We start from the raw sequence: 55,671 nt of genomic DNA on the forward strand, positions 1-55,671 counted from the left end.
CTTTGCTCCGGCGTCTTTTTATTATGGATGGGACAAACAAGACGCCATCCGCCTTTCATACCACCGCACCCAATCCCCAATCGACAGAAACAGGAGGGCGTCCATGCAAAAGGTAGTCTATATCAGCAACAGCCGCGATGTGACGGAACAGACCGACGTCAACCGCAATCCATATTTGGTGCATCTGAACAAACTGTTGGAGGAGGGCTGGGTTGTCTCACAGATGAACACCCAGACGGTGGAGGTGGACCCCAAGCTGGAGCACTATCTCCACAAGGAAACGCTGGTGTCCTTTGTAATTCTCGAAAAACCCGACTGAACCCGGCCATCGTCCGTCAACCGTGTCTTCGGCTCCCGTTGGAGTCGAAGACTTATTTTTTTATTAATATTGCAAGAAAATCATAAGAAAAAATTTATCAAACGCCTACTTGACATCTCGGAATACTGGTATATAATATTAATAACAATACTTATTATTGCTAAGGAGGCAATGACAATGAGCATCAAGGGAACACAGACCGAAAAAAATCTGCTGGCCGCCTTCCAGGGCGAGTCCATGGCCCGGAACAAGTACACCTTTTTCGCCCAGCGCGCCAAGCAGGAAAACCATCCGGAAATCGCTGCCCTTTTCGACAGCCTCTCCACCAACGAAGCCATGCACGGCAAGCTGCTCTATCAGAAGTTGATGGGTATCGGCAACACCGCCGAAAACCTTCAGGCCGCCGCTACCGGTGAGTACGGCGAATGGAGCAGCATGTATCCCGATTTTGCAGCTCAGGCCCGTCAGGAAGGCTTTGAGGACATTGCCGCTCTGTTTGAGAATATCGCCAAGATCGAAAAAGACCACGAAATGCGCTTTATGCAGGCCTTGGTAAAGCTGCAAGAGGCCGGCGTTGCCGCCGAAACCCCCGCTCCTGCCGCTGCCGCCGCTCCCAAGACTGTGACGGTCCAGGGTTACCGCTGTCAGTTCTGCGGCGCAACGTACGAGCATCGCCCCGATGTCTGCGAGGTCTGCGGCGCCATTGGTTCCTTCGAGGAAACCTCGTTCAAGAAAACTGTGTGATCCCCTCTTCTTTGAATTGCTATAGATAGTAAAAAAGCAGCATGCCGGGCATGCTGCTTTTTTTGCTTTTCTATCAATGATTCAGACGGCCGGGGCCTCTTGCGCCACTGTCTCCTCCGGTTCGGGCTGCGGTCTGGGCCCGCCGAAGACAAATTTGACGCTGCCCGTGGGACAGGCCTCCACGCACTTGCCGCAGGCCGTACACCGCAGGGGATTCACGCGGGCCAGCGCATTGTCCATCTTGATGGCGTTGTTGGGGCAGACCTTACTGCACTTGGTACAGCCGATGCAGCCGGCCTTACAGACATCGATTACGGCTTTGCCGCGCTCCAGGTTGGAGCAGACGTTGATAACCTGTTGTTTGGCCGAGAAAATACCGATGACCCGGTTGGGACAGACATTGGCGCAGAGGCCGCAGCCGGTGCATCGGTCCCGGTCCACCACGGCCACGCCCTTTTCGATGCGGATGGCGTTGTTGGAACAGACGGCCATGCAGTCGCCGTTGCCGAGACAGCCGAAGGCACAGGCGTCCGGTCCGCCGAACAGCAGCCGCGCCGCGGCGCAGCTCTTGACGCCCTGATAATTCATACGGACGTCGGTTTTGGTGCAGTCACCGGCGCAGCAGACCACGGCCACGCGCTTTTCCACCTCACCGGCCTCGATGCCCAGCACCGAGGCAATTTCCGCCGCACAATCCGCGCCGCCGGGGACGCAGATATTGGGGCGGGTCTCCTTGCCGGAAGCCAACGCCTGCGCATACCCGTCGCAGCCCGCATAGCCGCAGGCGCCGCAGTTGGCGCCGGGCAGGGCGGCACGAATGGCCGGGAACCGCGGGTCTTCCTCCACGGCCATGACCTTGGAGGCAACTGCCAGAATGACGCCGCAGACAAGACCGATGACGGCCACGGCAATGGCGGCGGTCAGAATGATGTTCACCATACTCCGTTCCCCCTCCTTATCGGCCGAACAGGCTGTTGATTACGCCGCCGAAGCCCTGGAATGCCGCCGCCAGAATGGCCGCCGACACCAGGGTAATCGGTAGGCCCCGGAATGCCTTGGGGGCGTCGCAGTGCTCGGTGCGGATGCGGATGCCGGAGAACAGCACCATGGCCAGGAAGAAGCCCAGGCCGGAGCCGAAGGAGTTGAACATGGCCTCGGCGAAGTTGTACTTCTCCTGAATGTTCAGCACCGTCACACCCAGGATGGCGCAGTTGGTAGTAATCAGCGGCAGGTAGATACCCAGGGAACGGTGCAGGGCGGGGATGTAGCGCTTGAGGACGATTTCCACCAGCTGCACCAAGGCGGCGATGACCAGGATAAAGACGATGGTCTGGAGATAGCCCAGGTTGTTGGGGTCCAGCAGGTACGTTTGAATGGGCCAGGTGACAGCGGTGGCCAGCAGCATAACGAAAATGACGGCAATGGACATACCGGCGGCCTGGTCCAGCTTTTTGGACACGCCCAGGAAGGGGCAGATACCCAGGAACCGCTGCAACACATAGTTGTTGACGAAGACGGCGCTGAGCATGATAAAGAGCAGATTTTTAAAGTCCATACCTCATGCCTCCTTTCCCAGTTTGCCGCAGACTGCCCGGTGGGGGCAGGCGCCGCAGCCGGTGGCCTCGTGTTTGACGCGGCCATGGGTCACCTTTGCCACCAGGGCGATGAGGCAGCCAAAGACGAAGAAGCCGCCGGGGCTCTGGCTGAGGATGGGAATGTTATACTCGGAGAAGAACGGCAGATCGTGGCCCGCGAAGGAGCCGGAGCCCAGGACCTCACGGATGGTGCCCATGACCGTCAGGGTCAGGGTGAAGCCCAGGCCCATGCCCAGGCCGTCGAGGGCCGAGTGGAAGACGCCGTTTTTGCTGGCGAACATTTCGGCGCGGCCCAGGATGATGCAGTTGACGACGATCAGCGGCAGGAACACGCCCAGGGAGTCGTACAGGTCTTTAAAGTACGCCTGAACCAGCATTTGCACCACGGTGACGAAACCGGCAATGACGACGATGTAACAGGGAATGCGCACCGTGTCGGGAATCACTTTCCGCAGCAGAGAGATGAGCATATTGGAGCACAGCAACACCATGGTGGCCGCCAACCCCATACCCACGGCGGTGCTGACGGATGTGGAGGTAGCCATGGACGGGCAGGTGCCAAGGACCAGGACCAACACGGGATTCTCCTTGATGATGCCCCGAAGCAAAATATCGAGGCCGGACTGTTTTTGACATTCTTTCTTCATTTCTCCGCCTCCTTATTCTGCGTCCACCAGAGCCAGGGCGTCAAAGGCCGCCTGGATGGCGGCGATCATGCCGCCCGAGGACTTGGTGGCGCCGCTGACAGCTTCGATTTCCGAAACGTCCGTGACGCCGGGCAGCTGCTGCTGGAACTCGGAGCCGTCGCCCACCACGGGGTCGCTGATACCGGCGCTCTCACCGTGGGTCAGGACCTTGGTACCGGTGATGGCGCCCGCCGGGTCAATGCCCACCATGACCTGGATGTTGCCGCCGAAGCCCTTGCCGTAGGTGGTAAAGACGTAACCGGCGCCGTTTCCGGCCTTTTGAATCTTGACCACGTTTTCCGGCAGCTCCAGGCCGGTAACATCGGTGAAGTCGGTGCCGTCGGGCATGACCTCCAGCAATGCCGCTTGTGCTGCGGCCTTCTCCTGAGCCTGGATGATGGGGGCCGTCAAATCGTTGACAAACGCCAGAATGGCGGCGATGGCGAAGGCAATGACGGTCAGGACCACCACCGGCGCCGCCAGGGAACTCTTTTTTGTTGCCGTCATATCACGCACCTCCCAGGGGCTTCATGCGCACCACACGGTCGATGTGGGGCGTGAGAATGTTCATCAGCAGAATGGCGTAGCTGACGCCCTCGGGGACAGAGCCCCACAGGCGGATCATCATGGTCAGCAGGCCGCAGCCCACACCATAGATCAGCTTGCCCTTGTCGGTCATGGGAGACGTGGTGTAATCGGTGGCCATGAAAAATGCGCCCAGCATCAAGCCGCCGCCGAACATCTGCAAGCCCAGGTTTTGACCGGCCAGCAGGGACACCACCAGAACCGTGGCCAGGTACGTCACAGGGATGTGCCAGGTGATCACCCGGCGGTACAGCAGGTACGCGCCGCCCAAAAGCAGCGCAATGGTGCAGGTCTCGCCCAGGCTGCCGCCGCGGGTGCCCAGGAGCATGGCGCCAAGGCCCGGATACACCGCGCCGTCGGCCAGGGGCGTGGCCGACGTGACGCCGTCCACTTTAAAGGTGGTCATGGCCCCGCCGAAGCCGCACAGCAGCAGAATAACGCGGGCGGTGATGGCGGGGTTGGCGAAGTTCTGACCGATGCCGCCGAAGAGCTGCTTCACCACTACAATGGCGATGACGCTGCCCAGACCCGCCACCCAGTACGGGATATCCGCAGGCAGGCAGAAGGCCAGCAGGGTACCGGTGACGGCGGCAGACAGATCATTCACCGTATTGGGACGGCCCGTGGCCCGTTCAAACAGGTCTTCGGCCAGCAGGGCTACGCCGACGCAGACAATGGTGACGGCCAGCGTCCGGATGCCGAAAATCCAGATGGAGGCCAGCAGGGCGGGGACCAAGGCGATGAGCACATCGCGCATGATGGTATGGGTGCTGTCCTTGCCCCAGATATGGGGTGCGGACGATACGACCATGAGTTTCAGCATGATTTCGCCTCCTCCTTTTTGGGCTGTGTGGCCAGGAACCGTTTCATGAGCTTATGGCTGGTGACCAAATCCCGATGGGCGGGACAGACGTAGGCGCAGCAGCCGCATTCCATGCAGAGGCTTGCGCCGATCTGGCGCAGCCGGTCCACATCCTTGCGGGCGAAGGCCTCGGTCATCTCAAAGGCCATGAGGTTCATGGGACAGTGCTGGGCACAGCGGCCGCAGCGGATGCAGGCGGTGGAATCGGGCTTGACGGCCTCTTTGGCCCCCAGGGCCAGGAGACTGCCGCAGTTCCACAGCAGCGGGAACTCCAGGTCCGGCAGAGCCGTACCCATCATGGGGCCGCCAGAGATGATTTTGGCCGGTTCCTGGACGAAGCCGCCCACGGCCCGGAACAGGGCCTCCACCGGTGCGCCGATGGGAGCGATGACCAGTCCCGGCGTCCGGACGGCGGAACCGTCCACGGTGACCAGCTTCTGGACCAGGGGCATACCGGTCCGTAAGTACCGGGCGATAAACACGGCGGTGTTGACGTTGAGGACCATACAGCCCACGTCCTTGGGCAGCTTGCCGCCGGGTACCACCCGGCCCGTGGTCTCCAAAATCAGCATTTTTTCCGCGCCCACGGGGTAGAACTCCCGCAGCTGCTGAATCTCTACATTGGGGATCTGGGAGAACGCGTCCAGCAGCGCCTGGGGCGGGTGTTTGACGCCGATGATGGTCTTTTCAATGGCCAGCCGGGACTGGACGATGGCAATGCCCTCGGCCAGATCGGCGGCATAGTCCCGCATGGTCACATGGTCGGCGGTGCAGTAGGGCTCGCACTCGGAACCGTTGATGATCAGCCGGTCCACCGATGCGTTGAGCTTGACCCAGGTGGGAAACCCCGCGCCGCCCAGGCCCACCAGGCCGCTGCTGCGGATGGCTTCCAGGAACGACGGCGCGTCGGGGACCTCCGGCGGCTTGACGCCTTCCCAGACGGTCTGTTTGCCGTCGGAGGCGATCACCAGGGAGTCCACCACATAGCCCGTCGCCAGACGCAGCTTTTCAATGCCCTCCACAGTACCGGACACCGTGGCATGGAGCGGCACGCCAATGCCGCTGCCGTAGGTGGAAATGGGCTGGCCCACGGCCACCGTGTCGCCCTTTTTCACCGTGAACGAGCTGGAATTGGTACCCAGCAGCGCCAGAGGCAGCCGGACCCGCGGCGGGACCTTCAGCTCCACGGGTGTGCAGTTGGCCGTGTTTTTATTGGCGGCAACAAAGATACCCTTCGCCCTTCTCTTCAAAATCACTCACTCCTCTTTTTGATGCGGCGTCCGTCCGCCCCGGTACCACCCCGGAAGGCAGTGCAAATCTTCATACAATTTGTCTTGCTGGAATTTTTAATTTTTTGCTGGTTTTTTCCCATTTCGCCGGCCAGAACGGTGCATTTCCCCTCTGGCGGAACCCTTGGGACCGGCAGCATCTCCCGGGCTGCCACCCCTGCCCCCTCTCTGTTTCCAACGTGTGACGAAGAACTCGCTACAAATGTTTCGATAACTTTTTACGGATTAAAAGTTGAGTTTTTCTATCCAAATTGATAATACACAATTCTTTTTCCACTTGCAAGATGTTTTTTACCATTGCCCCGCGGAAAAGAGAAATTGGTTCATATTGCCGGAAATTCCCTCCTGCGCACCGGTCCGCCGCCGCCTGTCCGGCCCTCGCTCCTGGGGCCTGGACACCTTCGGCGGTCTTTTATTTTTTTGTACAATTTCTCTGACAGAGTTTCCCACGCTTTTGCCGTGCTGCCCCTGGGAATGTCCTGTAAAATTCCCCATGATTCCACCCAGTGTCTTCCGGGTTTTCTCTGAAATATCATACGATTTCCCGTCCATCTTCCCGGCAGATGCCCCAAATTGACAGAAAAATTCCCCCGCACCTCTTGTCCGTCTATTTGTCGTTTTCATCCGGCAGCCAGCTCCCCCGACGGGTTCGACCATACGGTTTCACAGGATTCTCTTTTTATCACTTTTAACAAAATCGGATTTGATTCTTTTTAGAACTTCGTGGGGTTTTCCAGGACTTTCACCGTGCTAGCCGAAATGCTCCAACTGAATTCCTCCTACATATTGTATGATTATAGGGTTCTCCCCCTCCGGAGCTGCCGCACCCACCGCTTTGCAGCGGACCCCGTTCCGATTGCGCGGACTGCCCATCTTGTTTTCTTGGTTTTTGTTGGACTTTTCCCAGGGACATTGGCTCCCACCGACGGTTTTTACCCCTGCCGGCACATCCTTTACCCCACCGGTTTTATGGCAAAAAGTTTACATTTGAAATGCAGTTCATTTAGATTGTCCCCGTCAGGCGGACACCTTTTTCTTCCAGCCAACCCTGTTTCTGTTGTCATGTCACATTCTACCCCTGAAAATAATTGATTTTTTCTCTTGCAGAATTTTTTACCGAAAAATTTTTTACACTTTCTACAATCATTTGTCTTTGTCAGAGATACAGTTTCTTTCTCCATTCCGTTGCAGATGTTTGCACCATTTTGCAAGCCCTCTTCATCCGTCCGTCATGGACAGGTCCGTTGGTACTTTTTTTCACTAATTATAAAAACCGCACTATTTTCATCAATATCGGCGGTTTTTTGAAAAAAGAACGGATTTTTACTTGCTTTTTTACGTAGATGTTTGTATAATCTAGTAAAGTATCTTGGGTTTGAGATTGCATTCGGATGGGAGCCTGTATCATGCAAGGGTCACCCTTGCATGACTTTTTGTTGCAAAAAGTCGGCTTTCTCCACAAACTTGAAATGAGGTGAACCCCCTGTGAATTCAAAAACCCTGCTGTACATCCTCAAACGAATTCTGCTGGCGATTTTGACCGTATGGGTGGTGATCACCGTGACGTTCTTTGTCACGCGTATCATCCCCGGCGGCCCGTTTCTCAGTGAGAAAGCCGTCACGCCCGCCGCTCAGGCGGCCATGGAGGCTAAGTACGGCCTGGACAAGCCGGTGTTTGAGCAGTACATCACCTATTTAAAGGATGTTGTAACCAGGCTGGATTTTGGCCCCTCCCTGAAGCAGCGCGGCCGTGATGTCATTGACATCATCGGCGACGGTATCAAGGTCTCGGCCAAGTTGGGCGTCATTGCCGCCGCCGGCGCCGCTGTGGTGGGCATTATTTTAGGCTCTGTTGCCGCTCTGCGCCGCAACAAACTCATCGACAAGATCATCATGGTCATCACCACGGCCTTCGTCTCCATGCCCTCCTTTATTATGGGCTCCCTGTTACTGGTACTGTTTGCCCTGAAACTAGGCATTCTGCCCGCCAACGGCACCACAGCCTCCGGCCTGATTCTTCCTGTCATCACTCTGGCCCTGTATCCCGCCGCCTACATCACTCGTCTGACCCGTTCCTCCATGCTGGACGTGCTGGGTCAGGACTACATCCGCACCGCCCGGGCCAAGGGCGTGGCCGGATACCGCATCATCTTCGGCCACGCGCTGAAAAACTCCCTTATCCCCGTGCTGACCTACCTGGGTCCCATGCTGGCCTACATTGTCACCGGTTCCCTGGTGGTGGAGAAGATCTTTTCTGTGCCCGGCATTGGCCGCTCCTTCGTTAACAGCATCACCGGCCGCGACTACCCCCTGGTCATGGGTACTACCATTGTACTGGCCGTCCTCATCGTCATCATGAATTTGATTACCGACATCCTCTATAGGGTCGTCGATCCCCGCATCAATTTGGAATAACAAGGAGGCTGACAGTTTCATATGGATAAGATAAAATTTCCGGGCCTCCACATTAAAATGGATGATTTCATCCCCGCTACCGAGGCTGAAAAGGAATACATGGTGCAGATGCGTCCCTCGTCCACGTTCTTCCAGGACGGCGTCAAGCGTCTGCTGAAGAACAAGGTCGCCACGGTCTGCTTCTTCATTATTATCATCATCGCCCTCATGTCCATTTTCCTGCCCATGTTCTGGCCTTACTCCTACGATCAGGCGTTGGGTGTGGTACCCGGCAAGCCCGTGGACGCTTCCTATAACAATCTGGCGCCTTTTGAATACGGTGCCACGGAGCAGAAGATGATCGACGCCGGCGAGTCCGTCTTCCCCCACATCTTCGGCACCGACGCCGCCGGACGCGACTACTTCATCCGCGTCATCTACGGCGCCCGCGTCTCCCTGGCCGTCGGCTTCTTCGCCAGCATCATTGTGCTGGTCATCGGCATGACCATCGGTTCCATCGCCGGTTACTGCGGCGGCAAGGTCGATCTGGTCATCATGCGCATCGTCGATATCATCTACTCCCTGCCGGATATGCTGATGATCATTCTATTGGCAACCGTACTGAAGCAAGCTCTGGAGCCGGTGTTGGAAGGCACCGTACTGGCCCGGCTGGGCACCAACATGATCAGTCTGTTCATCGTCTTCGGCCTGCTGTACTGGGTCTCCATGGCCCGTCTGATCCGCGGTCAGATTCTGTCCCTCCGGGAGCAGGAGTACGTTCTGGCCGCCCGGGCCACCGGCGCGCGGGGCAAGTGGGTCATCACCAAGCACCTGATTCCCAACTGCATCAGCGTCATCATCATTTCCACGGCCCTGCAAATCCCCAGCGCCATCTTCACCGAGAGCTACCTGTCCTTCCTGGGCCTGGGCGTCAACGCCCCCATGCCCTCTCTGGGCTCTCTGGCCTCCGAGGCCCTCAACGGTCTGAACTCGTACCCCTACCGTCTGATCTTCCCCGCCATTGTGATCTCTCTCATCGTGCTGTCCCTGAACCTCTTCGGCGACGGCCTGCGCGATGCCTTTGATCCCAAGCTCAACAGCTGAGAAAGGAGCGTATGAACAACCATGGCATTGCTTGAAGTAAAAGACCTCCATACCTCCTTTTTCACCGACGCCGGTGAGGTGAAGGCTGTCAACGGCGTGTCGTTCAACCTGGACCACGGCAAGGTTCTGGGCATTGTGGGCGAATCCGGTTCCGGCAAGTCCGTCACTGCCTATTCCATCATGCAGATTCTGGCCTCCACCGGCAAAATTGTCGGCGGCTCCATCAAGCTGGACGGCCAGGAGCTGGTGGGATGCGGCGAAAAGGTCATGAAGACCGTCCGCGGCAACAAGGTATCCATTATCTTCCAGGACCCCATGACCTCTCTGAACCCCACCTACACCATCGGCCATCAGCTCATGGAGGCCATCATCCTCCACACCGACCGCAACAAGCAGCAGGCCAAAGAACGGGCCATTGAAATGCTGCGGCTGGTCAATATCAACGAGCCGGAAAAGCGCATGAAGCAGTACCCCTTTGAATTCTCCGGCGGTATGCGCCAGCGTATCATGATCGCCATGGCTCTGGCCTGTGAGCCCGATATTTTGATTGCCGACGAGCCCACCACGGCCCTGGATGTCACCATTCAGGCCCAGATTCTGGAGCTGATGCAGCAGCTGCAAAAGGAGCTGGGCATGGCCATCATTATGATCACCCACGACCTGGGCGTTGTGGCCCAGATGTGCGACGAAGTCATCGTCATGTACGCCGGTTCCATCTGCGAGCAGGGTACCGCCGACGAGATTTTCTACAATCCCCGCCACGAGTACACCAAGGGTCTGATGCGGTCCATCCCCTCGGCGGAGACGGCGGGCCAAAAGCTGCGGCCCATCACCGGTACGCCCATCGACCTGCTGAACATGCCCGCGGGATGTCCCTTTGCGCCCCGCTGCGACGCAGCCATGAAAATCTGCCTGCGGGAGCGCTGCCAGCGCATGCAGATCAACGACATGCACCAGGCGGCCTGCTGGATGAACGTCAAGCTGGGTCTGGAATCCGGCGAGCTGTCGCTGGATAACACCAACGAAGGGAGTGACGCCCAATGAGTGAGCAGAAAAACCAGCCGTTGCTGGAAGTCAAGGACCTGAAGCAGCACTTCAATATCAACATGGGACTGTTCAAGTCCAAGCCGTTGAAGGCAGTGGACGGCGTCTCCTTCTCCATCCGCAAGGGAGAAACCCTGGGTCTGGTGGGCGAATCCGGCTGCGGCAAGACCACTGTGGGCCGCACCATCCTGCATCTGTACAAGCCCACCGCCGGCGAGGTGTGGTACAACGGCAAGCGCATTACAACCAAGGAGGACATCAACGAGTTCCGCAAGAAGGCCACCATGGTGTTCCAGGACCCCTATTCCTCCCTGAATCCCCGCATGACCGTCTCCGATATCATCGGCGAACCCCTGGACGTCCACAAGCTCTACTCCTCCAAGGAGGAGCGCCGGGAGCGAATCCTGGAGCTGATGGGCCATGTGGGCCTCAACAGTGAGCACGCCTCCCGCTACGCCCATGAGTTCTCCGGCGGTCAGCGCCAGCGCATCGGCATCGCCCGGGCCTTGGCCGTGAATCCCGATTTCATCGTCTGTGACGAGCCTGTTTCCGCCCTGGACGTGTCCATTCAGGCCCAGGTTATCAATATGTTCGACGAGCTCCAGGAAAAGCTGGGCCTGACGTACCTGTTCATCGCCCACGACCTTCTGGTGGTGCGGCATATCAGTGACCGCATCGCCGTCATGTACCTGGGCAAGATGGTGGAGTTGGCCGACGCCGAGGAGATTTACAATCATCCCCTGCATCCCTACTCTAAATCCCTGCTGTCGGCGGTGCCGGTACCCGATCCCAAGATCGCCCGGGCCAACCAGCGCATTATGCTGACCGGCGACATCCCCAGTCCCCTCAACGCCCCCTCCGGCTGCCCCTTCCGGACCCGCTGCCCCCGCGCCACCAAACTGTGCGCCGAGGCCATGCCGGAATTCCGTGAGGTGTCCAGCGGTCACTTCGTCGCCTGCCACCATCTGGACCAGGCGTAATCCCACTCTCGTCAATATGTGCACACCGTGCATATTGGATATCTTTTTGGAAAGGAAGAACCAAAAATGAAAAAGTTTGTGGCATTGGTCCTTGCATTGACCATGGCCCTGTCCATGTTTGCCTGCGGCAGCAAGGACACCACCGGCGATACCGCCGATAACGGCTCCACCACCACGGAGAACGGCGGTACCACCACCACTACCGACGGCAGCGCGCTGTCCGTCTGTCTGGCCTCTGAGCCCGACACCATCGACCCCGCTCTGAACTCCACCGTAGACGGCGCCACCATGGTGGCCCACCTGTTCTCCGGTCTGGCTACCTGGAAGCAGGATGCGGATGGCAACCTGGTCATCGCCCCCGACGCTGCTGAGGAGCTGGTGGAAGGCGTCGTCAACGAGGACGGCACCGTCACTTACACCTACACCCTGCGCGACGGCCTGACCTGGTCCGACGGCGAGCCTGTCACCGCCGGTGACTTCGTCTTTGCCTGGAACCGCGCCGCCTCTGTGGACCTGGCTGCCGACTATGGCTACATGTTCGAGGTCGTGGACGGCTACGCCGACATTTGGGAGACCGACGAGGCCGGTAACTTCGTCAACCCCGATGCCAAGCTGAACGTTGAGGCCCCCAATGACAAGACCATCGTGGTCACCCTGGCCAATGCCGTTTCCTACTGGAATGAGCTGCTGGCTTTCCCCACCTATTACCCGGTCCGTGAGGACGTGGTCGCCAACGAATCCTGGGCCACTGATCCCTCCACCTATGTGTCCAACGGTCCCTACACGCTGACCGGCTGGGAGCACAACAGCGTCATCACCCTGACCAAGAACGAGCACTATGTGGATGCTGATCTCGTCACCATGCCCCAGATCAACTTCTACCTGTCCGATGACTCCAACAACATGCTGACCAACTTTGAGAACGGCAGCTGGCAGCTCATCGACGATGTGCCCACCAACGAAATCGCCAACCTGCAGACCGCCTATCCCGACGAGTACTTCGTCGTGGGTCAGCTGGGCACCTACTATGTCTGCTGGAACATCAATGAGGACATCCTGCCCGAGGGTTCCGGCCTGACCGGCGTCGACGCCGAGAACGCCAGATCGGAGATCCGCAACGCCATCTCCCTGCTGTTCGACCGCAACTACATCGTGGAGAGCGTGGCCCAGGGCGGCCAGAAGCCCGCTTCCTCCTTCGTGGCCATGGGCATTACCAACCCCGACGGCACCCAGTTCTATGAGACCGCCGGCGGCAACGACTACCCCGGCTACTATGACGTGTCCCCCGAGGCTTACGAGTCCAACTTCGCCAGCGCCATCGAGACCCTGAAGAAGTACTATGACTACGACGAGGCCACCGGCCAGTTCACCAACTTCCCCGCTCTGACCTACCTGTACAACACCGGCGACTCCCACAAGGCCATCGGCGAGTATCTGGCCAGCGCTCTGTCCAGCGTGGGCATCACCCTGAACCTGGAGAACCAGGAGTGGAACACCTTCCTGAACAGCCGTAAGGACGGCGCTTACTCCATCGCCCGGAACGGCTGGCTGGCCGACTACAACGATCCCATCTCCTTCCTGGACATGTGGACCACCGCCTCCGGCAACAACGACGTTCAGTACGGCAAGGGCGACCATGCCGCCGTGGCTGCCTACAGCCTCGATCTGACGCCCTACGGCATCGACTACACCGTGGAGAACGCCACTTGGGCCGACACCTACGACGTGCTGATCTCTGAGATCAAGTCCTGCACCGACAATGACACCCGTTATGAGATGATGCATCTGGCCGAAGACATGCTGATGGAGACCGGCTGCATCGTGCCCCTGTACTTCTACACCGACATCTATATGCTGGACAGCAGTGTCAAGGGCTTCTACTCCAACCCCCTGGGCTACAAGTACTTCATGTACTGCACCATCGAGGGCTAATTGGACGTATCTCCATAAAAATTGCCCGGAGCCAATCGGCTCCGGGCTTTTTTGCGGTGAATGACGTTTCATTTTTGGGCGAACAGCTCGATGATATGCAGGATGATATCGGTGGCCTTGTCCATACGCTCCACAGTGATACACTCGGCGGTACCGTGATAATTGAAGCCGCCGGTACCCAAGTTGGGACAGGGCAGGCCCATCCAGCTGAGACGGGCGCCGTCGGTGCCGCCGCGGACCGGAACCGCCACCGGCTGCAAACCCGTTCTGCGGATGGCCTCCTGGGCCGTCTCCACCAGATGGAAGTGGGGCATAATCTGCTCCACCATGTTGCGGTACTGGTCGGCCAGGGTCACCGTGACGGTGTCCGCGCCGTACTTGTCATTGAGCCGCTTGGCCACCAGCAGCAGATAGTCCTTTTTGTTCTGCTGCTTGTCGGCGTCGTGGTCCCGCAGGATGTACTCCAGCTTGGCATCGGTGATGTTGCCGCTCATGTGGCACAGGTGGTAGAAGCCCTCCCGGCCCTCGGTGTGCTCCGGCCGCTCCATGGCCGGCAGGGCGGCATGGAACTCCATGGCCACATTGAGGGCGTTGATCATCTTGTCCTTGCTGTCGCCGGGATGGACCGAGAAGCCGTGAATCTCCACCGTGGCGGAAGAAGCGTTGAAGTTCTCATATTCGATGCCGCCCACGTCGCCGCCGTCCAAGGTGTAGGCATAGTCGGCGCCGAAGCCGGGAATATCGAAGCGGTCGGCGCCCTTGCCCACCTCTTCGTCGGGGGTGAAGCCGATGCACACTTTGCCGTGGGCCATATTGCCGGACAGAATCCGCTCCGCTGCCGTCATGATCTCGGCCACACCGGCCTTGTCGTCGGCGCCCAGCAGGGTGGTGCCGTCGGCGGTGATCAGCGTCTCGCCCTTCAGATCGGCCAGGAAGGGGAATTTTTTCACCGTCAGCACCGTGTCGCCGCCCAGAACCACGTCGCTGCCGTCGTAGTTCTCATGGAGAATGGGGTTGACGTTCTCACCGGGGGCGTCGGGGGCCGTATCCATATGGGCAATCAGACCCAGGGCGGGCTTGTCCTCATAGCCGGGCGTGGCAGGGATGGAGCCGTAGACGTAGCCGTTCTCATCCACACGGGCGTCGGCAACGCCCATCTGGTGCAGTTCCTCCACCAGCAGCTTGGCCAGGTCCAGCTGGCGGGCCGTGGAGGGGAACGTCTCGCTCTTGGGATCGGATGTGGTGTAAATTTTGGCGTAGCGGATCAGTCGTTCATATGCTCTCATATTCCAAATGGTTCCTTTCCTGTAAAATCCGGGCCTTCCGGCCCATATGACTACGTTACAACAGGAACCGCGCCCTGTCAAGGCCGCCGCCGTTCGACCGATATCGGCCATGTTTTGGCCGACCGTACCGGCGAAAGAATATAAAAAATCCCCGACCGCTATTGCAGTCGAGGATTGGCAGCGGGTGAAGGATTCGAACCCTCACAAACGGAGTCAGAGTCCGGTGTGCTACCATTACACAAACCCGCTATCTTGTGTTTTGCACCGTTTTTGGCGTTTCGTTTTGGTACAGCGCCTCAGTGCATGATTATTATACACGAATCACGAAAAATGTCAACACCTTTTTTAAAAAATTTTTGATTTTCTTTTTTCCCTTGTGTCCCGTGGCCTGGGGTGCTATGATGGACCCAAGAAATCCGGCATATACTATCCCCATCTGCTCGTATTCTTGGGAGGCACAACTTTATGAACTGGATGCAACAAGCCAAGCGGTTTTATATTCTTCTCTCCTCGGCCCTGATTCTGTTGGGCCTGGTGGTGGCCATCTGGCCTCTGCAATCCCTCTATACCATCTGTTATCTTGTCGGCGGCGTCAGCATGCTTTTCGGCGTAGCCAAACTCATCAGCTACTTTACCAAGGATGGTACCAGCCTGGCATTCCAGTTTGATCTGGTCCTGGGCGCTCTGGCTCTGGTGTTCGGCATCATCCTCTGTTTCCATCCTGGCAATGTTCTGTCCCTGTTGCAGCTGCTCATCGGCCTGTTCATTCTCATCGACGGCCTTTTGAAGCTGCGCACGGCATTGGATGCCCACCGCATGGGCCTGAACCGCTGGTGGAGCGTTCTGGCCGCCGCCCTCCTGTCAGCCGCCGCCGGTCTGCTGCTGATCTTCAACCCCTTTGCCGGAGCCCGGGCGCTGATGATGCTCCTGGGCATCACCCTCATCATCGAGGGTGTGCAGAATCTCTTTGTGGTGCTCTACACCACCCGCCACTTCCGCCAAGGCCCTGATGATCTGGATATCGTATACGAGGAGTAACCGGCTCCTTCCTGCAAAAAGCGGACGGTTTCGTCCGCTTTTTTCGTTCTGACGCCGGATTGCGCCGCATAGGATGGAGAGCTGGTGCAGAAACTGAGAATATCTATTGCACATCGCCCGTTTCTTCGCTATACTAAGTCCCGTCCGACATTTTTCGGACGGCAGATGGGAGGATCGTCCATTGCTCGGTAAATTTCAGACCGCCGCCCGGTATTTCCGTGGCTATAATATTTCCACCCTGGCCGCCGGTGCCTCCTTCTTTATGCTGTTGTCCATTGTACCGCTGCTGACCCTGGTGGTGTCGCTGCTGCGCTATCTGCCCTGGACGCTCCAGGACCTGCTGACCATGATGGAGCAGATTCTGCCCGACGCCGTCATGTCCACGGCGGAGGATTTCGTCCGGGACCTGTACACCTCCAATCTGCTGGCGGTGGCCTCGGTCTCGGTCATCGTGGCCCTGTGGGCCGCCTCCCGGGGCGTCTACGGTATGCTCAACGGCATCAACGCCATTCTGGGCGCCGACGAGTCCCGCAGCTATATCCGGCGGCGGCTGACGGCCATTTTCTACACCTTTCTGTTGATTATCGCCCTGTTTGTCACCCTGGCCCTCCACGTCTTCGGCCAGTTCCTGCTGCATCTGGCCGATCAGTGGGACATCTGGATTCTGGAAGCCGTGGCCCGGCTGGTCCATCAGAGAAATCTCCTGACCCTGGGACTGCTGTCTCTGCTGTTCACCATGATTTTTGCCTTTTTCCCCGCCAAACCCATGCGCCTGCGCAATGTGGTACCACCGGCCATTGTGACGGCCATTGGCTGGATGACCTTTTCCTGGCTGTTCTCCATCTATGTGGACCACGGCGGCGGCGGGTCCTATTTCTACGGCAGCATGACGGCGGTGGTTTTGGGTATGTTGTGGCTGTATATCTGCATGTGCATTGTCTTCTGGGGCGGCGTCCTCTGCCACCTGTCGGAGCAGGGCAAGCTGAATCTCCGCACCCTGCGGGAATTTCTGAAAAATCCATGACGGTTGTCACAAAACGGTCACAATTCTGTGGTATCCTATCAGGACAGTCTGTTAACTGAAAGGATACCGCCGTGTTCGGATACATCACCGCCGATGCCCGCCTGCTGACGGAGGAACAGCGTACCCGGTACGCCGCCTGTTACTGCGGCCTGTGCCGCCGGCTGGGCCGGGAATGCTCCGCCGTCAGCCGTCTGACGCTGACCTACGATATGACCTTTCTGGTGCTGCTGCTGTCCTCCCTCTATGAGCCGGAGGAGACGGCGGGCCTGGGCCGCTGCGCCGTCCATCCGGTGAAGTCCCGGCCCCACTGGCACAACGACGCCACCAACTACGGCGCCGCCATGAACGCCGCCCTGGCCGCGTACAACTGCCTGGACGACTGGCAGGACGACCGGAATCTGCCCAAGCTGGCCTTATGGCAGCTGCTGCGCCGTCCTGTCCGGGCCGTACAGGACCGCTATCCCCGGCAGAGCGGAGCCATCACCGCGTCTCTGGACCGGCTTTCGGCCATTGAGGCCGCCGGGGTTCCGGACCCCGACGGGGCCGCCAACGCCTTCGCCCATCTGCTGGGGGAAGTGTTTGTCTGGCGGGAGGACCGCTGGGCCGACGATCTGCGGACCGTGGGCCAGGGGTTGGGCCGCTTTGTCTACCTGCTGGATGCGGCCCTGGACCTGCCGGAGGACCGGACAAAAGGCCGCTACAATCCCCTGTCCCACTGGGCCGCCGAGGGCCGGACCCTGGCGGACTTCCGCCCCATGCTGACCATGCTCCTGGGGGAAGCCACAGCGGCCTTTGAGCGTCTGCCCCTGGTGCAGGATCTGGAGCTTCTGCGCAATATCCTCTACTCCGGCGTATGGCAGCGCTACGAAAGCGCGCTGCGGAAACAGAACAGCCAAAACGAAGGAGGGTCCCATGATATCCGACCCGTATAAGGTATTGGGCGTCAGCCCCGACGCGTCCGACGACGAGATCAAACAGGCCTACCGGCGGTTGGCCAAGAAATACCACCCGGACATGAATCCGGGCAACGAAGAAGAAGCCGCCAAGAAAATGAACGAGATCAACGCCGCCTACGATCAGATCAAAAACCCCGAAAAGGCCCAGCAGAACCCCTACGGCCAGCCCGGCGGCAATCCCTACGGCGGCGGCAGCCCCTTCGGCGGCGGCTACGGCGATCCCTTTTCCGCCTGGTATGAGGCCCAGCGGCGACAGCAGGCCGAATACGAGCGCACCACGCCGTCGGAAATCCGTGCGGCGGAGAACTACATCCAGTTCGGCCGGTACCGGGAGGCCATTAACGCCCTGTCGGGTCTGGACGTGTCCCGCCGGACGGCCCAGTGGTACTATCTCAGCGCCGTGGCCAACAGCCAGCTGGGCAACCGGACGACGGCGCTGGAACACGCCCGGCGCGCCGTGGAGATGGAACCCGGCAATCTCCGTTACCGGCAGGTGCTCCAGCAGCTGGAGCAGACGGGCCGGGTCTACACCCAGCACCAGCAGGCGTACCGGGGCGGCGTGGCCCAATTCGACCCCTGCAAAACGGTGGCCCTGTTCTGTCTCTGCAACGCCTGTTGCAGCGGCGGTTCCTGCTGCTATCCCTGCGGCTTCGGCTTCTACCGCTGAAGCCGCCCCAACCCCGTTCACCCCCATACGGCGCGGGGTTCTTTTGCGCCGGAAACACTTTGGAGGTACACACAAATGAAGAAAGAGCGTGCACAATTCAAAAGCTCCATCGGCTTTGTGCTGGCCGCCGTCGGCTCGGCGGTGGGCATGGGCAATATCTGGCTGTTTCCCTACCGGGTGGGCCAGTACGGCGGCGGAGCGTTTCTGATTCCCTATTTTATCTTTGTGGCCCTGTTCAGCTACGCGGGATTGTCGGCGGAATTTGCCTTTGGCCGTCTCACAGGCACGGGTACCGCCGGTTCCTTCGACTATGTATTGAAAGCCAAGGGCAAAAAGGGCGGCAACCTCATCGGCACCCTGCCCCTGCTGGGCGTCCTGGGCATCGCCATCGGCTATTCGGTGGTGCTGGGCTGGGTGCTGCGGTACTGCGCCGGCGCGTTCACCGGTTCGGTGCTGACATCCAATTCCCAGGGCTATTTTGATTCGCTGGCCGTCAGCTTCGGCTCCATTCCCTGGCACCTGATCGTCATTGTCGCCACGGTTCTCATCCTCATCAAAGGGGTATCCAGCGGCATCGAGAAAATCAGCAAAATCATGATGCCCACCTTCTTCGTCCTGTTCGTCATCATTGCCATCCGCGTCTTCTTCCTGGACGGCTCCTCCAAGGGCTACGCCTACCTGCTGAAGCCCGACTGGAGCTACCTGCTGGTGCCGGAAACGTGGGTCATGGCCATGGGACAGGCCTTCTTCTCCCTGTCCATCAACGGCGCGGGTATGCTGATCTACGGCAGCTATATGCGCCGGGATGAAGACATCATCAAGCATTCCGGCATGACTGCCCTTCTGGATACCCTGGCAGCGCTGTTGGCGGGCTTTGCCATCATTCCCGCCGTGTTCGCTTTCGGCATCGACCCCACCTCCGGCCCGTCTCTGATGTTTGTGACGCTGCCCCAGGTGTTCCATCAGATGCCCGCCGGTCAGATTTTCGCCATTTTGTTCTTTGTGTCCGTATTCTTCGCCGGTATCACGTCTCTTATCAATATGTTTGAGGCGTGCAGCGAAGCCCTGTCCTCCCAGTTGAAGTTGGGCCGGACCCTGTCCATCTGCATCATCGGTATTGTCACCTTTGCCGTATCCGTGTTCCTGGAAGCCCTGCCCGACATGGGCGCGTGGCTGGACGCCGTCACCATCTATATTGCCCCCTTCGGCGCGGTGCTGTGCGCAGTGTTTATCTATTTCATTCTGGGCATGAAGAATATCAAGGCGGAGCTGAACATCGGCCGCAGCCGTCCCCTAGGCCGTCAATTCGACGTCATCGCCTATTTCTATGTGATTCTGGCAGCGGCTGTCGTGGTCCTGGGCATCTACTACGGCGGTATCGGCTAAAACAGCGGCGCCACCCAATCTTAAACATTCAAAGTTTTACTCGATTTTTTTCAAAAAATCGCAGGGGTCCAGGGGGCAGCGCCCCCGGTCGCCCCGCGCACGGGGCGAAACGCCCGCCCGCCGCACGTGAGCGCCATGGCGCCAGTTGCCGCCACCCATGCAAAAAAATAAAAAAACACAGTCTCCGAAGCCTTGTGGTTTCGGAGACTGTGCCATATCAGGCCGATCTTACTTCTTGCAGAAGGACAGGCAATCGGTGCACTGATCCATGGAGGGGTTGCTCTCATGGGTGCCGATGCTCACCTTCTCCAGGGAGCAGTAGTTCTCAGCGCCGCAGTGGTGGGTGCAATTCTTGACGGTGCAGGCAATGCATTTATTGGCGTTCATACGTTTGTTCCTCCTTTTTATTGGGTACAGACGTAGTATGACCGCAATGCGCCGCCGTCATGCAGGATGATTCTGGAAATTATTTTTGAAACAGCGGCGTGGACAGATACCGGTCACCGGTGTCGGGCAGCAGCGCCACAATGGTCTTTCCGGCGTATTCCGGCCGTGCTGCCAGCTGGGCAGCAGCCCATACGGCAGCGGCGGAGCTGATGCCCACCAGAACGCCCTCTCCGGCGGCCAGTTCCCGACCGGTGGCGTAGGCGTCCTCCTCGGCCACGGTGAGCACTTCGTCATAAATGGTACGGTCCAGCAGTTCCGGAACGAAGTTGGCGCCGATGCCCTGGATGCCGTGGGGTCCCGCCTTGCCCTCGCTCAAAAGGGGCGACTTGGCCGGTTCCACCGCCACAATCCGCACGTTGGGATTCTGTTCCTTGAGGTAGCGGCCCACACCGGTGACGGTGCCGCCGGTGCCCACACCGGCCACAAAGACGTCCACCTTGCCGTCGGTATCGCTCCAGATCTCTGGGCCGGTGGTCTCATAGTGGGCCTTGGCGTTGGCCGGGTTGGAAAACTGTCCGGCCAGAATGCTGCCCGGCGTCTCCTTTTGCAGAGCTTCCGCCGCATCCACGGCCCCCTGCATGCCCTTGGCCGCCGGGGTCAGCACCAATTCCGCACCGTAGGCCGCCAGCAGCTGCCGCCGCTCCAAACTCATGGACTCCGGCATGGTCAGAACGACCCGGTATCCCCTGGCCGCCGCCACCGCCGCCAGGCCGATGCCCGTATTGCCGGAGGTGGGCTCGATGATGGTGCCGCCGGGCTGCAAAAGCCCCCGCTCCTCGGCATCGCGGATCATCCAGCAGGCCGCCCGATCTTTGACGCTGCCTGCCGGGTTCAAATATTCCAGCTTGGCCAGCAGCCGGGCCTTCAGGCCATGGCGTTGTTGATAGTTGCGCAGTTCCAGCAGGGGCGTGCCGCCCACCAGCTCTGTGATGGCTCCGTAGATCTTCATAGTGGAGCGCCTCCTTTCCGTTTCCCGTATGATACCACATATTTCCCATTAAGTCGATAGAAATTTGAAATCAACAAAAATTTCAATTTTACTTTACTATTCGTCACAATCGTATTATACTGTACTCGTGCGGTCATTTGTGGCCGCTCCGTCACTGTAACATCCTGAAGTTTAAAATTTCGGGCAGATATTGGAGGAACACACTATGTCTAATTGTGCGATTGTAGGCATCAACTGGGGCGACGAGGGCAAGGGCCGCATGGTCGATCTGGTGACCCAGGATTACGACGTTGTCATCCGTTATCAGGGCGGCAGCAACGCCGGTCACACCGTCATCAACGAGTACGGCAAATTCGGCCTGCACCTGCTGCCCTCCGGCATCTTCCGCAAGGGCGTGGTCAATATCCTCGGCAACGGCGTGGCGCTGGACTGCGAGGCTCTGTGGGAGGAGATGAGCGGCGTCATGGCCGCCGGTGTATCCATCACCCCCGACAACCTGAAAATCTCCGAGCGCACTCCCCTGCTGCTGCCCTATCACCGGGATCTGGACTCCCTGGAGGAGGCCCGGCTCAAGGACAAAAAGTACGGCTCCACCAAGCGCGGCATTGCTCCCTTCTACAGCGACAAGTACCAGAAGAAGGTCATTCTGGCCGGTGAGCTGTTCCACCCCGAGCACCTGAAAGCCCATCTGGCCGACATCCTCGAGTGGAAGAACCTGACGGTGGAGAAGGTCTACGGCGCTCAGCCCTACAAGCTGGAGGACATGCTGGCCTGGCTGGATGAGTTCGGCGGCAAGATCAAGCCCTTTATCTGCAACACCGTCACCTTCCTGCGCGACGCCCAGGCCGCCGGTAAGAAGTTCCTCTTCGAGGCCCAGCTGGGCGCTCTGCGCGATCTGGACTTCGGCATCATCCCCTACACCACCTCTTCCAACGCCATCGCCGCCTATGCCCCCGTGGGCGCCGGCTGCCCCGGCATCAAGCTGGACGAGGTCATCGGCGTGGTCAAGGCCTACTCCACCTGCGTGGGCGAGGGTCCCTTTACCTGCGAGTGGTTTGGTGAGGAGGCCGACAAGCTCCGCGAGGCCGGTGGCGAGTACGGCGTCTCCACGGGCCGTCCCCGCCGCGTGGGTCCCATCGATATTGTAGCCACCCGCTACGGCGTTCAGATGCAGGGCGCTACCAACATTGCCCTGACCAAGCTGGACATTCTCTCCTATATGGACAAGATTCCCGTCTGCGCCCGCTATGAGCTCCACGGTGAGATGACCGACGAGTTCCCCTTCCCCGTGGACCTGAACGATGCCAAGCCCGTCATTGAGTATCTGGACGGCTGGAAAGAGGACATCGCCGGTGTCCGCCGCTGGGAGGATCTGCCCAAGGCCGCCCAGGACTATGTGCTCTATGTGGAAAAGGCCATCGGCTGCCACATCGGCTATGTGTCCGTGGGTCCCGAGCGCGACGCCATCATCCTGCGCTGATGTTGTCTGACCAGAAGGAGGAGTGGAGAGAATGACCGACCGTTACGAAAGCCCCCTGTCGTCCCGTTACGCATCCCAGTTTATGCTGCGCCAGTTTTCCGCCGAGAAGCGCATTGAGACGTGGCGGCGGCTGTGGATTGCCCTGGCCCGGGCTGAGCACAATCTGGGCCTGCCTGTGACCCAGGAGCAGGTGGACGAGCTGGTGAAGGGCATTGCCCCCATCGACTTCGAGGCCGCCGCCGCCAAAGAGGCGGAAATTCGCCACGATGTCATGGCCCACATCTATGCCTATGGCCTCAACTGTCCCCTGGCCAAGGGCATCATCCACCTGGGCGCCACCAGCTGCTATGTCACCGACAACGCCGATCTGGTGCTGTACCGGGACGCGCTGCTGTATCTCCGGAAGCAGCTGGCCGCCGTCATTGAAAATCTGGCCAACTTCGCGCTGGAATACCGCTCCATGCCCGCTCTGGGTTACACCCATTATCAGCCGGCCCAGCTGGTCACCGTGGGCAAGCGGGCCAGCCTGTGGCTCCAGGATTTGATGCTGGACATGGAGGAGCTGGACGACGTCATCGGCGCCATCCGCTTCCTGGGCTGCCGCGGCACCACCGGCACCGAGGCCTCCTTTATGGAACTGTTCGCCGGAGACACGGCCAAAATCGACGAGATGAACCGTCAAATTGCCGCTGAGTTCGGCTTTGACCGCTGCTACGACGTCTGCGGCCAGACGTATCCCCGCAAGCTGGACAGCCGCATCCTCAACGCGCTCTCCTCCATCGGTCAGAGCTGCTATCGCTTTGCCAACGACCTGCGCCTTCTCCAGCACGACCGTCAGGTGGAGGAGCCCTTTGAGACGAAGCAGGTGGGCTCCTCGGCCATGCCCTACAAGCGCAACCCCATGCGCTCCGAGCGCATCTGCTCCCTGTCCCGCTACATCATGGCCGACGCGCTGAACGCCCCCATGACCGCCTCCACCCAGTGGATGGAGCGGACGCTGGACGACTCCGCCAACCGCCGCATCAGCCTGCCCGAGGGCTTCCTCTGCTGTGATGCGGTCCTGCGGCTGATGCAGAACGTCACCCGCGGTCTCCACGTCAATGAGAAGATTGTGGAGAAGTTCGTCATGGAGTATCTGCCCTTTATCGCCACGGAAAACCTGATGATGGAGGCCGTCAAGCGCGGCGGCGACCGCCAGCAGCTCCATGAGATCATCCGCACCCATTCCATGGCCGCTACAGCCCGGATGAAAGAGGGCCTGACCTGTGACCTGCTGGAACGTCTGGCCGGTGACAGTGCCTTTGGTCTGACGCTGGAGGAAATCCGCACGGTTCTCGATCCCAAGCTGTACATCGGCCGCTGCCCTGAGCAGGTGGAGCGTTATGCCAACCTCTGCCTGGCCAAGGCCAAGGAAGTCGGCACCTTGTCGGCTGAAGATATCAATCTGTAAAAGGAAGATAGAATTCATGAGAATTACCACGCCCGAAAACGACATTTCCCAGATTCTCTTCACGGAGAAGCAAATCGCGGCCCGGGTAGAAGCCCTGGGTATGGAGCTGACCACCGAGTACAAGGACAAGAAGCCCGTCATGGTCTGTGTCCTCAAGGGCGCGTCCTTCTTCTACATCGATCTGTGCCGTCAGATGCAGTGCAACATCGATATGGACTTTATCTCCGTGTCCAGCTACGGCGCCGGCTCCAAGTCCTCCGGCGTTGTGAAGCTCATCAAGGACCTGGATACCGACATCACCGGCCGCCATGTGGTGCTGGTGGAGGATATCATCGACTCCGGTCTGACCCTCTCCTATTTGAAGGAGTTCTTCGGCGCCAGAAAGCCCGCCTCCATCCGGACCATCAGCTTCCTGGACAAGGTGGACCGCCATCCGGCGGCGCTTAAAACCGATTACTGCGGTTTTGATATTCCCGACGAGTTTGTGGTGGGCTACGGCCTGGACTATGCCAATTACTACCGCAATCTTCCCTATATCGGTATCCTCAAGCCCGAGGTCTACGCCGACTGAGTTTCCCAGCGGCAGACGCCAAACAGTAAAAGTTCTACTCGATTTTTGAAAAATCGAGTAGAACTTTTTTTATATTCCTCATGGCCGCCCCTCTGCAAGCGGCCCGCTTTATAAAGATTTCGTTAGAATGACACGTTCCGCCTTGACTTCGCGGGATGCTGCCCGTATAATCCCCTCCAGTAACTTTGGAAAGGAACCGGTGCCACGCCATGTCTCAGGACGACACCAGCGACGACAACCGAACCGAATACCGCATAAGATAGAGCATGGTCTGCCGCGTCTGCGGGAGGTCGTGCTCTTTTACGCTTTGCCCGTCCCTACATAGCCCCGTTCCGCCGTATCAAAAAGGAGAGAATGTTCTTGGACAGTATTCCCCAACAACTGCTGTTGCAGCTTTTTCTGATCTTCCTCAACGCATTTTTCGCCATGACGGAAATTGCCGTCATTTCCCTCAGCCCGGCCCGGCTGCGGAAGCTGGCCGAAGAGGGCGACAAAACCGCTCCCCGGCTGTTGAAACTGGTGGAGGAACCGGCCGGTTTCCTGTCCACCATCCAAATCGGCATTACCCTGGCCGGGTTTCTGGCCAGCGCCTTCGCCGCCGAGAATTTTTCCGATGTGCTGGTCAACTGGCTGTATTACGATCTGGGCTTCCAGTCCCTCCCCGTAGACGCTTTGGATACCCTGGCCGTCATCCTCATCACCATCGTTTTGTCGTATTTCACTCTGGTGCTGGGCGAATTGACGCCCAAACGCATCGCCATGCAGAAACCTCTGGAGGTGGCGAAGCTGTCCTGCGGCGTGGTGTCGGCGCTGTACTTTGTCATGCGCCCCGTCATCTGGTTGCTGTCGGCATCCACCAACGGCCTGTTGCGGCTGCTGCACATGAAGGTGGAAGCCGAGGAAGAGACCGTCACAGAGGAGGAAATCCGCATGATGGTGGACCTGGGCGAAGCCCGTGGGGCCATCGAAAGCGAAGAAAAGGAGTGGATTGAAAACGTCTTTGACTTTGGAGATGCCATGGCCCGGGATGTGATGACCCATGTTTCCGATGTGACGGCCATCCCCCTGGACGCCGCCGACGGCGAGATTATGGAAACCATTCGGCAAACGGGCCTGTCCCGCTACCCGGTGTATGATGAGGACGAGGACGACGTGGTGGGCATTCTCAGCGCCCGTGTCTTCCTGCTGGACCGGACCGGCGACGCCCCCCGTCCCTTAAAAGACCTGCTGCGCCCGGCCTACTGCGTCCCCGACACCTTAAAGGCCACGTCCCTGCTGCGGGATATGCAGTCTCAAAAAATCCACCTGGCCGTGGTGGTGGACGAATACGGCGCCCTGGCCGGTCTGGTGACCATGGAGGACCTGGTGGAGGAAATCGTGGGGAAAATCTACGATGAATTCGATCCTTCGGAGCCGGTGGACATTGAGGCGGTGGAGCCGGGCCTGTGGCGCATCACCGGCACGGCCCATATTGACGATGTGGCCGAAGCGTTGGACGTGGAATTGCCGGAGGATTTGGAATTTGACACCCTGGGCGGTCTGGTGTTCAGCCGTCTGAATACCATCCCCGAGGACGGTGCCACCCTGGACGTGGAAGCCTACGGCCTGGAAATCCATGTGGAAGCCATCGAGGACCGGCGCATTGTCACCGCCCTGGTTAGAAAACAGCCCGTTTAAAAAAGTTTTACTCGATTTTTAAAAAAATCGAGTAAACTTTTATAGTCTGTATCGCTTGTTGCTTTCAGAGGGCTTCCAGCCGGTAACAGTCCTCCCGCCGGTGTTGCAGCAGGGGCAGCTGACGGCGAATGGCGGCCACCCGTTTCAAATCCAGCGTCACCAACTGGGCGTCCTCCCCCTCCTCCAACTGGGCCAGCACCGTTCCCCAGGGGTCCACGGCAATGGAATGGCCCCAGGAGTGATACGACGCCGTCCGGTCCCGTGCCGGGGCCGTACCCAGAAAAAACATCTGATTGTCCAATGCTCTCGCCCGGAACGTCAGTTCCCAATGGGCCGGGCCTGTGGTCATATTGAACGCCGCCGGAACCAGCACCACCCGTGCTTTTGCCAGCGCCATCAGCCGCGCCAGCTCCGGAAACCGCAGATCGTAACAGATGCACAGGCCCATACGCCCGAATTCCGTATCAAACACCGTCACTTCGTTTCCCGCCGTCAGCGTATCCGATTCCCGGAAGTGCTGGCCCCCGTCCACATCGATGTCGAACAGATGCATTTTTCGGTGACGGGCAATTTGATGGCCCTGCCGGTCAAAGACATAGGCCGTGTTGTAAATCTTGCCGCCCAGACCCAACTCCGGCATGGACCCGGCCGACAGATACATCCCGTAGGCTTTGGCCAGATCGGCGCACCGCTGCCAGAGAGGGCCGCCCACGGCCTCGGCATACTTGGGAAAAGCGGCGGTATCATAGGGACAACCGAACATTTCCGGCAGGGCCACCAGATCGGCGCCCGCCGCCGCCGCCTTTTCCATCCACCAGGCCAGGGCGTTGAGGGTGTCTTCCTTACGAGTACAGACCTTGCTTTGGACCTGATAAACCTTCATAAGATTCTTCATGGCATCTCCTCCTTTTCCCACAGTATACCATACTTTGGTCATTTCGCGCAGGATGCTTTACGGAAACCGACCATATTTTTCCCCTTTGCCCTATTACACAGCGGGCCCTATCTGTGCTATACTGAGTGGCGCAAATGGTAGTCGCAGTGTGGAACCACGAGATGAAAGTTTCGTGGTTCCTCTTTTTTTGTCGAAACTATGGGAAAAGGAGATTCAATTTATGCCCAAAACCAAACTGCAAAACGTCATCTTCACCATCATTATGGCCCTGATCATGGTCTATGGCATGATCGTCTACAATGTGGCCCTCAACACCGGCGGCGTCACCAACGCCACCTTTGCCATGGCCCTCCACGAGCTGCCCATTATGGCCCCCATCGCCTTTGTACTGGAGTTCTTTGTGGTGGAAAAGCTGGCCACCCGTCTGGCCTTTACCTTTATGCGCCCCACGGACCGGCCTCAGTTCATCACCTACGCCATTTCCCTGATGATCGTCTGCATCATGTGCCCTGTGATGAGCCTCATTGCCACCCTGCTGTTCAAAGAACCCAGCTTCGGCACCTGGGCCCATACCTTCGGCTGCAACATGCCCATGGCCCTGATCTGGCAGCTGTGCTACTGCGGTCCCCTGACCCGGCTGATCTTCCGGACCCTGTTCCGCAGCGCCGCCGAACCCGCCGCCCACTAACATTCCAGCGCCCCGTCCGACACGGGGCGCTTTTTTGTTTACATAAATTCCTCTTGCGGAATGTTGTTCCAAAGAGTATGATAAAGGAAACCTTTCTCCCCCGGCCCAAAGGAGGTCCTTTCATGAAGCGTTCTGTTCGGTTGCTGTTGGCCTGGGTGCTGATCCTGGCCATGACCGTTTCTGCTTTTGCCCTGCCCCGCCCCCAGGAAGGCCCCGGCGGCAGCATTCCGTCCACCGGTTCGGTGCTGGTGCTCCAGGGGGATTCCCCCTGGGGCCTGCTGGACGGCCGCATGACGGCCACCACCGGTTCCCGCTATGCACAAAACGGCGTCCAGCTGGTGCCATTGGCCCAGACGGCCGCGGCCCTGGGCGGTACGGTGACCACCGGCGGCGGCGCGGTGACGGTGCAATATCGGAATCGGTTCCTTACCTTTACGGAGGGCAGCTGGTCCGCCCAATCGGAGAGCGAGCCCGTGGCTCTGTCGGCCACACCGGTAACTGTGGACGGCGTGTTCCACGTTCCGGCGGTATCCCTGTCCCATCTGGGCTGGACCGTACATACTACCGGCTACTATGACGGCGATCTGGTGCTGTTATCCCGGACTTCCCTGCCGGAGGACCGGCTGGAGGCGGCGCTGTCCTCCGCTCTGGAGGTGCTGGGGCCGAACGCCGGTCTGTTCCCGTCCTCGTCGGTGCTGCTGCGGCTGGATTCCCGCTGGTCCGTCCAAAACGGCAAGACCACGGCCCTGTCGGAGACCACGGACGCCGTGACGCCCACCCGCAGCGGCAGCGCCATTCTGGTACCCCTGGCCGTCTGCGCCCCGGCCCTGGGCTATACGGCGACACCGTCGGACGGCGGCTATCTCGTCACAGGCCACGGTACCTCCCTGACCTTCTCCCAGTCCATGGTATCCACCGCCGATGTGGCGGCCCGGCTGGGCGGCCACGTCTATCTGGATGACGCGACCGGCGCCATTGTGATCTCCGCCCATTCCCTGGACGCCAAGCCGTCCCTGCGGTCCAGCGCCCTGAAACAGGCGGGACAACTGACGCTGCTGGACAGCGAACTGGCCAAGGGATACATTGCTCTGACCTTTGACGACGGTCCCTCCGGCTCCGTCACCGCCACACTGTTGGACGGTCTCAAGGCCCGGAATGCCCACGCCACCTTTTTCCTGTGCAATTACCGCATCTCCACCTTTCCCCAAACCATGGGCCGCTATCTGGCCGAAGGCCATGAGATTGCCAACCACTCGGCCACCCATGCCAACCTGGCCGCCGCCTCGTCTTCCACGCTGTCCCGGGAAATCGACACCACCAACAGCACCATCACCCAGCGCACCGGCGTGACGCCCACGCTGCTGCGTCCACCCGGCGGCGCCTACGACAGCGACGTACTGGCGGCCCTGAAAAGCCGGGGCATGAGCTGCATTCTGTGGAGCCTGGACCCCCAGGACTGGAAGCTGCGCAACACAGAAAAAATCGTCCAGGCCGTGGTGTCCCAGGTGGAGGATGGCGACATTGTCCTGCTTCACGACATGTCCAACGCATCGGTCCAGGCGGCCTTGCAGATCATCGATATTCTGCAAGCCAAAGGCTACCGTTTCGTTACCATCTCCGAACTGGCCGAGATCAAGGGCGTAACCCTACAGCCCGGTCAGGTCTACCGCGGATTTACCGATTAAAAAACTCATTGGGGCACATTTGCAAGAAATGTGCCCCAATTTTTGCGTTTTATATGCTTCTTCATAAGGTGGCCATCCTCAAAAAAATCTCCCGTTGTCGCTATCAATATACGACAACGGGATGGTATTTGGCAAGATTACTGTGGAAACCGGGCGCGAAAACAGATGAAACATCCATGGCGCGCCGCCGTCAGCGTGCCGCCGTGGTGCTCCACAATGGCCCGCGCCACCGACAGGCCGATGCCGCTGCCGCCGGTGGTGCGGCTGCGGGCGGTGTCCACCCGGTAGAATCGGTCGAACAGTCGTTCCGGGTCCAGGTCCTCCGGCAGCGTGCAGCCGTTTTCCACCTCCAGAATGATGTCCCGCAGGACGTAGAGCCGCAGGGTGATGGTGCTGCCTTCGTCGGCATACCGAACGGCGTTGTCCATCAGCAGCGACAGCATCTGCTGAATGGCGGCAGCGTCGCCCCGAATCTCAACACCGTCGGCAATTTCCAGCATCAGTCGCCGCTGCCGCGTCTCCGCCACGGCCCGATATTGTTCGGCCACGTCCCACACGGCTTCCGACAGCACAAAGGCATCATTTTGGAACGGCGTTTCCTCATCCATCCGGGACAAGGTGATGAGGTTGGCAATCAGTCCAGACATGCGTCCGGCCTGACGTCGGATGCTGGCAACCCATTCGTTGCCGGGCAGCTCCGCATCCAGCACATCGGCGCTGGTGGAAATGATGGTCAGGGGCGTTTTCAGCTCATGGCCCGCGTCGGTGAGAAATTGTTTCTGCTGCTCGGCGCTGCGGAGCATGGGCCGAATGGCCCGCTTGGACAGCAGATACACCAGCAAAAATACGGCCAGATAGGCCACCGCCGCTACAGTGACCGAAATCAGCAGCGTATTGAGGGCCATGCGCCGGTCCGGCTCAAAGTTGAGGAACACCACCGCGATGTCTTCGCCGTTTTCCACGGCCCGGTACCGGTAGTCGCCGCAGAAGCCGTATTCCTTCTCCTGTTTTAATGCCTGAACGTAAAAGTCCGCCGCCTCTGTCTCGGATACGGCGGCAATGCGCTCCATTTCCACATTGGTGACAGCGGTACCGTCTCCGTGCACCACAAAAAACCGGGTGAAAAAGGGCGTCTCCTCCGTGTAGTGGACCGCCGGTTCCGGCCGCAGGTCCCCGGAGAGGACCTGGGCATAGTCCGGAAGCCGTCCGTCGTTGTGGGAGATGAACCGCAGCATGGCGTCGGCGCCCTGGAGCAGCCGCCCGTAGCTGAGGACGTTGATGGCCGCCAGCAGGAACAGGAACACCAGCAGGGTAGAACCCATGGCAATGCGGATAAACCGCCATTGGAGCCGTTTTAACATGGGCCGTCCTCCAGGGTGTAGCCCACGCCCCGGACAGATTGGATGGTGACCCGGCTGTGCAGGGCCGCCAGATGCTTGCGCAGATAGGCGATGTGGACCCAGACCACATTGATCTCCGTATCGCTGTCAAAGCCCCAAATGCGCTCCAAAAAGGTGGCGGCAGACAGAAGGACGCCGGTATTGCGCAGCAGCAGTTCCAGAATCTGAAACTCCTTGCCGCCCAGGCGCATGGAGCGGCTGCCGCAGGTCAGCAGACAGGAACCTGTGTCCAAGGTCAGGTCCCCGAAGGACAGCCGCTCCTGGACGTAGGAGGGACGCCGCCGCAGCAGCGCCCGGACCCGGGCCAGAAATTCCTGAGAGGAAAAGGGTTTTGGAAGATAGTCGTCGGCTCCGGCGTCCAGCCCCGCCACCCGGTCGTCGATCTCGCTCTTGGCCGTCAGCAGCAGCGTGGGCGTGTGGTCTCCGGCGGCACGCATCCGGCGCAGCACCGTCAGCCCGTCCACCTGTGGCATCATCACATCCAATACCACAGCATCATAGGACCCGTTTTCCAGATAATCCAGCGCCTGTGCGCCGTCCTCGGCCACGTCCACCGTGTACTGGCTCCGTTCCAGCATGATTTTCAGGGCACGGGTGATTTCCCATTCGTCGTCGGCCAGCAGAATGCGCATGGTCCTTCCCCCTTTCCGTACTGATATTCAGTATACGGCCTTTCTTCGCCCTTTGCAACGGTCAAGCCCGAATCTCCTGGCGCATAAAGCCGATGTAGGACACGGCGAAGCAGACGGCGGTCAGCGCCACCATACACACCAGATGGGGCCACACCAGCAGCAGGCTCTGGCCGAAGGGCAGATAGCCCGCCACCGCGCCGGACAGCTGGGACATGGTGATGACGCCGATGGACCGGACATTGGGGTTGAGAATGGTACCGGCTGCCTCGCTGAACAGGTAGTAGGGAGAAATCCGGTTCAGGGACAGTTCCAGATTGTAGTTGGCCTCCTGGTTGTAAAAGCCCGCGATACCGTCCAGGGGGTAGGCCGCCGAGGCGATGGCCCCAGCCACCATGGAGAAGAAAAAGGAGAGGAAAATCCAGATGGCGATGGCGCCCAACGCTGCCGTGGCCGCGTGGCGGCACCAGACGGACAGTACCATGGAAAAGGCCAGCCAGAAGGACACATAGACGCCGCAGAGGGCCAAAAAGGCGATGATTCGGGCCACCTCTTCCCCCTTGGGCGGCACGCCCAGGCTGAGGATACCCGCCCCCAGGACCAACAGGCCCATGGCGAAAATGGTCAGAAAGATGACGGCCACACCGGAGAGAAATTTGCCGTTGAGGATGGCGTCCCGGTGGATGGGCTGGGCCGCCAGACGGTTCAGCGTTCCCTGGGACCGCTCCCGGCTGATGGCGTCAAAGCCCAGGACAATGCCCATCAGCGGGGATAGAAAGGCCAGGAACGACGCAAAGGACGGCAGGTTGCTGCCGCTGGTGGTAAACAGCGTCAGATAGAGGAAATCCAGTTCCTCCGAGGTGTCGCGGATGGTGGACAGGGCCCCGTAGAAGCCCGCCACCCCGGCAATGGCCAGCAGGGCAAAGAGCAGCAGGAACCGGTTGCTGTTGAGCTGATCGGCCAGCTCCTTGCGAAACAGGGCATGGAGACCGCCGCCACGGGGCGTCCGTTCACGCTCTGCGCCGGAGGATTCCGCGCTTCTTATCTGTGGGAAGGTCATGGGACGCACCTGCCTTTTCAAAGTAGTTGTGATAGATTTCATCCAGATCATCGCTGCGCTGGCACAGGCGCTGGATGTCGTAGCCCCGCTCCAGCAGCAGCCGGGCCAGGACGGGCCGCAGGTCCGCTTCGCCCTGGACCAGCCAGCCGCCGCCGTCCATGGGCCGCAGCTGCCGCAGGCCGTCCAGTCCCTCCAGCAGGGTTTTTAAAGTTTCATCGTTGGGGGTGGCGGCCACTTCCAGAATGGGACCGCCGTCGCCCCGCAGTTCCTTGGCCAGCTGTGCAATGGGACCGCACGCAATGAGACGGCCCTCCACAAAGATACCCACCCGGTCGCAGATCTGCTGGACCTGCTGTAATTGATGGGACGAGAGGAGAATGGTCCGCTGGTCCTGGGTGGACAGATGCCGGATCAGCGTCAGCAGGTCCCGCATACCCTCCGGGTCGATGCCCAGGGTGGGCTCATCCATAATGATGACCCGGGGGTCCTTAATCAGCACATCGGCAATGCCCAGTCGCTGACGCATACCACGGGAGTAGGTACCGGTCTTCCGGTCCCCGGCCTCCTCCAGGCCCACCCGGCGGAGCAGGCCGTCGATGCGGGCTTCCAAAGCGTCGCCGCTGAGACCGTTGAGCCGTCCGGTGAACCGCAGGTTCTCCCGGCCCGTCATATCGGTGTAAAAGCCCACATTGTCCGGCAGATACCCCACCATGCGCTTGACGGCCAGGGGTTCTCTGGTGCAGTCGTGCCCGGCGATGGCGGCGGTACCCTCGGTAGGCTCCGTCAGACCCAGGAGCATCAAGGTTGTGGTGGTCTTGCCTGCGCCGTTGGGACCCAGCAGACCGAACACCTCGCCCCGGTGAATGGACAGGTCCAGCTGATCCACCGCCGTCACCGTGTCATAGCGTTTGGTGAGGCCGTGGGTTTCAATGATGATCTCCGCCATACGCTCACCGTCTTCCGTACTTATGGAATACCCAGTACAGGCCACCGGCCACACACAGCAGCAGAATGACGCCCACGGCGCCCCAGAGGGTGGAGGTCTCCACGGAGATGCGGAACTCGGCGCCGTCGTTGGTCTCGCTGTTGGAAGCGCTGATGGACACCACATAGTCGCCGGACAGTGCATCCTCACCGGCACTGATGGTGGCGGTGACCTCCTTGGTGGCCCCGGCCTCCAGCAGTTCCACAGTGGATTCACTGAACTCCACGGCCCAGCCGTCGGGGGTGGTGGCGGTCAGGTTGATGTTTTGCAGGTCCGTGTTGCCGTTGTTGGTCAACGTCAGGGTGATGTCCGTGTCCTTGCCCGCCTGGGCGTCGGCGCTGAGCAGGCCGCTGGGCGTGGACAGGACCAGATCGTATGTACCGGTGATGACCACCGACAAGTCTGTGGACAGCGTGTCGTTGGCACTGACGGCGGAACAGGAGATGTCATAGCTGCCCGCCTCGGCGGTAGCCGGCGGCGTCACATTGACGGTGACGCCCTGGCTGCTGCGTGCGTCCACGGCAAGACTGGCCACCTGGGTGGACTCGCCGGTGGGCTGATACGTCACGGTCCATCCGGTGGGGGCGTTGGTGGAGAAGGTATAGGTCTGCTGGCTGGCGCTGTTGTTGACCAGAGTTGCATCGAAGCTGAAGGATGTGGACGCCGAGCCCTCCTGCTCGGGATACTGGGCTTCAAAGCTGGACGTTCCTGTTTCACCGGCGGTGAGCTGCAATTCCAGTGTCAGGGTGTCGGTGGCGCCGCTCTCACCGGTGGCCAGCAGGCCCACCGTATAGGTGCCGTCGGCGGCGTCATCGGGAATGGACAGTTCAAAGGTTGCCAGACCCGTGTTTTCCCCGTCGCGGACGAAGACACGGGAGATCTGTCCGCCGTTGCCGGTAAAGACGCCCTCCCAGCCCTCGGGCAGACTGGTCACCGACAGGGCCACGCTCTGGCCGCTGCCCATAGCGTTGTCGAAGTCCATGGTAAAGCTCAGATCGTCACCGGCCTGGGCGGTGATGCCGGGATAGGCGGTGCTCATCTCCAGACCGCCGGCGGCGGAAGCCGTCATGGGCAGGGCGCACAGCAGCATCGCGCCGACGGCGACGGCGGCAGCCGTCCGGGCGCGGCGGTGGGTATGGGGTTGATACATAGTGGTTCACTCCTTGTGGCGTTTTGCAGGTGCCCCCATCATAGGGCAGGCACCATAAGCGAACCTTAAGAAAGTCGTGAACGAACTGCAAATTCAGCGGCGGTGCTGCGTTTCTGGTGCGCTGGTATCGTAAAAGGCCCACGGCTGCCCCCGTAAGGGGACGCCGTGGGCCTTGCGGCTAACGCCGCGGGGATTGCGCCATCTACGGATGGCACTTTGGACGACAGGGAATTTCGCGCCGTGCGCGGCGCGGGTATTTCGCCCGTTGCGACGGGCGACCAAAGGCTCTGCCTTTGGAAACCGCGATTTTTTGAAAAAAATCGAGTCAAACTTTTTTATTATTGCGTTCAGCAAACTGCTCACGGCAACAGGGTAAATTCCAATTCCACCGGGTTATGGTCACTATAAGCAAAATCCGTATCCACATTGACGGCCCGGGCCTGCACATTATCCGAAATCAGGAACCCGTCCAGCACGGAAGAGTAATTGACGCCCTTGGTGTAGGGCAAGTCGCAGCTGCGGCAGGTGGGAACCTGCTGGTCGTTGTCGGCATACACCACCGAAATACCATCGGGCAGCATCGTTTCATCAAAGGTCTGGACCCAGGGGGGAACCTGCTGCTGGGACGGGAAGATTCCCAGCGTATCCCCCAGTACATGGTTGTAGTCGCCGCCGACAATCACATAGTTGCCCTGACGGTACTCCTCCTCCAAAACCTGACACAGCAGTTCCATCTGGGCCTGTCGGATGATGCCGCCCTCGTCGTAGGCCGACATATGGGAGTTGATGAGCACCAGTTCCTTTCCCCCGTCCACCGGCAGCCGCTGGACCGCAAAGCACCGGTCCAGATCAAAAAACTTGGTGGGGAAACTCTGGTCCACCGGATAACTGCGGCGCTCCGCCCCGTCAACGGCATAGCCGCTCAGCGTCAACAGCCCCGCGTTGACAACGCCGTGGGGCTCGTAGACCGGATAGAAAAGGTAGGCCGAATGGAAATTGCAGGCATAGACGGCGCTTTTGTCGGGAAAGGCCGCCGTCAGCCATTGACGCTCATTCACTTCATAGCTGCGGGTGGCCTCCTCGTCCACCTCCTGCAACAGCAGAAAATCGGCGTTCAGGTCCTTTAACGTGTCCTCCACGCCGCCCACATTGGTCTCCACCCGCTCCCGGCTTCCGGCCCGGGATTGCTTGCCCTGGACCGGCGTCCCGTCCTCCATAAATCCCTTGTCCATGAAAAAGGAAAAGTCGTGGTCATAGGCGCCGAAGCCGATGTTCCAGGTGACGGCGCTGTACGTCGTGCCGGTTTGCAGCACCGTCTCCTGGGGATTTTCCACTTCCAGCTCCAAATGGTCCGGAATGCGGCTGTATTGCAGCTGCAAATAGAGGGCGTAGCCGCCCACCACCAGCAGACACAGCAGCACCAGACCGCCCAACACATACAAAATACGACGCAGTTTCACAGGGTGTTCTCCTTCCATGCGGCGGCCAGCTCCAGCAGCCGCGTCCGTTCATTGTCCGCCGGAACCTCCAGCACATGATTTAACAGCTGCCGCAGCAGCAGCCCCACCGCCGGGCCGGTCACCGGCAGGTCCCGGCCCGTAATGGCCAGTTGGGCCAGCGTCACGCAGTCGCCGGACTGTTCCAGCTCCTCGGCCAGGGCTACTTGTCCATACAGGGTGCAAAGGCACCGGCCCACGGCCCAGCCGTGGCCTGCCACCACCCGTTTCATCCGGGCCATGGTCAGTTCCGGCCCGTAAAGGGACGCCGTTTCCACCGCCAGACGGCCCGTCTTTTTGTCCAGCCGCATGGCGGTGGGGTCAAAGTCCGGCACGGCCAGCCGAAAGACCGCCCAGGCCGTGGCTGAACCCTCGATGATCACAGCGGGCCAGGGCCTGGCCGTCCCCGGCTCCAATCCCACGGCACGGAGCATACCATATTCCAGCAGTTCCAACACCCGCTGGGGCTCCGGCGACCGTAGGGTTTTTTCCACCTCGTCCCGGATGCGTTCCGCCGACAGGACGGCGCAGCCATCGGCACAGACTGCCATGGCCTGCCGCGTTTCCGGTTCGATGGTAAATCCCAGCTGGGCCGAAAACCGCACGGCCCGCAGCATCCGCAGGGCATCCTCCCGGAACCGCCGTTCCGGCTCCCCCACACAGCGCAGCAGCCGGTTTTGCAGGTCCTCCCGTCCCCCGTGGAGGTCCACCAGACGGCCCCGCACGTCCAACGCCATGGCGTTGACCGTAAAATCCCGCCGGGCCAAGTCCTCTTCCAGCGTTCCCACAAAGGAAACCGCGTCGGGATGGCGGCCGTCGGAGTAGCCGGTTTCGGCCCGATAGGTGGTCACCTCAAAGGCATAGCCCGATTCCAGCACCGTGACGGTGCCGTGCCGCAAGCCCGTTGGGACACAGTGGGAAAAGAGGGCAAGGACCTGTCGGGGGGTGGCCGACGTGGTCATGTCCCAATCGTGGACCGTCCGGCCCAGCAGCGTGTCCCGGACGCAGCCGCCCACGGCCCAGGCTTCATATCCCGCCGCTTCCAGCCGCAGCAGCACGCTGTCCGCCGCCTCTTTTGCCGTCATGCCGTTTCCCGCCTTTCCAGAACAGAAGTGATAGGATTCGTGTAATTTTTCTTGTCACACAGGCCATTTCGTATTATAATGAACACCAAGCGTCTTTGCAAGCTGCAATGCTTTTGAATTGATAGAAGGAGGAAGTTTTATGCCTTCCAACGCCGCTTTGATCGGTCAGTATCTCCGCCCCGGCCGCCGTGTCCACCTCATCGGCATCGGCGGCGTTTCCATGCGCCCCCTGGGCCTGGTGCTCCACGACATGGGCGTGGTCATCTCCGGCTCCGATATGAGCAACTCCCCCGCCACCGACGGTCTGCTGGCCCAGGGCATCCCCGTGGCCATCGGCCACCGGGCTGAAAACATTGAGGGCGCCGAAGCCATCATCCGCACCGCCGCCGTCCATAACGACAACCCGGAAATCGCCGCCGCCCGCGCCTTGGGCATTCCCATTTTCGAGCGGGCCCAGGCCTGGGGCTACATCATGAAATCCTACCGGGAAGCCATCTGCATTGCCGGTACCCACGGCAAAACCACCACCACCTCCATGGTGACCCACATCTTTATGGAAGCCCAAAAGGACCCCACCGTTATGATCGGCGGCCGTCTTCCCCTGCTGAACGCCGGGCATCGGGTGGGCCGTGGCGGCACCATCATCATGGAAAGCTGCGAGTATTACAACTCCTTTTTGAACTTTTTCCCCACCATTGCGGTGATTCTCAACGTGGAAGCCGACCATCTGGATTTCTTCAAGGATTTGGCCGACGTTCAGAAATCCTTCCGGGCCTTTGCCCAGCTGGTACCGGAAACGGGCTGTGTGATCGCCTCCGGCGATGACGCCAATACCCAGGAAACCCTGGCGGGCATCGACCATATCACCTTTGGTCTGGGCGAGAACTGCACCGTCCGGGCGGTAAATTGCAGCGACGACTGGCACGCCTTTGACGTTCTCTGCAATGGGACCCCCTACGGACATTTCGAGCTGGGCGTGGTGGGCCGCCACAACGCCCTCAACGCGGTCGCCGCCATTGCCGTGGCTTGGCATTGCGGTATCGACGGCGAAACCGCCGCCCGCGGTCTGGCTACCTTCCACGGTGCGGGCCGGCGCATGGAGAAAAAGGGCGTGTACAACGGCGCCGACGTCTACGACGACTACGCCCATCACCCCGGCGAACTCCACGCCCTGCTGTCCGCCGTCCAAACCATGGGCTACAAGCGGATTCTCTGTGCTTTCCAGCCCCACACCTACACCCGGACCCATGCCCTATTCGACGATTTCGTCCGGGAGCTGCGGCGGGTGGATGTGGCTGTGGTGGCAGAAATCTACGCCGCCCGGGAACAGAACACCATCGGCATTTCCTCGGCCGATCTGGTGGCGCAGATTCCCGGCGCCATCTACTGCGAGACCCTGCCGGAAGTCACAGAGCAGCTGCGCAAGCTGGCGCAGCCCGGCGACCTGATTCTCACTGTCGGCGCCGGCGATATCTTCAAAGCCGGAGAATCCCTTTTAAAAACCAAATAACGATACAGCGGCCCGCACCGAACCATCGGTGCGGGCTTTCTTTATCATCTGATGATTTACCAACTCTGAAAATATACATTGACAGATGAGGTATCTCTGTAGTATAGTACAGCCAGAGAGGTGAGGAAATGCTGAACATGTCCGATATGATCCGTGGGTATACGGACACCATCATTCTTGCCCAGCTGCTCCGCCATGACAGTTACGGCTACGAGCTCAACAAGGCAGTGGCCCAGGCCAGCGGCGGTCTTTTGGAATTGAAGGAGGCCACGCTGTACACCACGTTCCGCCGTCTGGAAAGCGCCGGCTGTATCCGGTCCTACTGGGGCGATGAAACCACCGGCGCACGGCGGCGCTACTATGCCATTACGGAGCTGGGGCGGGCGCTGTACCGTGAAAACTGCGCCGATTGGCAAACGTTTAAAACCATCATCGACACACTGTTACAAGGAGAAGAGGAACCATGAGTCAAAAAATTGACCGTTATGTACAGGCGCTTTTTGAAGACGTTCCCCGGACCAAAAAGGCCCTGGATCTAAAAGAGGAGCTGCTGGGCAACATGCGGGAGCGCTACGAGGACTATCTGCGGGAGGGCAAAAGCGACAGTGAAGCCTACAGTCTGACAGTAGCCAGTATGGGCGATCTGGACGAGATGATTGCCCAGGTCATGCCCGACGAGCATTTCCGGCAGGAGGCCCAGCACTACCGCCGCCGCAGCGCCCGCAACACGGCCATTGCCGTGGCCACCTATATTTTGGGCGCTGCCATTGTGGTGGCCAGCGCCCTGGCCCCCTGGGAAGGTGTGCAGATTCTGGCCGTGGTGATTCTGCTGGTGCTGGTAGCCGGCGCTACGGCGCTGCTGATCTATACCGAAATGTCCACGCCGGTGGAGTATCGGGAGGAGGACCAGGATGACCGCTGGATGAAAGAGGCCCAGCACCATCCCGGCGGCCAGACTGTCAAAGCCGTGATGAATCTGTACTGGATTGTCGTTACCACAGTCTATCTGGTTACCAGTTTTCTCACCGCTGCCTGGGGCATCACCTGGATCATCTGGCCCCTGGCAGGTCTGCTGTCGGCCATCATCCGCACCGTGATCACATTGAGGTGGCACCATGAATAACCGTACCCTGCTTTGGATTCGTCTTGTGGTTTTAATTCTCTCCTTTGTGGCGGTGTTGGCGGCGGCGGTTGTGGCTGTGACCGGCGGTAAATTCTCCGTGTCTCTGATCGGAGACGGCAAGCTGGCGGCGGAAGCGTCTTTTTCCGATGTGACGGATATTGCCGTGGAGAGCCGGACCTGTGCCGTAGATGTTGTAGCGGGAACCGGGCCGGATGTGGTCGCCCGGTACTACACCGGCGGCCTCCTCCCTGCCGAGACGCCTACCTGGGAGCAGACGGGCGGCACCCTCCGCGTCACCACCGCCAAAGGCAATTTCCTGTCCGGCGGCCGTCTAGTCCTGGAAGTGCCCGGAGATGATGCGCTGAACTATCAGCTGGACACGGTCTCCGGCGGTATCCAGGTTTCTGTGGGCGGCAACGCCTTGACCGTCCAATGTACCACCGGCAGCGTTAAAGTGTATGAGCCCTTTCAATTGCTGGACGTGGAGACCACCACCGGCTCTGTAAAGGTCACCGCCGATTGGTCTACTACCCGGTGTCAGCTGGAGAGCACCACCGGGTCCATCAAGCTGGCCCTGGAAAACGTAACGGGCTACACCATGACCGCCGAAACCACCACCGGCAGCATCAAGGACGAGTACAACGGTCTTTCCTACGAACGCACTGTCTCCGGCACCGTCTGGGGTGACGGCAGCCTTGCTGTGGAGGCCGAAAGCACCACAGGTTCCATCAAATTGACAGACTGGTAAAGCAAAGGCCGGGGGCGCTGCCCCCGACCTTTGCTTTTTATAGTCTTTTTTCCAACGCGCGGAACACGGCTACTCCAACCGCCCACTGGCTCAAAAACAGCACGAAAACCATGGCGATAATCCATTCGTCTGCCCGTACAACGGCCAGCACCAGTGCCAGGAGCAGCAACGCAACGGTCATAATTTGATAGGTAATATGCCCCGCTTTCATCCGCAAATACTGCTTTCTCTCGTCCACAAAATTGATATGCGCTTCTCTTTGTTTGGCTTCGTAGGCCTCCCGCCGTTTGGGATTGGTCCAGTAGGTGGTACGGATGAGCTGGGCGACAGAAGTCGTCGTGACGCCGAAGCCCATGGAAAACACCATCGTCGAATAGTAATCGCTTTTTACAAAGAAACTTACGGCAATCAGCAAAATTCCCGCCAAGCCCTCCAAAAGGAACAATTTTTTGTTTTTCATTCTGCTCCCTCCTCATAGATAAAAATTTCCTCAATGGTCATACCAAAATACCGGGCAATTTTAAACGCCAGCAGAATGGATGGATTGTACCGTCCGTTTTCCAACGAGCCGATGGTTTGCCGGGATACCTCCAACGCGTTTGCCAACTCTTCCTGTTTGATTCCCCGCTGCTTCCGCAGCTCCTCCAATCGGTTTTTCATGGGAACCTCCCTTCTGATGGAAAGCATACTTTCCACATCTTCAGTTTCATTATAGTACGACTGCGGAGAATATCAAGTGTACTTTCCATTTTAATCGGGACAAGCTATGGAAGTAACGGCCTGTGGGAAGCAGGAACGCAAAAAGGCCGCCGGTGTCCACCCCCGCAGGGAGCGGCACCGGCGGCCTTGGCCGTTGGCCAGGGATTGCGCCATCTGCGGATGGCGCTTTGGGACGACTGGGGATTTCACCCGCTGCGGCGGGTGGGTGTTTCGCGCCCTGCGGGGCGCGACCGGGGCTTTTCCCCTGGACCCCAGAATTTTTTTGTAAAAAAATTCAGTAAAAACTTTATTTTTTTAGTCTACTTCGAGATACCGGCCGTCGGCATAGCCCAGGAGGTCCCCCACCCGGATGACATACCAGCCGTTATACTGGTTGAGAATCTCCACCGGCGTGCCGTTGGGCACCCGCCGCAGCACCGGGAAGTCCGTACCGGGGCCGCCCCGCAGATTCATGGGCGTATTTTCCGTCCGGACCACGCCATTCTGGGACCCCTGGGGCTGCAAAAAGGGCAAACCGAAATACTGACACACGGCCCGGGACATGGCCGCCGCGATCTCATCCAGATTTTCCACCAGCCAGGTGGCATCCTGGACATTGTCATGGTAGCCGATTTCAATGAGGGCCGCCGGAGCCTTGGTCTGCCGCAGTTCCCCAATGGCGGTGGAAGTCCGAGTCTGGACCTTGTCGGGCAAGGGATAGATGGGTTTCAGATTGTCCACCACCAGTTGGGCCATGGCCTGACCGAATTTGGCCCCAGGATAATAATAGGCGTCGATGCCCCGCAGCTGTCCCGCCAGATTCTCCGGAGCCGCGTTGGAGTGGAGCGCCAAGTGGAAGTCATATGTCCCCAGATTGGACTGCCGTATGGACGTGGCTGCGCTGCCGTTGGGATTATTGCGGGTGACGTTGATGCCGCTGGCTTCCAGATAGGGCTCCATCCGGTCGGCCAGACGGTTCATCCACAGCTGTTCGTTGCCCTCGGTCACATAGGGATTGAAGTCCTGGGTGGATGGACTGAGAAATAAAAATGGCATAGTTCCTCCGCCTTTCCTTGTTTTATGCCATCCTATGCCGGAGAAAAAAAGTTGTGACACCCTCTTGACAACCGGCAGGATTTTTGTATACTTGTATTAAGCACTTAGTACAATAAGACAGAAAGGAGTGGGACTGTGAACTGGAATCTCAGCGATGGCCGGCCCATCTGGCAGCTGCTACACGAGCAGTTGACGCTGCGCATTGCCACCGGTTCCTACGTCCGTGGCAGCAAGATGCCCACGGTCCGGGAGCTGGCCGCCGAAGCCGGGGTCAATCCCAACACCATGCAGCGGGCTCTGGCCCAGCTGGAGGCCGACGGACTGGTGGTGACCAACCGGACGGCAGGCCGCACCGTCACCGACGATGAATCGGTCCTGACGGCCACCCGACGGCGGCTGGCCCATGGAACCATCAAAACATATCTGGAACAGATGGCCCTGTTGGGGTTCACCCGGGCCGAAGCGGCGGAACTGCTGCAAACGTGGGAGGAGGAAGACATATGAAAGAAGATTTAATTGTATGCCGGGATCTGGTCAAGGATTACGGCAAATTTACGGCCCTGGATCAGGTCAATCTGACCATTGGCCGGGGGCGCATCGTGGGACTGCTGGGGCCCAACGGTTCCGGCAAGACAACGCTGATCAAGCTGCTGTGCGGTCTGTTGCAGCCCTCCGGCGGCGAACTGCTCATTGACGGCCAGAAGCCCGGCCCCCATACCAAGAGCCAGGTCAGCTATCTGCCGGACCGGATGTACTTTGCCGACTGGATGCGGGCCAAGGACCTGACGGACTTTTTCGCCGACTTCTATCCGGACTTTGACCGTGCCAAGGCCGAGGATATGTGCCGCAGCCTGAAAATTGAGCCGGGTCACCGGATCAAATCCATGTCCAAGGGCACCAAGGAGAAATTGCAGCTGGCCTTGGTCATGAGCCGCAAGGCCCAGCTCTATCTGTTGGATGAACCCATTGCCGGTGTGGACCCGGCGGCCCGGGACTACATTATGAATACGATTCTGACCAACTACAACGAGAACGGCACCGTTTTGATCTCCACCCACCTGATTGGCGATGTGGAACGGGTGCTCGATGAGGCCATTTTCCTCCAGTCGGGCCATGTGGTGCGCCATGACAGCGTGGACGCCATCCGTGAGGAGGAAGGAAAGAGTGTGGACGCCCTGTTCCGGGAGATTTTCCGGGCGGAGGCCTATGGAGGGGAACGCTATGACCGGTAAACTGCTGAAATACGACTTGAAATCCATGCTGCGGAACTTTGTTCCCCTGTGGGTGGCGCTGCTGGCCGTGTCCATCATCAACTGTTTCACCATTCGCTCCCTGGACCAAGCCAGCGGGGCCGCCCAGCTCCCGGCCATGGTGGCCATGCTGGTATATGGCAGTCTGGTGGTAGCCGTCATGGTGGTGACGGCGGTGCTGGTGATTCAGCGGTTCTATCAGGGACTGCTGAAGGACGAGGGTTATCTGATGTTCACCCTGCCCGTACAGCCCTGGCAGCTGCTGACTTCCAAGCTGACTGCCGCCGTCATCGTCTGCCTGGGCAGCTGCATTGTGGGCGGTATTTCGGTGTTGGTCATTGCCTTTGACTCCGAGACCTATTTCACCATGTTTGATGCCATCGGCATGGCATTCCGGCTCTATCCGGGTCCCATTGTGTCCGCTTGTCTGGCGGCCATTGCCTCCGGCCTCTGCGCCATTACCCAAATTTATGTATCCCTGGCCCTGGGCCACCTGGCCAGCAAACACCGCATTGGCTGGGCCGTGGGCATCTACATTGCCATCCACATGGTGTTCTCCTGGCTGGAGCTGGCCGTGAGTATTACCATCCCGGTTCCCCTGTTCCAGGATGCCACGCAGTATTTCCTGCTGCTGGCTGGCTACTACTTCCTGCGGGCTGTGCTGTTCTTTGTGGTAACAGAGCGCATTCTGTCCAAAAAGCTGAATCTGGAATAATTCCACCGGTTTGGAGAAAGGTTGTGTACCTCCCGTGAAACAACTTGCATGGATGCTGATGCTGGCCGCGTCCCTCCTGGCCCTGACCGCCTGCGGCGCCAAAACAGCCAAAGAGCAGATCGCAGAGGAACTGGAGCTGGACGCCACCGACGGTACGGAGCTGCTCCACTACGACACCCACGGCGGCAACGGTGACGGGACCTCCTGCTTCGCCCTGACCTTCTCCGACAATGCCCTGGAACAGGAGATTCAGACGCGTTCCGACTGGACGCCCCTGCCCCTGGACAACACCGCGGAGATTCTGGTCTACGGCCAGTCTGACGCTGCCCATTCCATGGGTCCGTATCTGACCGACAGCGACGGCAATGCCCTGCTGCCGCAGATCGAGAACGGCTACTACTGCTTCATCGACCGGCAGACCCATTACGAAACCATAGCGGCCCAACCCATTCTGGAACGTTCTTCTTTTAATTTTACGTTGGCTGTCTATGACACCGATCAGGATATTCTGTATTTCTGTCAACTTGATACCTAGCAAAAAGTCCGGGATTCGGAAGAATCCCGGACTTTTTATCGATTTATAAAATAACCTCCATACCCACCTTCTGGGGCTTGAGACCGCAGGCTTCATAGAAGCCCATGGCGCTTTCGTTGCAGCTCCACACGTTGAGCGTCACATTGTAGCAGCCCTGCTCCCTGGCGAATTGGAGCACATGGTCGTACAGGCGGCGGCCCACATGCTTGCCCCGGCAGTTCTCGTCCACACACAGATCGTCGATGTACAGCGTCTTGATATCGGTGAGGATGTTGTCATCCACATGCTGCTGGAATACGCAGAAGGCATAGCCCCGGACGGTCCCCTCGTCATCAAAGACAAAAATGGGCTTCCGGTCGTTGTGAATCAGGTCCCGCAGCTCCTCGGCGGTGTACTTGGTGCCGATGTTGAACAGGTCCGGCCGTCCCTTGTGATGGACCAGATTGACCTGCGCCAGCAGTTCCATGATGGCGGGCATGTCCCGCTCCTCTGCTCTGCGAATTTCCATTGCAAACACTCCTTTGAACCATTCAAATCTTAAAATCTTCGTGCGAAGCCGCAGGTGCGGCAGAGCGGTTCCACGGCCTCCCGGCGGGAAAAGCCGTTGTAGATGGCCCTTGCTTTCGGCGTTTCCAGAATCTCCTCCAAGGGGGTTTCAAACAGATTGCCCAGGGCCATGGCCCCCTCCCGGTCGAGACAGCAGGGCACCACCGTACCGTCGCTAAGGACGGCCACCTGGTCCCGCAGACCGTAACAGAAGCAATGCCCGCCCCGGTCCGGGGCCTGCAAATCGGGCCAGTCGAATTTCTCGCCCCACTCCAGAAAGATCCGGTCGGCCAACCGGTACCCCCTGGTATTCTGCACCCAGGGCCGGGGAAATGCCCGTTCCAACGCCGCCACGATCTGGCCGTTGTATCGGTGCCGCCCCACGGTGTCGGCCCCGTCCAGATTCCACAGCCGCAGGGAGCACAGCAGGCGTTGTTCCGCTGCCGCCTGCAAGAAATCCGTGCAGCCCGTCAGATACGGCGTAAACTCCGTAACGCCGTTGGCCTCCGGGGCGTGGAGGGACAGATTGACCTTGTGGAGGGCGGGAGCCGTCAGCAGCGTTTCCCGCCGCTGGGGCAGCAGGGTACCGTTGGTGGTCAGAATGACCCGGAAGCCTAGCTCCCCTGCAATGGCGAGCAGCTCCGGCAGCTGGGGGTGCAGCAGCGGTTCTCCCATGACGTGGAAGTAAAGGTATTGGCCGTGGGGCCGCAGGCGACGGGCCAGGATTTGAAATTCCTCCGCCGTCAGAAACTTTGCCGGGCGGGTGGTGCCGGGACAGAAGCTGCACGCCAGATTGCAGCGGCTGGTGATCTCCAGATACAGCTTGGCAAACATGGGGGACCCTCTCTTTCGGCACGATTTTTCTGATGCAATGCCGCACAGCGGCATTGTCTTTAGTATAACAAATTCTCCGTGGAGATTGCAACTATACCTTCCCTGTGATACACTGATAAAAATGTGGAAAGGATGTTGCACCATGACCCTTTGGGAATACTATTTGCAATATACATCGGGAATTCTGGACGGCTCCAAGCCCTGCCCCGACCAAATCACCGTGGAGGGAACCGACGACATGGCCCGGGCCGCCTCCCTGCTGACCCAGGCGGAGAAACTGGGCATGGACGGTTTTGTGAAAGCCTGCGCCGCCGCTGAAGGCGTGGAAATTCCCCAGGACGTATTCGACGACTACAAGCCCCAGGATATCGAGGCATTGTTGGAACAGCTGCCCGGCGCCCAGGAACCCCAGCGGGACAACGCCTACGCCGCCCTGCTGGACTGCTGCGCGTTGGAGGACGGCCTGATGCAGTATCTGATAGAGGTGCTGCGGACCGGCGACGCGGCGGGCTTTTACCGGCTGGCCCGGGTCACCACCCGCACCGAGGTGAAGCCGGAGGCCTTTCTGGCCTGGCTTGGCTCCCTGGAGGACCGGGCGGAACCGGAGGAACGGGCGTGCGCCCAGATCATGGACGGCTGTCTCCGCCGCCTGGTCCAGGAGGGCCGGGGCGAGGTGGCGGCGGCGCTGATCTCCGGCGATGAGCAGACCTTTACGGCCTTCCGCCGGGAAGCGCCGGAACTGCGGAACCGGCCCGAGGCCACCGTGGAGTGGTTCCTGACGCACTATGTGGACACCTATTATCCCATTCGGTTCCTGTTGGCGGCCAATGGCGTGGAATTTCCCAAATCTCACAAAAACGTATAATGTTTTTACTTGATTTTTTAGTTTTTCCTGCTATAATACACACGAACATCGGAGGACAGACGGCCGCAGCCGTCTGCTTGGAGAAGATGACGAGTGCGCTCGAACACGGGCGCACTCTTTTTTTGACGAAGGAGGAAGAACCGCATGGATTTGTTACATGACCGCATCGGCAAGCTGTTCCGGAAATATCTCATTGCTGCCTGCGGCAGCGCTCTGGTGGTCAGCATCTACACCATGGTGGATATCATTTGTGTGGGTCAGTACGAAGGCCCCGACGGCGCGGCGGCATTGGCCTGCGTGACGCCGTTGTTTTCCGTCTTTATCAGTCTGGGCATGCTGCTGGGCATCGGCGGCGCGGTCCACATGAGCCTGTGCCGCGGCGAGGGACGGCAGCAGGACGGCGACCGCTACTTTGTCATCTCCCTGCTGGCGGGTCTGGTCCTGTCGGCGGTGCTGACGGTGGCGGGCATGGCATACTGTGAGGAGATTCTCCGGCTGTTGGGCGCGGACGATCAGCTGATCGGCCTGGCTATGGCCTATTCCAAATACGTTTTCCCCACCTTTCCCTGCTTCCTGCTGGGGCAGCTGTTCATCGCCTATATCCGCAACGACGGCGCGCCCCTGCTCTGTACGGCGGCGGTGATGACCGGCGGTATCCTCAACATTTTTCTCGATGTGTTTCTGGTCTTCACCATGGACATGGGCGCCGCCGGCGCGGGCCTTGCCACCGGCATCGGCCAGACGGCGGCGGTGCTGGTGCTGCTGACGTACTTCCTGCGCAAATCCTGCCGTCTGCGGCTCATTCGGCCCACTCAGGTCTGGAAAACGCTGCGGCAGATTGTCCAGTCGGGCTTTGCCCCCTTTATCGTGGACCTGTCCTATGGCTTCGCCATTGCGTTGTTCAACAACCAGATCATGCGGTACGGCACAGCCACGGAGCTGGCCGCCTACGGCACCATGTCCAATGTCGCCATCACGTTCCAATGCTTCTTCTACGGCGTGGGACAGGCGTTGCAGCCCATTGTCTCCATCAACTACGGCGCAGGACGCCGGGACCGGGTGCGGCAGGTGCTGACCATGGCTTTGACCACCACCGCCATTATGAGCGTCACCTTTTTCGCCGTCGTCCAACTGTTCCCCCGGCAGCTGTTGGGCATCTATATGGATGTGACGCCGGAGGTGCTGGCCGTGGGACCGGGCATCATGCGGCGGTATGCCGTATCGCTGCTGCTCAGCGGCGTCAACATCGCCGTCAGCTATTATCTCCAGTCGGTACTCCGCAGCGGCCAATCGGTGCTGGTCTCCCTTTGCCGGGGCTGCCTGTTCCTGGTGCCGTTCCTCTATGTGCTGCCCCTGCTGCCCTGGGGCATTACGGGTCTCTGGTGGGCTATGCCTCTGACGGAGCTGGGTACGGTTCTGGTGGCTGTATGGTTCCTGCGCCGGGACAATCTTAAAACTGTATAAGCATTGGGGAAGCCTGAAAAAAGGCTTCCCCATTTTTTATTTTCGCTATTGACAGATGGACATATGATGTGTATATTGAACATATGAACAGATGCTCATATGAAAGGATGTGGCTGGATGATCGATCAGTACGACAACGAGCGCTGTGACAGCAACTGTCCCCACGCCGACGCTGTGGAGCGAGTGCTCCATCATATGCCGCCGGAGGATGAACTGTTGGATTTGGCGGAGCTGTTCAAGGTCTTCGGCGATACGACCCGCATGAAAATTCTGTACGTTCTCTTTGCGTCGGAGCTGTGCGTCTGCGACATTGCGGAGATTCTGGGCATGAGCCAGTCGGCCGTATCCCATCAGCTGCGCATCATCAAGCAGGCCAAACTCATTAAAAACCGCCGGGACGGGAAAACGGTCTACTATTCCCTGGCCGACGACCATGTAAAAACCATCATCGGGATGGCAAAAGAACATTTGGAGGAGTAACGATATGAAAAAGGTTTACAGACTGGAAAATCTCGACTGCGCCCACTGTGCCGCCAAAATGGAAACGGCCATTGCCAAACTGGAGGGCGTCACCAAGGTGCAGATCAGCTTTCTGACTCAGAAGCTGACGCTGGAGACGGACTGCGACGACCAGACGGCCATTGTGGCGGAAGCGAAGAAAATCTGCAAAAAGGTTGAGCCGGATTGCTGTCTGCTGGGGTGAGACCATGACACATTCTCAGAAAAAAGACCTGGCCCAAATTCTGGTGGCCGCCGTCCTGTTTGTGGCTGCCGTCCTGGCGCCTTTGAACGGCCCCTGGAAGCTGGCGGCCTTTCTGGTCCCCTATCTGGTCATCGGCTGGAAGGTTTTGTGGCGGGCCATCCGCAACATCCTGCGGGGTCAGGTCTTCGATGAAAATTTCCTCATGGCGCTGGCTACGGTGGGCGCGTTCTGCATCGGGGAATATCCCGAGGGCGTGTTCGTCATGCTGTTCTATCAGGTGGGCGAGCTCTTTGAGCATGTGGCCGTGGGCAAGAGCCGCCGGTCCATTGCCGCCCTTATGGACATTCGTCCCGACTATGCCAACGTGGAACGGGACGGCGTTCTGGAGCAGGTGGACCCGGAGGAAGTGGCACTGGGCGACATCATTGTAGTGAAGCCCGGCGAAAAGATTCCCCTGGACGGCCAGATCATGGAGGGCCGGTCCAGCCTGGACACCATGGCACTGACCGGCGAATCGGTGCCGCGGGATGTGGATGTGGGCGACAACGTCATTTCCGGCTGCATCAGCCTGTCGGGTCTGCTGAAAATCCGTACCACGAAATCCTTTGGCGAGTCCACCGTGTCAAAAATCCTCGATCTGGTGGAAAACTCCGCCATGAACAAGGCCAAAAGCGAAGCGTTTATCACCCGGTTTGCCCGCTGGTACACCCCGGCGGTGGTCATTGCCGCCGTGCTGGTGGCGGTGCTCCCCTCCCTGTTCACCGGCAACTGGTCCCACTGGCTCCATCAGGCGCTGGTCTTTCTGGTGGTGTCCTGCCCCTGCGCCCTGGTCATTTCCGTACCGCTGAGCTTCTTCGGCGGCATCGGCGGCGCGTCCCGCAAGGGCATTCTCGTCAAGGGCGCCAACTATCTGGAACAGTTGGCCCACACCGAGATCGTCGTGTTTGACAAAACCGGCACACTGACGGAGGGCAGCTTCCGAGTGACGGCAGTCGAGCCTCAGGGCATCAGCCGGGAAGCGCTGCTGGAGACGGCGGCCTTGGCGGAGTCCTACAGCGACCATCCCATTTCCCGCTCCATTCTGGAAGCCTGGGGCGGCAAAGCCGATCACAGCCGGGTAGGCCCGGTGGATGAACTGCCCGGCCACGGCGTCCGGGCCATGGTGGACGGAGAACCGGTACTGGTGGGCAACGGGCGGCTGCTGGAACAGCACGACATTCCCTCTGCCAAAACCGACGCGATCGGCACTGTGGTCCATGTGGCGAAAAACGGTACCTATCTGGGCTACCTGGTTATTTCCGACCGGGTCAAGGATGACGCCGCCGAGACCATCCGGGCGCTGAAAGCCCTGGGCGTCCGAAAAACGGTGCTGCTGACCGGTGACCGGCAGGCCGTGGGCGAAGCCGTGGCAAAGGAGCTGGGGTTGGACGACGTTCACGCTGAACTGCTGCCCGGCGACAAGGTCGCCATGGTGGAAGCGCTGCTGAAAGAGACCAACGGCGGCAAGCTGGCCTTTGTGGGCGACGGCATCAACGACGCGCCGGTGCTGTCCCGTGCTGATGTGGGCGTAGCCATGGGCGCCATGGGTTCCGACGCGGCCATTGAAGCCGCCGACGTGGTGCTCATGGACGACAAGCCCTCCAAGCTGGCCAAGGCCATCGCCATTTCCCGCCGGACCAACACCATCGTGTGGCAGAATATCGTTTTCTCCCTGGGAGTGAAGATTCTGGTGATGATTCTGGGCGTCTTCGGCGTGGCTACCATGTGGGAGGCCGTCTTTGCCGATGTGGGCGTCATGGTTATTGCCATCTGTAACGCCACCCGCGCCCTACGCATCAAATAAAAAAGTTTTACTCGATTTTTTTCAAAAAATCGCAGGGGTCCAGGGGGCAGCGCCCCCGGTCGCCCGCCGCAGCGGGCGAAATACCCGCTGGCCGCAGCCGGCGAACTACCCGCGCCGCGCACGGCGCGAAATCCCTGATCGTCCAAAGCGCCATCCGCAGATGGCGCAATCTCTGGCCACAGGCCATGGCCCGCGCCGCCGCCCCCGTGGGGGTGGACGGTGGGGGCCATATGCGCCGCATCCGCTGCCGTCCACCGGTAGACTGGGGCAAATACGCTCAAAAAGGCCGCCGTCCGCCACCCGCTATGGGGTGAGGACGGCGGCCTTACGGCTTTGCCGTGGGGATTGCGCCCGTTGCGACGGGCGCTTGGGAACGCTGGGGTATTTCGCTGGCTGCGGCCAGCGGGAATTTCGCGCCTTGCGAGGCGCGACCAAAGGCTCTGCCTTTGGAAACCGCGATTTTTTGAAAAAATCGAGTAAAACTTTTATCTTTTTTCCAGTACCGCTCTTACCTTTTACTTCAAATCAATACCCTTATCAGCAAAGGCTTTCAGCAGCAAATCCATATCGGACGGAATAGAAATCGGCTCGCCGCAGGCGGCGATGGCGTTGGCAACGTCTTTCAGGCCGTTGCCGGTGACGACGCTCACGACCGTGTCGTTGGGTCCGATGGCGCCCTGCTCGCAAAGCTTCTTGACGCCCGCCGTTCCCGTGACGCCGGCCGGTTCACCGAAGACGCCGCAGGTTCGGCCCAGGAGCTTTTGGGCCGCCATGATCTCCTCGTCGGTGACATTGACCACCAGACCGTTGGACTCCCGAATGGCCATCAGCGCTTTCTCTGCGTTGCGGGGCACACCGACGGCGATGGAATCGGCCAAGGTGTTCTCCTCCATGGGCTCCCAGGGTTGATTCTCGGCAATGGCCCGGTTCAGCGGGCAGCACCCGGCGGCCTGGGCAGAGATCAGACGGGGCAGCCGGTCAATAAAACCGATGGCGTGGAGGTCTTTAAGGCCCTTCCACAGTCCGGCAATGGTGCAGCCGTCGCCGACGGAAATGGCGATGTAGTCGGGGACCTGCCAGTTCAGCTGTTCCATGATTTCCAGAGCCACGGTCTTTTTGCCCTCGGAGAGATACGGGTTGATGGCGGCGTTGCGGTTGTACCAGCCCCAGCGGTCAATGGCCTGTTTGGACAGCTCAAAGGTGTCCTCATAGCTGCCCTGGACGGAAATCACCGTGGCGCCGAAGGTCATCAGCTGGGCGACCTTCCCCTTGGGGGCCCGGGACGGGACAAAGATGTACGTTTTCAGACCGGCGGCGGCGGCGTTGCCGGCCAAGGAGGACGCGGCGTTGCCGGTGGACGAACAGGCGATAACTTCCGCCCCGGCTTCCCGCGCTTTTGCCACAGCCATGGCAGAGGCCCGGTCCTTGAGGGACGCCGTGGGGTTCAACCCGTCGTCTTTGACCCACAGCCGTTTCAGTCCCAGCTGTGCCGCCAGACGGGGCTCCTCATAGAGGGGACTGCCGCCCACCCGCAGGGGCGGGGCCTCGGTGGTCTCCTCCACGGGCAGCAGCTCCCGATAGCGCCACATGGTGGGGTCCTGACGGTTTTTCAGCGTTTCTTTTGTAAAGTGGGCCTTGATGTAGTCGTAGTCATAAATGATATCGAGGATGCCGCCGCAGTCGCAGGTGGTCACATTGGGCGTCGCCTCGTATTCCTTGCCGCAGCGGATGCAGCGGGCGCATTTGACGTGTTTCATGGGCTTCAACCTCCATTTGGACAAAACCGGGCGGGGCGATGGCCCCGCCCGGTTGGCGTATGTACCGTTTTTGAACTTACAGGGCCTTGAGCACGCCGGTGGCCTCGTTGAACTCGTTAATCAGCTCATCCAGGTCCTTGGCCTGGGCGTGGACGGCGTCCCAGGTACCCTTGGTGTCGTACCACAGGGCGTTGAGGTCCTCGACGCTGCGGGCCTGCTGCTCTACCCAGGTGTAGTACTTGAGGTTGTGGACCCGCTTGCGCTCGGCGTAGGTCAGCTCCATCATGCTGTCGGTCTTGAGGCCCAGCATATGCAGGTTGTGGTCCAGAGCGGCCTCGTGGAGATTATACGGGCCGTGCATCTCGTTCAGCTCCTCGATGCGGGACTGGTACATGACGGCGGAGTCGGTGAGGACCGTACCCACCACGTCATGCTCCGTCAGCTCGTAGTACTTGGCCATCTTGATGCAGCAGAGGATATTGGCAATGCCGGAAATGCCCAGCCAGGTCAGCTTCTCGATGAGCTCATCGTCCAGGCCCAGCTCCTCCTTGAGGTACTTCTGGCCGTCGGGGGTATTGAACAGCCGCAGCAGTCTCTGGGAGTCCTCGTCGTCGATGGCAATGGCCATATCGGTGTTCTTGACGTTGTGAATCCAGGGGATGTGCTTGTCGCCGATGCCCTCGATGCGGTGGCCGCCGAAGCCGTTATTGAGGATGGTGGGGCACTGGAGGGCTTCGCCCACGGCCAGCTTCAGGTGGGGATACTTGTCCTTCAGCAGATCACCGGCGCTCATGGTACCGGCGGAGCCGGAGGTAAAGGCGGCGGCGGCAAAGGTGTCGCCGGGACGCTTGATGGCCTCGAACAGATCGGCCAATGCGTTGCCGGTGACGTTGTAGTGCCACAGGGGGTTGCCCATCTCCTCAAACTGGTTGAAGATCATCATGGTGGGGTCCTGCTTCAGCTCCCACGTCTTGTCGAAAATCTCCTTGACGTTGGACTCGCAGCCGGGGGTGGCAATGACCTGTCCGGCAATCTTGGAGAGCCACTCGAAGCGCTCCTTGCTCATTTCGGCCGGCAGGATGGCCACGGAATCACAGGCCAGCAGCTTGGAGTTGAACGCGCCGCCGCGGCAGTAGTTGCCGGTGGAGGGCCAGACGGCGTGGTGGTAGGTGGCGTCAAACTGGCCGGTGACGAGACGGGGGGCCAGGCAGCCGAAGGAAGCGCCCACCTTATGGCAGCCCGTGGGGAACCACTTGCCGGCCATGGCGATGATGCGGCAGGGCACGCCGGACAGACTGGAGGGAATCTCCACGTAGTTGGGGACCGCCTGATACAGGCCGCCGAATTCCTTGGCCTCGTTCTTCCAGGTGATGCGGAACAAGTTCATGGGGTCCACATCCCACAGGCCGATGTTCTTCAACCGGGCCTGAATCTTCTCGGGAATGGTCTCCGGGTGCTGCATCTGGGCGATGGTGGGGATGATGACGTGGTTTTCCTTGGCCTTCTGGATGTTGTGGGCCAGGCCTTCCTTGTGGATGGACAGATCAATCATTTTTTGTCTCCTCCTGTTTTCACATCAAGATACGAGTACAGCGTATATTTGGAAATCCCAAAGTGCTTTGCGATCTTGTCGCCGGATTTGGTGATGAGCAGCGCCCCGTTCTTGTTGAGGAACTGGATGGCCTTTACTTTGTCATCCTTGTTCATCATGGCCACGGGCTTGCCCACCAGCTCCACCGACTGGCGGATGAGATCATCCAGCAGGTCGGTGACGTTTAGGGTGATGCGCTCCGGCTCCTTCTGCTGGGTGTCCTTGGGGGAAATCAATTCCCCAAGGGCCCGGTCAAACATGGTCAGAGCCGAAATATCGAAGTTGATGCAGAAGATGGCGGCCACCTCGCCGTTGTCATCCCGGATATAGATGGAGGTGGATTTTAGGATTTTACCGTCAGGGGTCCGGGTCAGATAGCTGGGATGGTCCGACGGGTCCCGTTCGGACTTGCCCAGCTGTTCCAATACCACATGGGAGGGACCGTCCCCCAGCTTGCGGCCCGTCACATGGCCGTTATAGATGGCCACGATGGAGCTGTAGGCGCTTTTCTCCGTAATCTCGTGGATGACCACCTCACAGTTGGAGCCGAACTGCTCGGCCACCCCCTTGGCAATCTGCTTGAGCGTCTGCATTTCCTGTTCTTTCAGCATGGATATCCCTCCATTGGCACGTGGCTTCGTCTCTACCTATTTTTATATGGGTCCATCATACCATAAAATTCAAAAAAATCAATGGAGTTTCACAAAAATTTTCAGCATTACAAAAATTTAGTTTGACATCTGCAAGACTTGTGCTATGATGGAGACAGCAAAGGGGTCGCGGCAGCGGCCCGGCCCCGATTTTTTCCGGTAAAAAGAAAGCGACTTAACCGTCATTTTTTGAGGAGGATGTCACCTATGAACTTTGAAGCCATCAAGCAGGCAGCCAAGGGTT

The 55,671-nt window shown here is 59.5% G+C and carries 57 protein-coding genes and 1 tRNA gene (1 of these 58 running past the window's edge); 32 read left to right on the top strand and 26 right to left on the bottom strand.

Translation table 11 applies throughout. The features are described 5' to 3' along the window. Positions 1-103: 103 nt before the first annotated feature. Positions 104-319, top strand: a complete 216-nt coding sequence (locus tag ACTQ33_RS06760; protein WP_441463261.1) for a hypothetical protein — start codon at positions 104-106, stop codon at positions 317-319. Positions 320-496: 177 nt separating this feature from the next. After that, a complete protein-coding gene (locus ACTQ33_RS06765) occupies positions 497-1,063 on the top strand; it encodes a rubrerythrin family protein (protein WP_441463263.1) in 567 nt (188 codons plus the stop codon). A gap of 81 nt (positions 1,064-1,144) precedes the next feature. On the opposite strand, the gene ACTQ33_RS06770 is transcribed toward ACTQ33_RS06765, so the two are convergent. Genes ACTQ33_RS06770 through ACTQ33_RS06795 form a run of 6 tightly spaced genes read right to left on the bottom strand, consistent with a single transcriptional unit; the run spans position 1,145 to position 6,041 of the window. Continuing rightward, a complete protein-coding gene (locus tag ACTQ33_RS06770; RefSeq protein WP_441463265.1) occupies positions 1,145-2,002 on the bottom strand; it encodes an RnfABCDGE type electron transport complex subunit B in 858 nt (285 codons plus the stop codon). Between the two features lie 16 nt (positions 2,003-2,018). After that, positions 2,019-2,618 (bottom strand): electron transport complex protein RnfA, encoded by a 600-nt coding sequence (locus ACTQ33_RS06775; protein ID WP_441463267.1) that lies wholly within the window; start codon positions 2,616-2,618, stop codon positions 2,019-2,021. A gap of 3 nt (positions 2,619-2,621) precedes the next feature. Beyond that, positions 2,622-3,305: an electron transport complex subunit RsxE gene (rsxE, locus tag ACTQ33_RS06780; RefSeq protein WP_441463269.1), complete on the bottom strand. Its 684-nt coding sequence runs from the start codon at positions 3,303-3,305 to the stop codon at positions 2,622-2,624. A 12-nt stretch (positions 3,306-3,317) separates the two neighbouring features. Then, entirely contained in the window at positions 3,318-3,851 is a 534-nt protein-coding gene (locus ACTQ33_RS06785; RefSeq protein WP_441463271.1) for an FMN-binding protein, read from the bottom strand. Position 3,852: 1 nt separating this feature from the next. After that, complete coding sequence (locus ACTQ33_RS06790) at positions 3,853-4,752, bottom strand: RnfABCDGE type electron transport complex subunit D (RefSeq protein ID WP_441463273.1); 900 nt, start codon at positions 4,750-4,752, stop codon at positions 3,853-3,855. Continuing rightward, a complete protein-coding gene (locus ACTQ33_RS06795) occupies positions 4,746-6,041 on the bottom strand; it encodes an RnfABCDGE type electron transport complex subunit C (RefSeq protein ID WP_441463275.1) in 1,296 nt (431 codons plus the stop codon). Before ACTQ33_RS06795 ends, ACTQ33_RS06790 begins: the two co-directional genes overlap by 7 nt. A 1,524-nt stretch (positions 6,042-7,565) precedes the next feature. Here ACTQ33_RS06795 and ACTQ33_RS06800 point away from each other — a divergent pair. The 5 genes from ACTQ33_RS06800 to ACTQ33_RS06820 all read left to right on the top strand — a co-directional run bounded on the left by ACTQ33_RS06800 (position 7,566) and on the right by ACTQ33_RS06820 (position 13,534). Continuing rightward, complete coding sequence (locus ACTQ33_RS06800; protein ID WP_441463277.1) at positions 7,566-8,495, top strand: ABC transporter permease; 930 nt, start codon at positions 7,566-7,568, stop codon at positions 8,493-8,495. Between the two features lie 21 nt (positions 8,496-8,516). Next, positions 8,517-9,578, top strand: coding sequence for an ABC transporter permease (locus ACTQ33_RS06805; RefSeq protein WP_441463279.1), 1,062 nt, complete (start codon positions 8,517-8,519; stop codon positions 9,576-9,578). 21 nt (positions 9,579-9,599) lie between these two features. Beyond that, positions 9,600-10,622, top strand: coding sequence for an ABC transporter ATP-binding protein (locus ACTQ33_RS06810; RefSeq protein WP_441463281.1), 1,023 nt, complete (start codon positions 9,600-9,602; stop codon positions 10,620-10,622). Beyond that, on the top strand, positions 10,619-11,602 hold the full coding sequence (locus ACTQ33_RS06815) for an ABC transporter ATP-binding protein (RefSeq protein WP_441463283.1): 984 nt from the start codon (positions 10,619-10,621) through the stop codon (positions 11,600-11,602). Before ACTQ33_RS06810 ends, ACTQ33_RS06815 begins: the two co-directional genes overlap by 4 nt. Positions 11,603-11,668: 66 nt before the next feature. Next, positions 11,669-13,534: a peptide ABC transporter substrate-binding protein gene (locus tag ACTQ33_RS06820; protein ID WP_441463285.1), complete on the top strand. Its 1,866-nt coding sequence runs from the start codon at positions 11,669-11,671 to the stop codon at positions 13,532-13,534. Positions 13,535-13,602: 68 nt separating this feature from the next. On the opposite strand, the gene pepT is transcribed toward ACTQ33_RS06820, so the two are convergent. Both pepT and ACTQ33_RS06830 read right to left on the bottom strand, forming a co-directional pair. Then, positions 13,603-14,820, bottom strand: coding sequence for a peptidase T (gene pepT / locus ACTQ33_RS06825; RefSeq protein WP_441463287.1), 1,218 nt, complete (start codon positions 14,818-14,820; stop codon positions 13,603-13,605). Positions 14,821-14,995: 175 nt separating this feature from the next. Next, positions 14,996-15,069 (bottom strand) — tRNA-Gln (locus tag ACTQ33_RS06830). 216 nt (positions 15,070-15,285) lie between these two features. Between ACTQ33_RS06830 and ACTQ33_RS06835 the strand changes: the two genes are divergently transcribed. The 5 genes from ACTQ33_RS06835 to ACTQ33_RS06855 all read left to right on the top strand — a co-directional run bounded on the left by ACTQ33_RS06835 (position 15,286) and on the right by ACTQ33_RS06855 (position 19,891). Further along, entirely contained in the window at positions 15,286-15,858 is a 573-nt protein-coding gene (locus ACTQ33_RS06835; RefSeq protein ID WP_441463289.1) for an HdeD family acid-resistance protein, read from the top strand. 181 nt (positions 15,859-16,039) lie between these two features. Then, entirely contained in the window at positions 16,040-16,882 is an 843-nt protein-coding gene (locus ACTQ33_RS06840; protein ID WP_441463291.1) for a YihY/virulence factor BrkB family protein, read from the top strand. Between the two features lie 71 nt (positions 16,883-16,953). Beyond that, positions 16,954-17,814 carry a DUF5685 family protein gene (locus tag ACTQ33_RS06845; RefSeq protein ID WP_441463293.1) on the top strand — a complete coding sequence of 287 codons (861 nt, stop codon included), beginning with the start codon at positions 16,954-16,956 and terminating at the stop codon, positions 17,812-17,814. Further along, a complete protein-coding gene (locus ACTQ33_RS06850) occupies positions 17,795-18,505 on the top strand; it encodes a DnaJ domain-containing protein (protein ID WP_441463295.1) in 711 nt (236 codons plus the stop codon). Before ACTQ33_RS06845 ends, ACTQ33_RS06850 begins: the two co-directional genes overlap by 20 nt. Before the next feature lie 75 nt (positions 18,506-18,580). Beyond that, on the top strand, positions 18,581-19,891 hold the full coding sequence (locus ACTQ33_RS06855) for a sodium-dependent transporter (RefSeq protein ID WP_441463297.1): 1,311 nt from the start codon (positions 18,581-18,583) through the stop codon (positions 19,889-19,891). A 228-nt stretch (positions 19,892-20,119) separates the two neighbouring features. Here the strand turns inward: ACTQ33_RS06855 and ACTQ33_RS06860 are convergent, their stop codons facing one another. Together ACTQ33_RS06860 and cysK are read right to left on the bottom strand one after the other, a co-directional pair. Beyond that, the gene (locus ACTQ33_RS06860; protein WP_441463299.1) at positions 20,120-20,278 is read right to left on the bottom strand and encodes a DUF1540 domain-containing protein; all 159 of its coding nucleotides are present in this window, start codon (positions 20,276-20,278) and stop codon (positions 20,120-20,122) included. A 79-nt stretch (positions 20,279-20,357) separates the two neighbouring features. Next, positions 20,358-21,287, bottom strand: a complete 930-nt coding sequence (cysK, locus tag ACTQ33_RS06865) for a cysteine synthase A (protein ID WP_441463300.1) — start codon at positions 21,285-21,287, stop codon at positions 20,358-20,360. A 205-nt stretch (positions 21,288-21,492) separates the two neighbouring features. Between cysK and ACTQ33_RS06870 the strand changes: the two genes are divergently transcribed. From ACTQ33_RS06870 to ACTQ33_RS06885, 4 genes are all read left to right on the top strand, one after another. Beyond that, a complete protein-coding gene (locus ACTQ33_RS06870; protein WP_441463302.1) occupies positions 21,493-22,767 on the top strand; it encodes an adenylosuccinate synthase in 1,275 nt (424 codons plus the stop codon). Between the two features lie 31 nt (positions 22,768-22,798). Next, positions 22,799-24,217: an adenylosuccinate lyase gene (gene purB / locus ACTQ33_RS06875; RefSeq protein WP_441463304.1), complete on the top strand. Its 1,419-nt coding sequence runs from the start codon at positions 22,799-22,801 to the stop codon at positions 24,215-24,217. 16 nt (positions 24,218-24,233) lie between these two features. After that, complete coding sequence (gene hpt / locus ACTQ33_RS06880; protein WP_441463306.1) at positions 24,234-24,788, top strand: hypoxanthine phosphoribosyltransferase; 555 nt, start codon at positions 24,234-24,236, stop codon at positions 24,786-24,788. Between the two features lie 360 nt (positions 24,789-25,148). Further along, the gene (locus ACTQ33_RS06885; RefSeq protein ID WP_441463308.1) at positions 25,149-26,465 is read left to right on the top strand and encodes a hemolysin family protein; all 1,317 of its coding nucleotides are present in this window, start codon (positions 25,149-25,151) and stop codon (positions 26,463-26,465) included. 64 nt (positions 26,466-26,529) lie between these two features. Here ACTQ33_RS06885 and ACTQ33_RS06890 read toward each other — a convergent pair whose 3' ends face one another. Continuing rightward, positions 26,530-27,360 (bottom strand): carbon-nitrogen hydrolase family protein, encoded by an 831-nt coding sequence (locus ACTQ33_RS06890; protein WP_441463309.1) that lies wholly within the window; start codon positions 27,358-27,360, stop codon positions 26,530-26,532. 220 nt (positions 27,361-27,580) lie between these two features. Here ACTQ33_RS06890 and ACTQ33_RS06895 point away from each other — a divergent pair, with 220 nt between their 5' ends. After that, positions 27,581-28,048: a DUF2798 domain-containing protein gene (locus ACTQ33_RS06895; protein ID WP_441463311.1), complete on the top strand. Its 468-nt coding sequence runs from the start codon at positions 27,581-27,583 to the stop codon at positions 28,046-28,048. 122 nt (positions 28,049-28,170) lie between these two features. Continuing rightward, a complete protein-coding gene (locus ACTQ33_RS06900) occupies positions 28,171-29,733 on the top strand; it encodes a polysaccharide deacetylase family protein (RefSeq protein ID WP_441463313.1) in 1,563 nt (520 codons plus the stop codon). A 137-nt stretch (positions 29,734-29,870) separates the two neighbouring features. Here ACTQ33_RS06900 and ACTQ33_RS06905 read toward each other — a convergent pair whose 3' ends face one another. The 7 genes from ACTQ33_RS06905 to ACTQ33_RS06935 form a co-directional block, all read right to left on the bottom strand. Next, positions 29,871-31,094, bottom strand: a complete 1,224-nt coding sequence (locus ACTQ33_RS06905) for a sensor histidine kinase (protein WP_441463315.1) — start codon at positions 31,092-31,094, stop codon at positions 29,871-29,873. Further along, a complete protein-coding gene (locus ACTQ33_RS06910) occupies positions 31,088-31,765 on the bottom strand; it encodes a response regulator transcription factor (RefSeq protein ID WP_441463317.1) in 678 nt (225 codons plus the stop codon). The genes ACTQ33_RS06905 and ACTQ33_RS06910 overlap by 7 nt, the downstream gene beginning before the upstream one ends. Before the next feature lie 61 nt (positions 31,766-31,826). After that, positions 31,827-32,822 carry an ABC transporter permease gene (locus ACTQ33_RS06915; protein WP_441463319.1) on the bottom strand — a complete coding sequence of 332 codons (996 nt, stop codon included), beginning with the start codon at positions 32,820-32,822 and terminating at the stop codon, positions 31,827-31,829. After that, entirely contained in the window at positions 32,773-33,768 is a 996-nt protein-coding gene (locus ACTQ33_RS06920; RefSeq protein ID WP_441463321.1) for an ABC transporter ATP-binding protein, read from the bottom strand. The genes ACTQ33_RS06915 and ACTQ33_RS06920 overlap by 50 nt, the downstream gene beginning before the upstream one ends. A 4-nt stretch (positions 33,769-33,772) precedes the next feature. Beyond that, positions 33,773-34,957, bottom strand: coding sequence for a COG1470 family protein (locus tag ACTQ33_RS06925; protein WP_441463323.1), 1,185 nt, complete (start codon positions 34,955-34,957; stop codon positions 33,773-33,775). Between the two features lie 359 nt (positions 34,958-35,316). Next, positions 35,317-36,417 (bottom strand): endonuclease/exonuclease/phosphatase family protein, encoded by a 1,101-nt coding sequence (locus tag ACTQ33_RS06930; RefSeq protein WP_441463325.1) that lies wholly within the window; start codon positions 36,415-36,417, stop codon positions 35,317-35,319. Continuing rightward, the gene (locus ACTQ33_RS06935) at positions 36,414-37,538 is read right to left on the bottom strand and encodes a CCA tRNA nucleotidyltransferase (protein ID WP_441463327.1); all 1,125 of its coding nucleotides are present in this window, start codon (positions 37,536-37,538) and stop codon (positions 36,414-36,416) included. The genes ACTQ33_RS06930 and ACTQ33_RS06935 overlap by 4 nt, the downstream gene beginning before the upstream one ends. Before the next feature lie 139 nt (positions 37,539-37,677). Between ACTQ33_RS06935 and murC the strand changes: the two genes are divergently transcribed. From murC to ACTQ33_RS06955, 4 genes are all read left to right on the top strand, one after another. Further along, a complete protein-coding gene (gene murC / locus ACTQ33_RS06940) occupies positions 37,678-39,048 on the top strand; it encodes a UDP-N-acetylmuramate--L-alanine ligase (protein WP_441463329.1) in 1,371 nt (456 codons plus the stop codon). A gap of 128 nt (positions 39,049-39,176) precedes the next feature. Continuing rightward, positions 39,177-39,515 (top strand): PadR family transcriptional regulator, encoded by a 339-nt coding sequence (locus tag ACTQ33_RS06945; RefSeq protein WP_441463331.1) that lies wholly within the window; start codon positions 39,177-39,179, stop codon positions 39,513-39,515. Then, positions 39,512-40,171, top strand: a complete 660-nt coding sequence (locus tag ACTQ33_RS06950) for a permease prefix domain 1-containing protein (protein ID WP_441463333.1) — start codon at positions 39,512-39,514, stop codon at positions 40,169-40,171. Before ACTQ33_RS06945 ends, ACTQ33_RS06950 begins: the two co-directional genes overlap by 4 nt. Continuing rightward, a complete protein-coding gene (locus ACTQ33_RS06955) occupies positions 40,164-40,919 on the top strand; it encodes a DUF4097 family beta strand repeat-containing protein (protein WP_441463335.1) in 756 nt (251 codons plus the stop codon). Before ACTQ33_RS06950 ends, ACTQ33_RS06955 begins: the two co-directional genes overlap by 8 nt. Before the next feature lie 37 nt (positions 40,920-40,956). Here ACTQ33_RS06955 and ACTQ33_RS06960 read toward each other — a convergent pair whose 3' ends face one another. From ACTQ33_RS06960 to ACTQ33_RS06970, 3 genes are all read right to left on the bottom strand, one after another. Beyond that, on the bottom strand, positions 40,957-41,379 hold the full coding sequence (locus ACTQ33_RS06960; protein WP_441463337.1) for a hypothetical protein: 423 nt from the start codon (positions 41,377-41,379) through the stop codon (positions 40,957-40,959). After that, positions 41,376-41,579: a helix-turn-helix transcriptional regulator gene (locus ACTQ33_RS06965; protein ID WP_441463339.1), complete on the bottom strand. Its 204-nt coding sequence runs from the start codon at positions 41,577-41,579 to the stop codon at positions 41,376-41,378. The genes ACTQ33_RS06960 and ACTQ33_RS06965 overlap by 4 nt, the downstream gene beginning before the upstream one ends. A 354-nt stretch (positions 41,580-41,933) precedes the next feature. Continuing rightward, positions 41,934-42,674 carry an N-acetylmuramoyl-L-alanine amidase gene (locus tag ACTQ33_RS06970; protein ID WP_441463341.1) on the bottom strand — a complete coding sequence of 247 codons (741 nt, stop codon included), beginning with the start codon at positions 42,672-42,674 and terminating at the stop codon, positions 41,934-41,936. Between the two features lie 135 nt (positions 42,675-42,809). Here ACTQ33_RS06970 and ACTQ33_RS06975 point away from each other — a divergent pair, with 135 nt between their 5' ends. The 4 genes from ACTQ33_RS06975 to ACTQ33_RS06990 are packed head-to-tail and all read left to right on the top strand — an operon-like array spanning position 42,810 to position 45,174. Further along, positions 42,810-43,178 carry a GntR family transcriptional regulator gene (locus ACTQ33_RS06975; protein WP_441463343.1) on the top strand — a complete coding sequence of 123 codons (369 nt, stop codon included), beginning with the start codon at positions 42,810-42,812 and terminating at the stop codon, positions 43,176-43,178. Next, positions 43,175-43,906: an ABC transporter ATP-binding protein gene (locus ACTQ33_RS06980; protein ID WP_441463345.1), complete on the top strand. Its 732-nt coding sequence runs from the start codon at positions 43,175-43,177 to the stop codon at positions 43,904-43,906. The genes ACTQ33_RS06975 and ACTQ33_RS06980 overlap by 4 nt, the downstream gene beginning before the upstream one ends. Next, the gene (locus tag ACTQ33_RS06985) at positions 43,896-44,639 is read left to right on the top strand and encodes a hypothetical protein (RefSeq protein ID WP_441463347.1); all 744 of its coding nucleotides are present in this window, start codon (positions 43,896-43,898) and stop codon (positions 44,637-44,639) included. The genes ACTQ33_RS06980 and ACTQ33_RS06985 overlap by 11 nt, the downstream gene beginning before the upstream one ends. 34 nt (positions 44,640-44,673) lie before the next feature. Beyond that, complete coding sequence (locus ACTQ33_RS06990; protein ID WP_441463349.1) at positions 44,674-45,174, top strand: hypothetical protein; 501 nt, start codon at positions 44,674-44,676, stop codon at positions 45,172-45,174. 43 nt (positions 45,175-45,217) lie between these two features. On the opposite strand, the gene ACTQ33_RS06995 is transcribed toward ACTQ33_RS06990, so the two are convergent. Both ACTQ33_RS06995 and ACTQ33_RS07000 read right to left on the bottom strand, forming a co-directional pair. Continuing rightward, positions 45,218-45,682 carry a GNAT family N-acetyltransferase gene (locus tag ACTQ33_RS06995; RefSeq protein ID WP_441463351.1) on the bottom strand — a complete coding sequence of 155 codons (465 nt, stop codon included), beginning with the start codon at positions 45,680-45,682 and terminating at the stop codon, positions 45,218-45,220. A 29-nt stretch (positions 45,683-45,711) separates the two neighbouring features. Further along, complete coding sequence (locus ACTQ33_RS07000) at positions 45,712-46,554, bottom strand: radical SAM/SPASM domain-containing protein (RefSeq protein WP_441463353.1); 843 nt, start codon at positions 46,552-46,554, stop codon at positions 45,712-45,714. Positions 46,555-46,696: 142 nt separating this feature from the next. Between ACTQ33_RS07000 and ACTQ33_RS07005 the strand changes: the two genes are divergently transcribed. The 5 genes from ACTQ33_RS07005 (at position 46,697) to ACTQ33_RS07025 (ending at position 51,429) form a co-directional block, all read left to right on the top strand. Further along, a complete protein-coding gene (locus ACTQ33_RS07005; protein WP_441463355.1) occupies positions 46,697-47,419 on the top strand; it encodes a hypothetical protein in 723 nt (240 codons plus the stop codon). Between the two features lie 144 nt (positions 47,420-47,563). After that, on the top strand, positions 47,564-48,883 hold the full coding sequence (locus tag ACTQ33_RS07010) for an MATE family efflux transporter (RefSeq protein WP_441463357.1): 1,320 nt from the start codon (positions 47,564-47,566) through the stop codon (positions 48,881-48,883). 117 nt (positions 48,884-49,000) lie between these two features. Then, positions 49,001-49,363 carry an ArsR/SmtB family transcription factor gene (locus ACTQ33_RS07015; protein ID WP_441463359.1) on the top strand — a complete coding sequence of 121 codons (363 nt, stop codon included), beginning with the start codon at positions 49,001-49,003 and terminating at the stop codon, positions 49,361-49,363. Positions 49,364-49,367: 4 nt separating this feature from the next. After that, a complete protein-coding gene (locus ACTQ33_RS07020; protein WP_441463361.1) occupies positions 49,368-49,586 on the top strand; it encodes a cation transporter in 219 nt (72 codons plus the stop codon). Between the two features lie 4 nt (positions 49,587-49,590). Beyond that, positions 49,591-51,429: a heavy metal translocating P-type ATPase gene (locus ACTQ33_RS07025; RefSeq protein WP_441463363.1), complete on the top strand. Its 1,839-nt coding sequence runs from the start codon at positions 49,591-49,593 to the stop codon at positions 51,427-51,429. Positions 51,430-51,944: 515 nt separating this feature from the next. On the opposite strand, the gene ACTQ33_RS07030 is transcribed toward ACTQ33_RS07025, so the two are convergent. The 3 genes from ACTQ33_RS07030 to ACTQ33_RS07040 all read right to left on the bottom strand — a co-directional run bounded on the left by ACTQ33_RS07030 (position 51,945) and on the right by ACTQ33_RS07040 (position 55,388). After that, entirely contained in the window at positions 51,945-53,186 is a 1,242-nt protein-coding gene (locus ACTQ33_RS07030; RefSeq protein ID WP_441463365.1) for a threonine synthase, read from the bottom strand. Positions 53,187-53,262: 76 nt separating this feature from the next. Further along, positions 53,263-54,738, bottom strand: coding sequence for a pyridoxal-5-phosphate-dependent protein subunit beta (locus ACTQ33_RS07035; RefSeq protein ID WP_441463367.1), 1,476 nt, complete (start codon positions 54,736-54,738; stop codon positions 53,263-53,265). Further along, positions 54,735-55,388 (bottom strand): helix-turn-helix transcriptional regulator, encoded by a 654-nt coding sequence (locus tag ACTQ33_RS07040; RefSeq protein WP_441463369.1) that lies wholly within the window; start codon positions 55,386-55,388, stop codon positions 54,735-54,737. The genes ACTQ33_RS07035 and ACTQ33_RS07040 overlap by 4 nt, the downstream gene beginning before the upstream one ends. Before the next feature lie 246 nt (positions 55,389-55,634). On the opposite strand from ACTQ33_RS07040, the gene ACTQ33_RS07045 reads away from it, so the two are divergent. After that, a protein-coding gene (locus tag ACTQ33_RS07045; RefSeq protein WP_441463371.1) for a YgeY family selenium metabolism-linked hydrolase crosses the window boundary here: on the top strand, positions 55,635-55,671 show its 5' end (the start). 1,376 nt of this gene lie beyond the right edge of the window; 37 of the gene's 1,413 nt are visible here — the first part of the coding sequence; it begins with the start codon at positions 55,635-55,637; its stop codon lies beyond the right edge, outside the window.

This window comes from Candidatus Avoscillospira sp. LCP25S3_F1, assembly GCF_052117125.1.
GTDB lineage: Bacteria > Bacillota > Clostridia > Oscillospirales > Oscillospiraceae > Avoscillospira_A.

What these genes read in the sequence shown, in the direction of transcription:
- ACTQ33_RS06950 (WP_441463333.1), top strand. Translation starts at nt 39,512, where the DNA reads ATGAGTCAAAAAATTGACCGTTATGTACAGGCGCTTTTTGAAGACGTT.
- ACTQ33_RS06805 (WP_441463279.1), top strand. Translation starts at nt 8,517, where the DNA reads ATGGATAAGATAAAATTTCCGGGCCTCCACATTAAAATGGATGATTTC.
- ACTQ33_RS06770 (WP_441463265.1), bottom strand. Translation starts at nt 2,002, where the DNA reads ATGGTGAACATCATTCTGACCGCCGCCATTGCCGTGGCCGTCATCGGT.
- ACTQ33_RS07025 (WP_441463363.1), top strand. Translation starts at nt 49,591, where the DNA reads ATGACACATTCTCAGAAAAAAGACCTGGCCCAAATTCTGGTGGCCGCC.
- ACTQ33_RS06910 (WP_441463317.1), bottom strand. Translation starts at nt 31,765, where the DNA reads ATGCGCATTCTGCTGGCCGACGACGAATGGGAAATCACCCGTGCCCTG.
- ACTQ33_RS06820 (WP_441463285.1), top strand. Translation starts at nt 11,669, where the DNA reads ATGAAAAAGTTTGTGGCATTGGTCCTTGCATTGACCATGGCCCTGTCC.
- purB (WP_441463304.1), top strand. Translation starts at nt 22,799, where the DNA reads ATGACCGACCGTTACGAAAGCCCCCTGTCGTCCCGTTACGCATCCCAG.
- ACTQ33_RS06815 (WP_441463283.1), top strand. Translation starts at nt 10,619, where the DNA reads ATGAGTGAGCAGAAAAACCAGCCGTTGCTGGAAGTCAAGGACCTGAAG.
- ACTQ33_RS07000 (WP_441463353.1), bottom strand. Translation starts at nt 46,554, where the DNA reads ATGTTTGCCAAGCTGTATCTGGAGATCACCAGCCGCTGCAATCTGGCG.
- ACTQ33_RS06915 (WP_441463319.1), bottom strand. Translation starts at nt 32,822, where the DNA reads ATGACCTTCCCACAGATAAGAAGCGCGGAATCCTCCGGCGCAGAGCGT.
- ACTQ33_RS07040 (WP_441463369.1), bottom strand. Translation starts at nt 55,388, where the DNA reads ATGCTGAAAGAACAGGAAATGCAGACGCTCAAGCAGATTGCCAAGGGG.
- ACTQ33_RS06960 (WP_441463337.1), bottom strand. Translation starts at nt 41,379, where the DNA reads ATGAAAAACAAAAAATTGTTCCTTTTGGAGGGCTTGGCGGGAATTTTG.
- ACTQ33_RS06970 (WP_441463341.1), bottom strand. Translation starts at nt 42,674, where the DNA reads ATGCCATTTTTATTTCTCAGTCCATCCACCCAGGACTTCAATCCCTAT.
- ACTQ33_RS06790 (WP_441463273.1), bottom strand. Translation starts at nt 4,752, where the DNA reads ATGCTGAAACTCATGGTCGTATCGTCCGCACCCCATATCTGGGGCAAG.
- ACTQ33_RS06985 (WP_441463347.1), top strand. Translation starts at nt 43,896, where the DNA reads ATGACCGGTAAACTGCTGAAATACGACTTGAAATCCATGCTGCGGAAC.
- ACTQ33_RS06810 (WP_441463281.1), top strand. Translation starts at nt 9,600, where the DNA reads ATGGCATTGCTTGAAGTAAAAGACCTCCATACCTCCTTTTTCACCGAC.
- murC (WP_441463329.1), top strand. Translation starts at nt 37,678, where the DNA reads ATGCCTTCCAACGCCGCTTTGATCGGTCAGTATCTCCGCCCCGGCCGC.
- ACTQ33_RS06955 (WP_441463335.1), top strand. Translation starts at nt 40,164, where the DNA reads ATGAATAACCGTACCCTGCTTTGGATTCGTCTTGTGGTTTTAATTCTC.
- ACTQ33_RS06925 (WP_441463323.1), bottom strand. Translation starts at nt 34,957, where the DNA reads ATGTATCAACCCCATACCCACCGCCGCGCCCGGACGGCTGCCGCCGTC.
- ACTQ33_RS06775 (WP_441463267.1), bottom strand. Translation starts at nt 2,618, where the DNA reads ATGGACTTTAAAAATCTGCTCTTTATCATGCTCAGCGCCGTCTTCGTC.
- ACTQ33_RS07035 (WP_441463367.1), bottom strand. Translation starts at nt 54,738, where the DNA reads ATGATTGATCTGTCCATCCACAAGGAAGGCCTGGCCCACAACATCCAG.
- hpt (WP_441463306.1), top strand. Translation starts at nt 24,234, where the DNA reads ATGAGAATTACCACGCCCGAAAACGACATTTCCCAGATTCTCTTCACG.
- ACTQ33_RS06855 (WP_441463297.1), top strand. Translation starts at nt 18,581, where the DNA reads ATGAAGAAAGAGCGTGCACAATTCAAAAGCTCCATCGGCTTTGTGCTG.
- ACTQ33_RS06945 (WP_441463331.1), top strand. Translation starts at nt 39,177, where the DNA reads ATGCTGAACATGTCCGATATGATCCGTGGGTATACGGACACCATCATT.
- ACTQ33_RS06905 (WP_441463315.1), bottom strand. Translation starts at nt 31,094, where the DNA reads ATGTTAAAACGGCTCCAATGGCGGTTTATCCGCATTGCCATGGGTTCT.
- ACTQ33_RS07030 (WP_441463365.1), bottom strand. Translation starts at nt 53,186, where the DNA reads ATGAAACACGTCAAATGCGCCCGCTGCATCCGCTGCGGCAAGGAATAC.
- ACTQ33_RS07005 (WP_441463355.1), top strand. Translation starts at nt 46,697, where the DNA reads ATGACCCTTTGGGAATACTATTTGCAATATACATCGGGAATTCTGGAC.
- ACTQ33_RS06995 (WP_441463351.1), bottom strand. Translation starts at nt 45,682, where the DNA reads ATGGAAATTCGCAGAGCAGAGGAGCGGGACATGCCCGCCATCATGGAA.
- ACTQ33_RS06935 (WP_441463327.1), bottom strand. Translation starts at nt 37,538, where the DNA reads ATGACGGCAAAAGAGGCGGCGGACAGCGTGCTGCTGCGGCTGGAAGCG.
- pepT (WP_441463287.1), bottom strand. Translation starts at nt 14,820, where the DNA reads ATGAGAGCATATGAACGACTGATCCGCTACGCCAAAATTTACACCACA.
- ACTQ33_RS06860 (WP_441463299.1), bottom strand. Translation starts at nt 20,278, where the DNA reads ATGAACGCCAATAAATGCATTGCCTGCACCGTCAAGAATTGCACCCAC.
- ACTQ33_RS06895 (WP_441463311.1), top strand. Translation starts at nt 27,581, where the DNA reads ATGCCCAAAACCAAACTGCAAAACGTCATCTTCACCATCATTATGGCC.
- ACTQ33_RS06870 (WP_441463302.1), top strand. Translation starts at nt 21,493, where the DNA reads ATGTCTAATTGTGCGATTGTAGGCATCAACTGGGGCGACGAGGGCAAG.
- ACTQ33_RS06835 (WP_441463289.1), top strand. Translation starts at nt 15,286, where the DNA reads ATGAACTGGATGCAACAAGCCAAGCGGTTTTATATTCTTCTCTCCTCG.
- ACTQ33_RS06850 (WP_441463295.1), top strand. Translation starts at nt 17,795, where the DNA reads ATGATATCCGACCCGTATAAGGTATTGGGCGTCAGCCCCGACGCGTCC.
- ACTQ33_RS07020 (WP_441463361.1), top strand. Translation starts at nt 49,368, where the DNA reads ATGAAAAAGGTTTACAGACTGGAAAATCTCGACTGCGCCCACTGTGCC.
- rsxE (WP_441463269.1), bottom strand. Translation starts at nt 3,305, where the DNA reads ATGAAGAAAGAATGTCAAAAACAGTCCGGCCTCGATATTTTGCTTCGG.
- ACTQ33_RS07015 (WP_441463359.1), top strand. Translation starts at nt 49,001, where the DNA reads ATGATCGATCAGTACGACAACGAGCGCTGTGACAGCAACTGTCCCCAC.
- ACTQ33_RS06965 (WP_441463339.1), bottom strand. Translation starts at nt 41,579, where the DNA reads ATGAAAAACCGATTGGAGGAGCTGCGGAAGCAGCGGGGAATCAAACAG.
- ACTQ33_RS06920 (WP_441463321.1), bottom strand. Translation starts at nt 33,768, where the DNA reads ATGGCGGAGATCATCATTGAAACCCACGGCCTCACCAAACGCTATGAC.
- ACTQ33_RS06760 (WP_441463261.1), top strand. Translation starts at nt 104, where the DNA reads ATGCAAAAGGTAGTCTATATCAGCAACAGCCGCGATGTGACGGAACAG.
- ACTQ33_RS06890 (WP_441463309.1), bottom strand. Translation starts at nt 27,360, where the DNA reads ATGAAGAATCTTATGAAGGTTTATCAGGTCCAAAGCAAGGTCTGTACT.
- ACTQ33_RS06765 (WP_441463263.1), top strand. Translation starts at nt 497, where the DNA reads ATGAGCATCAAGGGAACACAGACCGAAAAAAATCTGCTGGCCGCCTTC.
- cysK (WP_441463300.1), bottom strand. Translation starts at nt 21,287, where the DNA reads ATGAAGATCTACGGAGCCATCACAGAGCTGGTGGGCGGCACGCCCCTG.
- ACTQ33_RS07010 (WP_441463357.1), top strand. Translation starts at nt 47,564, where the DNA reads ATGGATTTGTTACATGACCGCATCGGCAAGCTGTTCCGGAAATATCTC.
- ACTQ33_RS06785 (WP_441463271.1), bottom strand. Translation starts at nt 3,851, where the DNA reads ATGACGGCAACAAAAAAGAGTTCCCTGGCGGCGCCGGTGGTGGTCCTG.
- ACTQ33_RS06900 (WP_441463313.1), top strand. Translation starts at nt 28,171, where the DNA reads ATGAAGCGTTCTGTTCGGTTGCTGTTGGCCTGGGTGCTGATCCTGGCC.
- ACTQ33_RS06980 (WP_441463345.1), top strand. Translation starts at nt 43,175, where the DNA reads ATGAAAGAAGATTTAATTGTATGCCGGGATCTGGTCAAGGATTACGGC.